Annotated in this window: 51 protein-coding genes and 5 pseudogenes (2 of these 56 only partly in view); 28 read left to right on the top strand and 28 right to left on the bottom strand. The window is 70.8% G+C overall.

What is annotated here, in order from left to right; translation table 11 throughout:
- Together OHA99_RS17885 and OHA99_RS17880 are read right to left on the bottom strand one after the other, a co-directional pair.
- Positions 1-241, bottom strand: the beginning of a protein-coding gene (locus tag OHA99_RS17885; RefSeq protein ID WP_381499974.1) for a dihydrofolate reductase family protein. The gene continues 407 nt to the left of window position 1, outside the view; the window shows 241 of its 648 coding nt (coding positions 1-241); its start codon is at positions 239-241; the stop codon falls past the left edge of the window.
- 115 nt (positions 242-356) lie between these two features.
- Positions 357-3,611 (bottom strand): BTAD domain-containing putative transcriptional regulator, encoded by a 3,255-nt coding sequence (locus tag OHA99_RS17880; protein WP_405696710.1) that lies wholly within the window; start codon positions 3,609-3,611, stop codon positions 357-359.
- A 211-nt stretch (positions 3,612-3,822) separates the two neighbouring features.
- Here OHA99_RS17880 and OHA99_RS17875 point away from each other — a divergent pair, with 211 nt between their 5' ends.
- The 4 genes from OHA99_RS17875 (at position 3,823) to OHA99_RS17860 (ending at position 7,517) form a co-directional block, all read left to right on the top strand.
- Complete coding sequence (locus OHA99_RS17875; RefSeq protein ID WP_153178787.1) at positions 3,823-4,572, top strand: SDR family oxidoreductase; 750 nt, start codon at positions 3,823-3,825, stop codon at positions 4,570-4,572.
- Positions 4,573-4,610: 38 nt separating this feature from the next.
- The gene (locus OHA99_RS17870; protein WP_405696708.1) at positions 4,611-5,213 is read left to right on the top strand and encodes an NAD(P)H oxidoreductase; all 603 of its coding nucleotides are present in this window, start codon (positions 4,611-4,613) and stop codon (positions 5,211-5,213) included.
- Between the two features lie 271 nt (positions 5,214-5,484).
- Positions 5,485-7,044, top strand: coding sequence for an MFS transporter (locus OHA99_RS17865; RefSeq protein WP_366472333.1), 1,560 nt, complete (start codon positions 5,485-5,487; stop codon positions 7,042-7,044).
- A gap of 302 nt (positions 7,045-7,346) precedes the next feature.
- Positions 7,347-7,517, top strand: a complete 171-nt coding sequence (locus tag OHA99_RS17860; RefSeq protein ID WP_194279991.1) for a hypothetical protein — start codon at positions 7,347-7,349, stop codon at positions 7,515-7,517.
- Between the two features lie 80 nt (positions 7,518-7,597).
- Here OHA99_RS17860 and OHA99_RS17855 read toward each other — a convergent pair whose 3' ends face one another.
- The 8 genes and pseudogenes from OHA99_RS17855 to OHA99_RS17820 form a co-directional block, all read right to left on the bottom strand.
- Complete coding sequence (locus OHA99_RS17855; RefSeq protein ID WP_405698970.1) at positions 7,598-8,449, bottom strand: NAD(P)H-binding protein; 852 nt, start codon at positions 8,447-8,449, stop codon at positions 7,598-7,600.
- A gap of 114 nt (positions 8,450-8,563) precedes the next feature.
- Positions 8,564-8,848 (bottom strand): annotated as a pseudogene (locus OHA99_RS17850) (IS630 family transposase); the annotation flags it as partial.
- A gap of 174 nt (positions 8,849-9,022) precedes the next feature.
- A complete protein-coding gene (locus OHA99_RS17845; protein ID WP_153181848.1) occupies positions 9,023-9,286 on the bottom strand; it encodes a hypothetical protein in 264 nt (87 codons plus the stop codon).
- Positions 9,287-9,811: 525 nt separating this feature from the next.
- Positions 9,812-10,153: pseudogene (locus OHA99_RS17840) on the bottom strand (RNA polymerase sigma factor); the annotation flags it as partial.
- Between the two features lie 80 nt (positions 10,154-10,233).
- The gene (locus OHA99_RS17835; RefSeq protein WP_153178783.1) at positions 10,234-11,166 is read right to left on the bottom strand and encodes an SRPBCC family protein; all 933 of its coding nucleotides are present in this window, start codon (positions 11,164-11,166) and stop codon (positions 10,234-10,236) included.
- A 3-nt stretch (positions 11,167-11,169) separates the two neighbouring features.
- Entirely contained in the window at positions 11,170-11,748 is a 579-nt protein-coding gene (locus OHA99_RS17830; RefSeq protein WP_030215022.1) for a hypothetical protein, read from the bottom strand.
- Positions 11,749-11,895: 147 nt separating this feature from the next.
- Positions 11,896-12,200: pseudogene (locus OHA99_RS17825) on the bottom strand (fatty acid desaturase family protein); the annotation flags it as partial.
- Positions 12,201-12,212: 12 nt separating this feature from the next.
- On the bottom strand, positions 12,213-12,710 hold the full coding sequence (locus OHA99_RS17820; protein ID WP_265592423.1) for a DUF5994 family protein: 498 nt from the start codon (positions 12,708-12,710) through the stop codon (positions 12,213-12,215).
- 362 nt (positions 12,711-13,072) lie between these two features.
- On the opposite strand from OHA99_RS17820, the gene OHA99_RS17815 reads away from it, so the two are divergent.
- Complete coding sequence (locus OHA99_RS17815; protein ID WP_030215019.1) at positions 13,073-13,606, top strand: DUF5994 family protein; 534 nt, start codon at positions 13,073-13,075, stop codon at positions 13,604-13,606.
- Here OHA99_RS17815 and OHA99_RS17810 read toward each other — a convergent pair.
- Positions 13,574-13,975 carry a DUF5994 family protein gene (locus OHA99_RS17810; protein ID WP_405696704.1) on the bottom strand — a complete coding sequence of 134 codons (402 nt, stop codon included), beginning with the start codon at positions 13,973-13,975 and terminating at the stop codon, positions 13,574-13,576. The two genes, OHA99_RS17815 and OHA99_RS17810, sit on opposite strands and share 33 nt — an antisense overlap.
- Before the next feature lie 370 nt (positions 13,976-14,345).
- Between OHA99_RS17810 and OHA99_RS17805 the strand changes: the two genes are divergently transcribed.
- The gene (locus tag OHA99_RS17805; RefSeq protein WP_366472330.1) at positions 14,346-14,936 is read left to right on the top strand and encodes a DUF5994 family protein; all 591 of its coding nucleotides are present in this window, start codon (positions 14,346-14,348) and stop codon (positions 14,934-14,936) included.
- Positions 14,937-15,213: 277 nt separating this feature from the next.
- Here OHA99_RS17805 and OHA99_RS17800 read toward each other — a convergent pair whose 3' ends face one another.
- From OHA99_RS17800 to OHA99_RS17770, 7 genes and pseudogenes are all read right to left on the bottom strand, one after another.
- Positions 15,214-16,254, bottom strand: a complete 1,041-nt coding sequence (locus tag OHA99_RS17800; protein ID WP_366472329.1) for an acyl-CoA desaturase — start codon at positions 16,252-16,254, stop codon at positions 15,214-15,216.
- Between the two features lie 101 nt (positions 16,255-16,355).
- Positions 16,356-16,865, bottom strand: a complete 510-nt coding sequence (locus tag OHA99_RS17795) for a DUF5994 family protein (protein ID WP_405696701.1) — start codon at positions 16,863-16,865, stop codon at positions 16,356-16,358.
- A 398-nt stretch (positions 16,866-17,263) separates the two neighbouring features.
- Complete coding sequence (locus OHA99_RS17790) at positions 17,264-18,988, bottom strand: SpoIIE family protein phosphatase (protein ID WP_405696698.1); 1,725 nt, start codon at positions 18,986-18,988, stop codon at positions 17,264-17,266.
- Positions 18,989-19,821: 833 nt separating this feature from the next.
- Positions 19,822-20,187, bottom strand: a pseudogene (locus tag OHA99_RS17785) (hypothetical protein).
- Positions 20,188-20,201: 14 nt separating this feature from the next.
- A complete protein-coding gene (locus OHA99_RS17780; RefSeq protein WP_405696696.1) occupies positions 20,202-20,510 on the bottom strand; it encodes a hypothetical protein in 309 nt (102 codons plus the stop codon).
- Positions 20,511-21,480: 970 nt separating this feature from the next.
- Complete coding sequence (locus OHA99_RS17775) at positions 21,481-21,765, bottom strand: metal-sensitive transcriptional regulator (RefSeq protein WP_405696694.1); 285 nt, start codon at positions 21,763-21,765, stop codon at positions 21,481-21,483.
- 28 nt (positions 21,766-21,793) lie between these two features.
- Positions 21,794-22,759, bottom strand: a complete 966-nt coding sequence (locus tag OHA99_RS17770; RefSeq protein ID WP_405696692.1) for a hypothetical protein — start codon at positions 22,757-22,759, stop codon at positions 21,794-21,796.
- A 179-nt stretch (positions 22,760-22,938) separates the two neighbouring features.
- Between OHA99_RS17770 and OHA99_RS17765 the strand changes: the two genes are divergently transcribed.
- The 4 genes from OHA99_RS17765 to OHA99_RS17750 all read left to right on the top strand — a co-directional run bounded on the left by OHA99_RS17765 (position 22,939) and on the right by OHA99_RS17750 (position 29,605).
- The gene (locus OHA99_RS17765; RefSeq protein WP_405696690.1) at positions 22,939-23,211 is read left to right on the top strand and encodes a heavy-metal-associated domain-containing protein; all 273 of its coding nucleotides are present in this window, start codon (positions 22,939-22,941) and stop codon (positions 23,209-23,211) included.
- 85 nt (positions 23,212-23,296) lie between these two features.
- Positions 23,297-25,555 carry a heavy metal translocating P-type ATPase gene (locus OHA99_RS17760; protein WP_405696688.1) on the top strand — a complete coding sequence of 753 codons (2,259 nt, stop codon included), beginning with the start codon at positions 23,297-23,299 and terminating at the stop codon, positions 25,553-25,555.
- A gap of 326 nt (positions 25,556-25,881) precedes the next feature.
- Positions 25,882-27,330 carry an MFS transporter gene (locus OHA99_RS17755; RefSeq protein WP_399681401.1) on the top strand — a complete coding sequence of 483 codons (1,449 nt, stop codon included), beginning with the start codon at positions 25,882-25,884 and terminating at the stop codon, positions 27,328-27,330.
- Between the two features lie 835 nt (positions 27,331-28,165).
- A complete protein-coding gene (locus tag OHA99_RS17750; protein WP_405696686.1) occupies positions 28,166-29,605 on the top strand; it encodes an MFS transporter in 1,440 nt (479 codons plus the stop codon).
- 456 nt (positions 29,606-30,061) lie between these two features.
- On the opposite strand, the gene OHA99_RS17745 is transcribed toward OHA99_RS17750, so the two are convergent.
- Entirely contained in the window at positions 30,062-30,637 is a 576-nt protein-coding gene (locus OHA99_RS17745) for a TetR/AcrR family transcriptional regulator (RefSeq protein WP_405696685.1), read from the bottom strand.
- A 64-nt stretch (positions 30,638-30,701) separates the two neighbouring features.
- On the opposite strand from OHA99_RS17745, the gene OHA99_RS17740 reads away from it, so the two are divergent.
- Entirely contained in the window at positions 30,702-31,064 is a 363-nt protein-coding gene (locus tag OHA99_RS17740; RefSeq protein ID WP_405696683.1) for a hypothetical protein, read from the top strand.
- Positions 31,065-31,114: 50 nt separating this feature from the next.
- On the opposite strand, the pseudogene OHA99_RS17735 reads toward OHA99_RS17740, so the two are convergent.
- The 4 genes and pseudogenes from OHA99_RS17735 to OHA99_RS17720 form a co-directional block, all read right to left on the bottom strand.
- A pseudogene (locus OHA99_RS17735) lies at positions 31,115-31,330 on the bottom strand (IS5/IS1182 family transposase); the annotation flags it as partial.
- Positions 31,331-31,356: 26 nt separating this feature from the next.
- Positions 31,357-32,259 (bottom strand): F510_1955 family glycosylhydrolase, encoded by a 903-nt coding sequence (locus OHA99_RS17730; protein ID WP_405696681.1) that lies wholly within the window; start codon positions 32,257-32,259, stop codon positions 31,357-31,359.
- A 98-nt stretch (positions 32,260-32,357) separates the two neighbouring features.
- Entirely contained in the window at positions 32,358-33,011 is a 654-nt protein-coding gene (locus OHA99_RS17725) for a DUF305 domain-containing protein (protein WP_405696679.1), read from the bottom strand.
- Positions 33,012-33,133: 122 nt separating this feature from the next.
- Positions 33,134-33,535, bottom strand: coding sequence for a DUF6153 family protein (locus tag OHA99_RS17720; RefSeq protein ID WP_405696676.1), 402 nt, complete (start codon positions 33,533-33,535; stop codon positions 33,134-33,136).
- A gap of 832 nt (positions 33,536-34,367) precedes the next feature.
- Between OHA99_RS17720 and OHA99_RS17715 the strand changes: the two genes are divergently transcribed.
- The 3 genes from OHA99_RS17715 (at position 34,368) to OHA99_RS17705 (ending at position 37,434) form a co-directional block, all read left to right on the top strand.
- Complete coding sequence (locus tag OHA99_RS17715; protein WP_405696674.1) at positions 34,368-35,519, top strand: PLP-dependent cysteine synthase family protein; 1,152 nt, start codon at positions 34,368-34,370, stop codon at positions 35,517-35,519.
- On the top strand, positions 35,516-36,769 hold the full coding sequence (locus tag OHA99_RS17710; protein ID WP_405696672.1) for an MFS transporter: 1,254 nt from the start codon (positions 35,516-35,518) through the stop codon (positions 36,767-36,769). The genes OHA99_RS17715 and OHA99_RS17710 overlap by 4 nt, the downstream gene beginning before the upstream one ends.
- A 314-nt stretch (positions 36,770-37,083) precedes the next feature.
- Positions 37,084-37,434: an NADH-quinone oxidoreductase subunit A gene (locus tag OHA99_RS17705; protein ID WP_061441634.1), complete on the top strand. Its 351-nt coding sequence runs from the start codon at positions 37,084-37,086 to the stop codon at positions 37,432-37,434.
- Here OHA99_RS17705 and OHA99_RS17700 read toward each other — a convergent pair.
- Positions 37,398-38,009 (bottom strand): hypothetical protein, encoded by a 612-nt coding sequence (locus OHA99_RS17700; RefSeq protein ID WP_405696670.1) that lies wholly within the window; start codon positions 38,007-38,009, stop codon positions 37,398-37,400. The two genes, OHA99_RS17705 and OHA99_RS17700, sit on opposite strands and share 37 nt — an antisense overlap.
- A gap of 6 nt (positions 38,010-38,015) precedes the next feature.
- Here OHA99_RS17700 and OHA99_RS17695 point away from each other — a divergent pair, with 6 nt between their 5' ends.
- From OHA99_RS17695 to OHA99_RS17665, 7 genes are read left to right on the top strand one after another with little or no spacing between them, the layout of a single operon-like run.
- A complete protein-coding gene (locus tag OHA99_RS17695) occupies positions 38,016-38,813 on the top strand; it encodes a hypothetical protein (RefSeq protein ID WP_405696667.1) in 798 nt (265 codons plus the stop codon).
- Entirely contained in the window at positions 38,806-39,735 is a 930-nt protein-coding gene (locus tag OHA99_RS17690) for an NADH-quinone oxidoreductase subunit H (protein ID WP_405696665.1), read from the top strand. The genes OHA99_RS17695 and OHA99_RS17690 overlap by 8 nt, the downstream gene beginning before the upstream one ends.
- A 14-nt stretch (positions 39,736-39,749) precedes the next feature.
- Positions 39,750-40,319, top strand: a complete 570-nt coding sequence (locus OHA99_RS17685) for an NADH-quinone oxidoreductase subunit J (protein WP_405696663.1) — start codon at positions 39,750-39,752, stop codon at positions 40,317-40,319.
- Positions 40,316-40,621 carry an NADH-quinone oxidoreductase subunit K gene (locus OHA99_RS17680; protein ID WP_061441631.1) on the top strand — a complete coding sequence of 102 codons (306 nt, stop codon included), beginning with the start codon at positions 40,316-40,318 and terminating at the stop codon, positions 40,619-40,621. Before OHA99_RS17685 ends, OHA99_RS17680 begins: the two co-directional genes overlap by 4 nt.
- On the top strand, positions 40,618-42,495 hold the full coding sequence (locus OHA99_RS17675) for an NADH-quinone oxidoreductase subunit L (protein ID WP_405696660.1): 1,878 nt from the start codon (positions 40,618-40,620) through the stop codon (positions 42,493-42,495). The genes OHA99_RS17680 and OHA99_RS17675 overlap by 4 nt, the downstream gene beginning before the upstream one ends.
- 5 nt (positions 42,496-42,500) lie before the next feature.
- Positions 42,501-44,006: a NuoM family protein gene (locus OHA99_RS17670; protein ID WP_405696658.1), complete on the top strand. Its 1,506-nt coding sequence runs from the start codon at positions 42,501-42,503 to the stop codon at positions 44,004-44,006.
- Complete coding sequence (locus OHA99_RS17665) at positions 44,003-45,424, top strand: NADH-quinone oxidoreductase subunit N (RefSeq protein WP_405696656.1); 1,422 nt, start codon at positions 44,003-44,005, stop codon at positions 45,422-45,424. The genes OHA99_RS17670 and OHA99_RS17665 overlap by 4 nt, the downstream gene beginning before the upstream one ends.
- 238 nt (positions 45,425-45,662) lie before the next feature.
- Here OHA99_RS17665 and OHA99_RS17660 read toward each other — a convergent pair whose 3' ends face one another.
- The 3 genes from OHA99_RS17660 to OHA99_RS17650 form a co-directional block, all read right to left on the bottom strand.
- Complete coding sequence (locus OHA99_RS17660; protein WP_405696654.1) at positions 45,663-46,979, bottom strand: helix-turn-helix domain-containing protein; 1,317 nt, start codon at positions 46,977-46,979, stop codon at positions 45,663-45,665.
- A gap of 245 nt (positions 46,980-47,224) precedes the next feature.
- Positions 47,225-47,461 (bottom strand): DUF397 domain-containing protein, encoded by a 237-nt coding sequence (locus tag OHA99_RS17655; protein ID WP_328561351.1) that lies wholly within the window; start codon positions 47,459-47,461, stop codon positions 47,225-47,227.
- Positions 47,458-48,339: a helix-turn-helix domain-containing protein gene (locus OHA99_RS17650; RefSeq protein ID WP_405696651.1), complete on the bottom strand. Its 882-nt coding sequence runs from the start codon at positions 48,337-48,339 to the stop codon at positions 47,458-47,460. Before OHA99_RS17650 ends, OHA99_RS17655 begins: the two co-directional genes overlap by 4 nt.
- A 434-nt stretch (positions 48,340-48,773) precedes the next feature.
- On the opposite strand from OHA99_RS17650, the gene OHA99_RS17645 reads away from it, so the two are divergent.
- The 7 genes from OHA99_RS17645 to OHA99_RS17615 all read left to right on the top strand — a co-directional run bounded on the left by OHA99_RS17645 (position 48,774) and on the right by OHA99_RS17615 (position 55,793).
- Positions 48,774-49,589: an ATP-binding protein gene (locus tag OHA99_RS17645; protein WP_405696648.1), complete on the top strand. Its 816-nt coding sequence runs from the start codon at positions 48,774-48,776 to the stop codon at positions 49,587-49,589.
- Positions 49,590-50,252: 663 nt separating this feature from the next.
- Positions 50,253-51,365: a glycosyltransferase family 4 protein gene (locus OHA99_RS17640; protein WP_405696645.1), complete on the top strand. Its 1,113-nt coding sequence runs from the start codon at positions 50,253-50,255 to the stop codon at positions 51,363-51,365.
- On the top strand, positions 51,362-52,051 hold the full coding sequence (locus tag OHA99_RS17635; RefSeq protein WP_405696642.1) for a hypothetical protein: 690 nt from the start codon (positions 51,362-51,364) through the stop codon (positions 52,049-52,051). Before OHA99_RS17640 ends, OHA99_RS17635 begins: the two co-directional genes overlap by 4 nt.
- A gap of 12 nt (positions 52,052-52,063) precedes the next feature.
- Positions 52,064-52,855, top strand: coding sequence for a class II aldolase/adducin family protein (locus tag OHA99_RS17630; protein WP_405696639.1), 792 nt, complete (start codon positions 52,064-52,066; stop codon positions 52,853-52,855).
- Positions 52,856-52,943: 88 nt separating this feature from the next.
- Entirely contained in the window at positions 52,944-54,263 is a 1,320-nt protein-coding gene (gene murA, locus OHA99_RS17625) for a UDP-N-acetylglucosamine 1-carboxyvinyltransferase (RefSeq protein WP_405696636.1), read from the top strand.
- 68 nt (positions 54,264-54,331) lie between these two features.
- On the top strand, positions 54,332-55,483 hold the full coding sequence (locus tag OHA99_RS17620) for a hypothetical protein (RefSeq protein ID WP_405696633.1): 1,152 nt from the start codon (positions 54,332-54,334) through the stop codon (positions 55,481-55,483).
- A complete protein-coding gene (locus tag OHA99_RS17615) occupies positions 55,365-55,793 on the top strand; it encodes a helix-turn-helix domain-containing protein (protein ID WP_405696630.1) in 429 nt (142 codons plus the stop codon). Before OHA99_RS17620 ends, OHA99_RS17615 begins: the two co-directional genes overlap by 119 nt.
- Here OHA99_RS17615 and OHA99_RS17610 read toward each other — a convergent pair.
- Positions 55,781-56,909, bottom strand: partial view of a relaxase/mobilization nuclease domain-containing protein gene (locus tag OHA99_RS17610; RefSeq protein WP_405696627.1) — the 3' portion only. It continues 542 nt past the right edge of the window; only the last 1,129 of its 1,671 coding nucleotides appear in the window; its start codon lies beyond the right edge, outside the window — the gene reads right to left on this strand; its stop codon occupies positions 55,781-55,783. The genes OHA99_RS17615 and OHA99_RS17610 overlap by 13 nt on opposite strands.

Here is a 56,909-nt window from a genome sequence, read left to right as displayed (position 1 = left end):
TGTTGCGGCCCATGATCTCGGCGCCGATGTTGTGGCTGAAGTCCCGCGTGAAGTAGTCGTCGAGACCCCGGGTTCCTCCTGGCTCGGTGCGGCCCGGCCAGCTCGCCGTGGCGCCGGCCCAGGCGAAGAGCCGCCCCGGATCGACGTCGTGGCCGAAGGGCCGCTCCAGGCTCTGGTCCTCGCCGGCGGCGACGCCGTCGCGCGAGACGGTGAAGTTCTGTACTCGCAGCAGCTGATCCATGCGTTCCCTCATCCGGTCCTGTTGGTCCTGGTCCCTGGAGATGCGTCCTGCATCAAGATGTCGAACGGGACCCGGCGGAATCGACAGCGCCGCGCGAGTTCTTCGAAGTGCCAGGTCAACCGCTGACTGAATCCGTTCCGCGGGCCGCCTGCCGGTGGCCGGCCGGGATCCCCGACGCCCGCGCCTGCGCGTGTGCCTGGGCGTGTGCCGCCTCCGGAGACAGCGCCGCCCCCTGCGTGAAGGCGTCCGTGAAGACCGCCGCCCCCAGCGCCGCGGTCGCCGCGGCGGTGGTGCGGCCGACGTCCAGTCGCTCCGCGGGCGGGAGCGGCGCGCCCGTGGCGGCGCGCGCGGCGGACGCGGCGCCGAGGAGCAGCGCCGCGGCTCCGGGGCGGTACGCGAGGGCGTGAGCGGCGGCGAGGCCCTCCAGGGCCAGGGCGACCGCCCGGGGGTCGTCGGTCGTGAGGGCCGTCTCGTAGCCCTCCTCATGGTGGGCCAGCGCACCGCGCGCGTCGCCGCGCAGCTCGGCGATGAAGCCCAGCTCGGCCAGGATCAGCGCGTTCGCCCCGTCGAGCCCGACCTGGCGGTGCCATTCCAGGACCGTACGCATCCGGGCCTCCGCCTCGTCGAGGAGCCCGTCGCGGCGCGCGCCGAGACCGAGCCCCAGCTCCGCGTTGATCTCGCCCGCGCGGAAGCCCAGGTCGGCGGCGAGGCGCCGGGACCGCTCGTGGTACTCCCGCGCCCTGCCGAGGTCGCCGGTGAGCAGCGCCGTCCGTCCGAGCCCGGACAGCAGGTCCGCGGCCTGGGTGGAGAGGCCGAACTTCTCGGCGCTGTCCAGCCCGGCCTGTCGCAGCCGGGCCGCGTGCGCGTAGTCGCCGTGGATCTCGGCGACCGACGCCAGCGGATACACCGACCACACCTGTCCGCAGACGTCCCCGACTGCCCCGAACAGCTCCGTGCTGCGCCCCGCGTCCTCCCGCGTACCGGCCAGATCGCCCCGCAGCAGCCGCTGGACGGACCGGTCCGCCAGCGCGGCCGCCTCTCCCCAGCGCTCCCCGAGCTCCCGGTAGCCGTCCAGCGACGCCTCGGTGAGCGCCTCGCCCCTCGGGAGATCCCCCGTCACGCACAGCGCGTGCGCCAGGAACCACCGCGCCCACGCCGTCACCGCCGGGTCGCCGACCTGTTCGCACGCCCTGAGAGCCGCCTCGATCCGGGCAGCACGGTCCGTCCCGTCGCCGGTCAGGATGGCGATGCCGGTCTGCCACGCACCGGCCTTCGCCCGCAGTGCCGCGTCACCGCCGGGCAGCGCGAGCGCCGCGGCCAGCGAGCGCCGGGCCTCGCCGAGCCGGCCGCGCAGGATCCAGTACCAGGACAGCGCGTGGACGAGCCGCAGCGCGTGGTCCGTCTCGTGCCGCTCGACCGCACCGTCCAGGGCCGCACGCAGATTCGCGCTCTCGGCGTCCAGCCGCGCCAGCCACGTCCCCTGCCCGTGGTCACGCAGCCGCGGCTCCGCGGTCTCGGCCAGCCCCGTGAAGTACGCGAGGTGCCGCCTTCGTACCGGCTCCGTCTCGCCCGCTTCCCGCATCCGCTCGACGCAGTACGCGGAGACGGACTCCAGCAGCCGGTACCGCGGGCCCTCGGCGGTGTCGGCGGCGACCACGAGTGACCGGTCCACCAGCCGCACCAGCAGGTTCAGTACGTTCCCGGCGTCGACCCCGTCGCCCGCGCACACTTCCTCGGCCGCCTCCGGCGTGCACCCCTCGGCGGTCACGGCGAGCCGCCGCAGCACGGCCCGTTCCGGCCCGCCCAGCAGCTCCCAGCTCCAGTCGATCACCGCGCGCAGCGTCTGCTGGCGGGCGGGCGCACCTCGCTGTCCGGCGCTGAGCAGCCGGAACCGGTCGTCCAGCCGCTCCAGCAGCCGGTCCACACCGAGCGCCCGCACACGGGTCGCGGCCAGCTCCAGGGCCAGCGGAATACCGTCCAGCCGACGGCAGATGGCTCCGACCGCGTCCGCGTTGGGCGGGCCGAGCACAAAGCCGGGAGAGGCGGCCGCGGCCCGTGCCGAGAACAGGTCGACCGCGTCCTGCGGGGCGAGCGGCGGCACGGCCCACAGGGTCTCCCCGGCGAGCGCCAACGGCTCCTGGCTGGTCGTCAGCAGCACCAGCCCGGGCGCCGACCGCAGCAGCAGCTCCGCCAGTGCCGCGGCCTCGTCGATCACATGCTCGCAGTTGTCGAGGACGAGCAGCATCCGCTTGTCCCGCAGCACCTCGGCCAGCCGGTCCGCCGCGTCGAGCGGCCGCTCCCCCTCGGGCCGTACGCCCCAGACCCCGTCGTCCCGCAGGCTCATGGCGGCCGCGACGACCTCGGCCAGGTCACCGCCGGACCCGGCGAGTTCGACCAGCCATTCCCCGTCCGGGAAGCCGCCCCGCAACCGCTCGGCGACGGCGACGGCGACGGCGAGCCGGCTCTTGCCGACGCCGCCGGGGCCGGTGAGGGTGACCAGCCGCCGGGTGCCGAGGAGTCCGCGTACGTCTGCGACCTCGCCCTCCCGGCCGACGAGACCGCTGAACGGGGCGAGGATGTTCGTCCTGGCACGGGCGGGAGCAGGGTCTGGGCGGGCGGCGCCCAGTTCCGGGTCCTGCCGGAGCATCGCCTGGTGCAGAGCGGCCAGTTCGGGGCTCGTGTCGAGGCCGAGTTCGTCCGCGAGCCGGGTGCGCAGCTCTTCGTAGCCGGCGAGTGCCTCGCCCTGCCGCCCGGACCGGTACAGCGCCCGCAGCTGCACCGACCGCAGCCGCTCCCGCAGGGGGTACCGTTCGACCAGCTCCGCCAGTTCCCCGGCCAGTGCGGTGTGCTCACCACTGTCGAGCCGGGCCTCGGCGTGGTCCTCCAGGACGGCGAGCCGGTCCTCCTCCAGCCGGTTCACCGCGGCCCGGGTGAACGTCTCCTCCGAGAAGTCCGCGAACGCCGGCCCCCGCCACAGGGCGAGCGCGTCGGCGAGGAGCCCGGCCCGCACGCGCTCGTCCTGCTCGGTCCTGGCCCGAGCCGCCAGCCCGGCGAACCGGTCCGCGTCGAGGGCCCCGTCCGCCACGGTGAGCTGGTAACCGGGTGCCCGGGACACCACCAGTCCGCGACCGCCCGGCTCGGCCTCCTCCAGGACGCGGCGCAGCTGGGAGACCTTGGCCTGAAGTGCCCTGGCCGGGCTGCCCGGCGGCTCGTCGCCCCACAGGTCGTCGATCAACCGGTGCACGGCCACGGGCCGCCCCTGGGCGACGAGCAGGGACGCGAGCAGGGCCCGCACCTTGAGCTCCGGAACACGGACGGGCTTCCCGGCATCGGTCCAGACGGCCGTCTCCCCCAGCACCCCGAATCGCATGGCGCCACGGTAACCCCTGCCGCGAACGGGCTCGTTGGAGGACCGCTCCCCGGAACGGCCGCGGCACCCCTGCGCCCCCGGGACCGACGGAGAGCGCCGGAACTCCGCCCCGAACAGGGCCGTAACACCGCCCGAACCCGATCCGAAGCACCGCGTCCGACGGTGTTCCCCGACAGCAGCGAGTCACCGAGTCCGTCGAAGGGGACGCACCATGAGCAAGCTCACCGGCACCACCGCCCTCGTCACCGGCGCCAGCCGCGGCATCGGCCGTGCCATCGCCCTGCGCCTGGCCTCCGAAGGGGCGCGGGTCGGCGTCCACTACGCCAGCAACGAGGCGGCCGCCAAGGAGACCGTGGCCACCATCGAGGCCGCCGGCGGCGCCGCGTTCACCGTCCGCACCGAACTGGGCGTCCCCGGCGACGCGGAGGCCCTGTGGCAGGCGTTCGACGCGCACGCGGACGGCCTCGACATCCTGGTCAACAACGCGGGCATCGCCGGCCCCGGCCTGATCCACGAGGTCTCCGAGGCCGACTACGACAAGGTCTTCGCGGTCAACGCCAAGGCGCCCTTCTTCATCGTCCAGAAGGGCCTGGAACGCCTGCGCGACGGTGGCCGGATCATCAACGTGTCCTCCGGCGTCACCAAGGTCGCCTTCCCCGGCATGACCTCCTACGCCGCCTCCAAGGGCGCCGTCGAGGTGCTGACCCTCACCCTGGCGCAGACCCTCGGCTCCCGGGGCATCACCGTCAACGCCGTCTCCCCGGGCACCATCGAGACCGACATCCACCCCTGGATGGCCGACCCGGCGGCCAAGGCCCACGCCGCCGGCTTCTCCGTCTTCAACCGGGTCGGCCTGCCCGCCGACGTCGCCGACGTCGTCTCCTTCCTCGCCTCCGACGACGCCCGCTGGGTGACCGGCCAGAACATCGACGTGAGCGGAGGCTCCGGCCTCGGCCTCTGACCACCCGACCCAGCCCCGGGAGAAGATCGGAGACACCCATGCCCCACACCCTGCTGGTCCTGGCCCACCCCCGGCCCGACTCGCTGACCGCCCAGGTGGCCGGCCACCTGCGCGCCCGCGTCGAGGAGACGGACGGCACGGTCGACGTGCTCGACCTGTACGCCGAGGACTTCGACCCCCGGCTGACACCCGCCGACGAACCGGACTGGGAGGACCGGGAGAAGAAGTACTCGCCCGAAGTCCACGCCCACATGGACCGTGTCGCCGCGGCGGACGACATCCTCGTCGTCTTCCCGGTGTGGTGGTTCGCGCCGCCGGCCGTCGTCAAGGGCTGGATCGACCGGGTGTGGAACTACGGGTTCGCGTACGGCCGCAGCAGACCCCGGCTCGCCGGGAAGCGGATGCTCTGGCTCGGCCTCGCGGGCGGCCCGGACGCGGACTACGCGAAGGCCGGACTCGACTCCGCGATGGACGTCCAGCTGCGGGTCGGCGTTTCCGAGTTCTGCGGCATCGCCGACGCGTCGGTGCACCTGCTGCACGGCACCGAACTGTCCGGCGTCCCACAGGCGTTGCGACCGGCGCGGGTACGCGAGGTACTCGCGGCAGCCGGTGCGGTACTGGAGTCGCACCTGCCGCGCTGACGCCCGCCGACAACCCCTCCGCCCGACATCGCACCGCAGCCATCCGGCCCCACCGGGTGGCTGCGGTGTTCGCCGTTCCCGCGCCTCCGCGCGGGGGCACGGGGGCGCGGGGGCACGGGGAGGGCGGCGCACGCCCGGACACCCCCGCCGGGGCGGCCCCGTGCGCCCTCCCAACCGAACACCCCCTCCGGGCCCTGCGCCCCCTCCCTCCCGAACACCACCGCAACACCGTCCGAGCCGGATCCGAAGCACCGCCTCGCACAGTCGTCCCATGACCTTCGACACCGCATCCCGGACCCCCGAGAGGGCAGGTGCCCGGCAGTGGCTCGGGCTCGCGATCCTGCTGCTCCCCGTGACCCTGATGACCGCCGACCTGGGCGTCCTGTGGCTGGCCACGCCCTATCTCGCCGCCGATCTGCGGCCCAGCAGCGCCCAACTTCTCTGGATCACCGACATCTACGGGTTCCTGACCGCGGGAACCCTGGTGATCATGGGCACGCTCGGCGACCGCATCGGCCGTCGCAAGCTGCTGATGGCAGGCTCGGCCGGCTTCGTCGCGGCCTCGCTGATCGCCGCGTACGCCCCGAACCCCGAGGTGCTGATCACGGCCCGCGCGCTGCTCGGCATCGCCGGCGCGGCCGTGCTTCCGTCCACGCTCTCCCTGATCACCCACATGTTCACCGACCCGCGCCGACGCGCGACGGCCATCGCGATGTGGGTGACCGCGCTCTCGGCCGGCCTGGCCGTCGGACCGGTCGTCGGTGGGGTGATGCTGGCCAACTGGTGGTGGGGATCGGTCTTCCTCATGGGCGTACCCGTCATGCTGCTCGCGCTGGTCACGGCCCGGGCCCTGCTGCCCGAGTACCGTGACCCGGCCCCCGGACGCCTGGACCCGGCGAGCGTCGCCCTGTTCCTGCTGGCCGTCCTGCCCGTGGTGTACGCCATCAAGAGCCTGGGCTCGGGTTCCCCCGCCTGGCAGCCCGCCCTCGCCTTCGCGGCCGGGACGGTCGGCACCGCCGCGTTCGTACGCCGGCAGCACCGGCTGACCACGCCGCTGCTGGACCTGCGGCTCTTCCACGACCGGGCCTTCACGGGGGCGCTGCTCACCCTGCTGATCGGGATGACTGCCCTCAACGGCGTCGAGTACCTCGTCCCGCAGTATCTTCAGGCCGTGGCGGGACAGTCGCCGCTGGAGGCCGGGCTGTGGCTGCTGCCCGGAGCCGCGGGGCTGATCGCCGGCTCCCAGCTCACCCCGGCCCTCGCCCGCCGGTTCCGTCCGGCGTACGTCCTGGCCGGCGGCCTGCTGCTCTCCCTCCCCGGCTACGCGGTGATCGCCCTGTACGAGGGCGTCCTGACCGCGTCACTGGGACTGACCGTCGTCATGTTCGGCATCGCCCCGATCAGCGTCCTCGGCACGGCCCTGGCGGTCGGCGCCGCGCCCGCGGAGAAGGCGGGTGCCGCAGCGGCGACCGGTCAGACCGCATACGACCTGGGCCTGGCCCTGGGCATCGCGTTCACCGGCACGCTCGCGGTCGCGGCCTACCGCGGAGAGATCCCCGACGAAGCACCCGCCGAGGCCAAGGACACCGTGGGCGCCGCGATCGCCGCGGCCGAACGCCTCCCGGACGGCGCCTCACTGCTGGCCACGGCGAAGGACGCCTTCACCACAGGGCTACAGACGGCAGCCACTGTCAGCGCGGCCCTCGTCCTGGTGACGGCGGCCCTGGTCACGACGCTCCTGCGCCACGTCCCGGCCATCGCGGCCGCCCCCGCCGACACGGAGCCGGACCCGGCCACGGAGACCCGGGATCCGGTCACGACAGCCAACTGAGCACCGGCCGCGAAAGTCTGTGGCACTGGCCCACACACAAAAACCCCCGGGTCACCGACCTGGGGGTTTCACATGGAGCGGGTGACCAGAATCGAACTCGCGCTCTCATCTTGGGAAGCGGCGGCACTTCTTCGCCGCAACCGCCCTCACCTGCGCCTTCCTGGACCGGAGCACGATCTCTGGGGCCTGTTTCGCGCCGCTGTTCACCGTTGCTGTCCGGTCGTACGGGCACGCTGTGGGCACGCGGCCGGACAGTGGTGCTTCGCGGTAGGTCGGTGAGCCCTTGACGGTGTAGAGCCGCTGTGAGCGGACTGAACGTGGCACTGTCGACCGCCGCGGCCGGATTGGGCTCCGTGTACACCTCCGGGCTGCTCATGGGTGGCCGGACCGACCGGCTCCCTCGCGGCCTGGAACCGCACAGGGTTTTCCTGCGGTCCTGCATGGCGGGAGACGGGGACCCGCTGATGCTGTGACCGCATAAGTTCGCCGGGTTGTCGGAGCATGCACATCCTCCGCTCCTGCCCATGCAACATCGTCGCGTAGGGCCGGAATGTCACTCCGGGGCAGGCCCGGCGGCTGGTGGGGCGGGCTGGGTGAGGATTTCGGTGACGGCCTGCTCGAGGGTGGCGGCTGGGTGACCGAGGACGTGCTGGAGATCGTCGGTCTGTCGCTCCAGTGCGCCGGCACGGACCTGGTCCTCGAGCCAGCCCTGGGCACCGGGCGCGCGGCCGTGCCGGTCTCGGTGGACGACGGGTTTGCCGGAGATACGGCTGAGCGCGTGGGCGAGCTGGGTGTATGTCCACAGGTTGCCGGTGAAGTCGTAGGCGCGGCCGAGATGGCAGTTCTCGGTGAGGACGCGGGCGGCGGCCTCGGCGAGTTCGCTGCGGAAAGCGGTGTTGATGCCACGTCCGCCGGTGCCGCTGGCCAGTTCACCCGAGGTGACGGCGGCGCGCAGGCCCGCGTTGAGGAATGCCTCGCTGTAGTAGGGGTGGCGCAACAACGTGTGGGGCAGCCCGCTTGCGAACAGGGTGCGCTCGGTGGCGTGATGAGCGGCGGTGACACCGTGGGCCTGAGTGTCGGCGCCCAAGAAACTGGTGTAGGTGATCGCCCCGACTCCGGCGGTGCGGGCCGCGTCGATGGCTGCCTTGTGCTGGTCGGCGCGGCGGGAGGGGTCCAGCTCCGGAGAGGAGATCAGCATCAGCCGTTCGGCTCCCTTGAACGCGGTGCGCAGCGCTGCCGGGTCATCGTAGTCACCGAGGCGGACGCCGACCCCGCGAGCGGCGAGATCCGCGACCCCTTTGGGATCGCGCACCGCGGCAACGATGTGATCAGCGGGGCACCGGGTCAGCAACTGGTCGATGACCAGCCGGCCGAAAGCCCCCGAAGCGGCCGAAACAACAATCATCCACAACTCCCTCACCATGATGTAGCCGTCGCCGACGCTGCGGTTCGTGACCGCGCTCGGTCCGGACGTCCGGCTCACCATCGATGTGCAGCGAACCGTGCGTCAAAGCCCTTTTGCTTCCTGGCCGATGTGGATGACACGGCCGTGTGAGCGGCACAGGCAGGCGGCGAGTTTGCGGATCGACCAGTGGGCGAAGGGCTGACCGAGCTTGTTGGTGCGGGTGGTGGCCGCCTGAACGACGAAGTCCTGCGACTACCGGGACGCGGTTCCGCCGGCCGAGACCAGCGGCATCATCGCCCGTCGGCAGCGCACCGAGTTGGTACTTCCCCGGCGCACGATCTGCTGCAGCCTCTGCCTTTCATGATCGGCCAGTCTGCGCACCCACACAGTCTCGGCCACCGGACCTCCGGCGCTCGGAACCGACGTCACCGCCCATCCAACCGCCCAACCACCAACCCGACGAACGTTCCCGGTGCAGCACTAGTCATACCGCTCCGGACCGCCGCCGGCGTATGGCCGTCCTCGGCGAGGGCATCGTTGTGCGGTGGGAACCCCGAGCAGCCTCGTCAGTCCTCAGTCCCGCCGCTCGGGTTTCCTGTCGGCGTGCCCGGTCCAGCGGCTGGACTCCAGCCACGAGCGGGCCGGCTCCGCCGCGCGCGTGGTGTCCACCGTGAATTCGAGGCGCGTCCCGCCCTCGTCACCGGCCGGATAACTGCGCTGTTCGGTGGCGGCGAAGCAATGACGGAGGACCTCCGCCACACGCCGGGCGGCGTCGGGCGAGGCGGCGGTGACGTGGACCTCGGCGTAACCGCGCGAGGGGACGTCGGGCGATTCCATGGCGACCTCGATGTGCGGCGGGACCGGAGCGGCGATCACTTTACTCCGATCACGTAGTCCTGCCCCATGTTCCGGCGGCCGCCCCCGGTGAGCGTCAGCGTGGCGCGTGACCGCCGCGTCGGGTGAGGGGAGGTCTCCTCGATGATGCGCGTGATGGTGACGGTTACGAGGACGTCCTGCGGAGCGGTCCACACGCCGGGGCCGGTTCCGTCGTCCGAGGGACCAGTGCCTGTACGGCGTTCCGGGCGCGGGTGCGGACGCCCGGACGGTGGCGAGCGCGTGGTGGCCCGCGGTGAGAACACAGCGGATCTCGATCTGCCAGGAGCCGCCGGTGCGTCCACGACGGGCGCGGACGCCGGGGCCCGGAGCCCGGGTCGGGGTGTCGGCGGAACGACGTGTGTGAACGGCGGCGTGGGCCAGCGGACGGCCGGTACGTGCTCGCTCCCGCACGTCATACAGCAGGTGACCGGATGGGAGCCGTTCGTCGCCCGGGAACCGCGCATCTCTCGGCCCCCTCCGTTCCCTCACGCCCACCACTCGCGCGATCTCCTCGTAGCGCAGTTCGTGCAGCTCTCGGAGGATCCAGCAGACGCGCTGGTCGTCGGGCAGGTTCCCGAGCACCCTGGACAGGGCGGCGGCCGCCGCGGAGGTCTCCGCGCTGCTGGCTGGTTCGCCGGTCGCGTCGTGGGCCGAGGGCTCGGCGACGGTGTCCAGCGGGACGGAAGGCGGCCGCCGGTGCAGGAGGTTGAGGCAGCGATTGGTGACGACGCGGTACATCCACGTGTGGAAGGCGGCGTCGCCCCGGAAGCCGGGGAGGTGTCGCCATGCACTGGTGAATGCTTCCTGGACGACCTCCTCGGCGAGCACGGGCCGCGTCGCCGCTTGAGGTGAACTCGCACCGTCCGACCGGGGCCGATGACGCGCACTCCCGTACGGTCCGGTATCGCCTACCGGCCTTGTTCCTCGTCCTCCTCGTCCTCCTCGTCTTCGTCCTCCTCGTACGGAGCGTCGGCGTCGTCCGCGTCGCCTTCGTCGTCCTGCTCCCCGTCCTCTTGCTCCTCGTCGTCCTCAAGACCTTCTTCGTGCGACCGGACCACCTCGCCGTCGCGGATCTCGCCGCGCCAGCCCTCCAGGTCCTCGTCGTCGGAGAGAGTGACGTACCGCAGGAAGTGCTTGAGGTCGAGGCGCAGGCGGCGGCCCTGTGCGCGCCAGATGTTGCCGGTCTTCTCGAAGAAGCCGGACGGGTAGTACTCGACCACGGCGACGACCCGTGTGAGGTCCGGAGTCAGCTCGTGGAAGCTGACGGCCCCGCGCGTGGTGCCTTTGCCGCCTTCGGAGTTCCAGACGATGCGCTCGTCGGGCACCTGCTCCTGAACGGTGGCCTTCCAGCTACGGTTGGAGAAGGCGATCTTGGCCTTCCAGTCACTCTCGGTCTCGTCCGACTGCGAGACGCTCTGGACGCCCTTGGTGAAGGAGCTGAACTCCTCCAGCTGGGTCCAGCGGTCGTACACGGTGCGCAGCGGCTTGCCGACGTCGACGACCTCGACGATGTTCGTGACCTTCACACTCCCCGCCTTGCCGCCGCCGCCGAACGCGCCCTTCACGGTGTCGGCCACCTTGTCCTTCACGTCGCCGGCCTTCTCGCCGAGGAACGCCTTGACCGGCGACTCCCCTTCGCCGAGTACGCGTTTGCCGACGTTGAGCAACGTGCTGTTGCCGTCGCCCACGTCCCCCAGGCCCTGCGCGAGATCGCTGATCTTGTCACCGGCCTTGTCCACCAGACGCTGGCCCTGCGCCGCAGCGAACGCGGACAACTGCTCCTTGAGCTGGTCCATGCCGGAAGCGCCGGCATGGGAGGCTTTCTCCGCCGTCTTGGCCATGACCTACCTCCTTCGGCCGCCTCGGTTGGATGCCTTGCCGGAGGCGAGTTTCTTCTCCGCGGGCTTCGAAGCGGCGCTCTTCCTCCCGGCGGGAGCCTTCTTCGCCGAAGGGGTCCGGGATGCGGACCCCTTCGCCGGGCTCTTCTTCGCCCGGGTCCGACGGGGCGGCACCTGGGGGTCGTCCCCTTCCTCTCCTCCGGTGCCCTCTTCCTGCCCTTCTTCGTCGTCCGGTTCCGCTTCCTCGGACGGTCCCTCGTCCTCGTCGCCGGGCCGGCCCACCAGAGAGTCGGTGCGCTGCCTCAACGAGTCGGCCAGCGCACCCAAGCGGCGGTCTGCGGTCGCAGACAGGGCGGACCGAGCCGAGTCCTTGAGTTCCCCGCGCACCTGGTCCAGCAGCTGCGTGGCCTGCGGACTTCCGAATGCCTTGCGCAGTGCTCGGTTGATCAGCTCCTTGGGACTCAGCAGTCCTTGTCCGGCGAGTACGGAGGCGACCCCGATGGCGACTCTGCCCTTCTTGGTGCGACCCAACGCATATCCGGCCGCGAGGGCGGCGGCGAGCGTGGCTTGCGTCTCGGTATCCATGAACGGCCCCAAGTACGGTCAGCGAATCATGCTGTTCAGGTCGCACGCGTCCTTGCCGTTCGGCCCGTGAGCGCCCCCGCCCTGCGCCCCGGCTGGACAGCCGCGACCCCTATCCCCACCCTCCTCCCACATCCGCGCGCCCGCATCTCACCGGAGGCCGGGGCCGGGGGCGGTCGCTGAGCACAGCACAGCCGCCGCCCAGTAGGCCCGAAGAGGTGTCCCCCGCAGCGGTGTCCCGGCCTGGTGGAGGCTGACGAGCACTGGCCGGTACGAGGCGACCAGCCCGTCTCGGCATAGTCGTCGCCCAGTTCCCGACAGTACTGCCGGACGATGGCGCGGGCCTCGCGCAGGTCGGGGCTGGGCATGCTGGTGAACAGATGGTGTTCGATCTGGTGGTCGAGGCCGCCGAACGCGAGGTCCGAGAACTGGCCGCCGTCGACGTTGCGCGAGGTGGTTTGACGTGGTCATGGGGGGCGAAACTCCTCATCAGCGGGCGGATGACACGGAGCGCCAGTGCGAGCAGGGACCGGCGCGTGCACGGCGGTGCCCCGGGGGGACGTGTGCCCGTCCTTACACCGGTTCGTGCCTGTGGCGGCACCTGTCACCGTTGGGTACGGGTCCCTCGCCCATGGGCCCCACCTGTCCGCGCGGTCCCGCCGCCGTCGTCGGGCGCGGGCTTCGGACTTCTCCGTCGTTGTCGGGCACGCGGTCGTCCAGCGCGGTGGCCATGAGGACAGCGGCGGCTTCCTCGGTCGCGTCCGGGGGGCCACGAGCAGAACCCGGCGGCCGATACCGGGGGAGAGCAGGGCGTCCCGCTCCGGGGCGTGCGGCGAGGCAGGGGCTCTGTGCAGGCGTACGACCTGGTTGGCGACGAACATGCGCCCCGGTGCCGCCGACCAGGCCGCGGCGTCCGCGATGACACCGGTGATGTCGCCCCACGCGCTCGGCAGCGCGGCGAGCATCTCGGGGAGCTGCGTCAGGAGGTCGTACCAGCCCCCGCCGACCTGCGAGCCCGCGAGTGCGGGCTGGGGTGCGCAGGGCGAACTCAGGCTCTCGGCTCGGCGAGCGAGGAACTTGAGGCGGCCCACCACAGTTGACCTGCGCAGGTCTTGTTGCGCGGCGATGGGCGTGAGTGCTTGGCGATACCTGTTTCGACGGTGTTCGTCCATGCTGAAGGACACGGTATGTATAGAACGTCGCGACAACGCGCACGCGGCCGTGACGGCGAGGACCTCGGTGATTCTGGGATTCCGGCCGCTGTCAGCCGAGGAGTACCGTGAAAGCAGGAGGACGGTTTGCCGTTCCTGGGAGGCAGGCGAGTGCGATGTCCGACCCCGACCCCCCGCGGGTGACCAGGCTCCTGCCCGACGCCGTGCACCAGGCCGTTCCACGACCGGGAAGCGCGGTGGTGCGGCTTGAGACGACCCGTGACCGGAAGGGTGCGCTCGATGGCGCGTGGTGGCCCCGTTCCCGCGACATCACCGGCGAACTTCCCAGTCTCGTCTCCGCGCTGTCCGAGTATCTTGGGCCGATCACACGTGTCGGACTGGACAGTGACGCCTGGGACGGACTGCCGACGCGGATGACGATCGACGGCCGCGTCGTCCACATCGATTCCTTCCCGGTCGGAGACGACACCGTCCTCATCACCCGGGGCGCCAATGATCTCTTCTCGCTGCTGGTGGTTCCGCCGCACACCGCGCTCGACGCGGCGCGTGCCGCCATGGCCGCGGCCGTGCGCGCCGGCAGTCAGACGCCGGCGGAACAGATCCTCATCGACACCGGTACGGAAGGCGTGGGCCCGGGGCAGGCCCCCCACGCTCTTCTACACCACGGCCGCCATGAGCCGGGCCGCTGACGACGCGCTCGTCGGGGGCGGCACCACGAGGAGATCCCAACGGCCCGCGGTGTAGGACTGCAGCAGGATCCTGTGCGGGTTGAGCAGCTCGGCGAAACGGTCGACCGCCACCTCGTAACCATTGACGACGACCCCACCGCGCGGGACAGGCTGCCAGTGGCGGGGATTGACGGCCACGTGGGTGAGTCGGCCCCACAGCGGATCGATCACGTCGGCGAGTTCGCCGAGTTCCCGTGCCAGGTCGCGGGTCCGTGGCCACCAGGCGCCGTCCGGGCGGCCGAAACGGCTGGCGGATCCGAGGACGAGGCGCGCGGCACGTGGCCGGAACGGTGCCGTGTGCGGACGGAGCGGCGTGGTGTTCAAGGTCATGATGAAAAGCCTGACTGCGGGCCTGCGTCGACCGACGGAGCGCCCGGTGGTGGGTGATCGAGGGCGGGACCGGCGGCGCCGGTGCGCGAAAGCCCTCGACGTCTCAGGCTACTCCTCGATGCGCCCGGACAAGAGGCATCGGCCTCATCGGCTGGACTCCAGCACGACCGGGCCGGGTGCGCCACACGTGACGTGTGCCTGGGGGCCTCCAGGACGTCATGACGACCCTCGGCGTACGACCCGCTCGGGCGCCGCGAAGAGTACGCTGAACCCACCGGGGACACTCCGCGCACGGACATACGCGCCTGTGCCGTTCTCGGTGATCGAATACGCCGGGTCGGCTCAGGCCCGCCCGGGTCAGGTTCGCGTGATGACTGCGACCGTCTCCCCTCCGCTGACGTCCCAAGACCGGCGCCCCGCGTCGCCTGTGCGTATGTCACTCGCTCCCGCCGGTTCCGCACCCGCCCTGCTGGATGGCGCCTGGTGGCCGCGTTCGCGTGATCTCACCGCCGAACTGCCTGCCCTGGCGTCCGTTCTCGATCCGCTGTGGGGGCGGATCACGCGGGTCACGGTGAATCCCGCCCAGTGGCCGGTCGTCCCGCGCAAGGTGCCTGTCGCCGGGCACGTGGTGAAGGTGGGCTGGTTCCGCTTCGAGCAGGACGAGCACGAACTCCTGTTGCTCTCCTACCACGCGGGTCGCTGGAACCTGCTGGTCGTTCCCCCGCGGACGGATCCGGCCGCGGCCACGTGGCTGATGGCGGCGGCCAGTGACCCGCGCCGGACCTCCTCCGCGAGCAGCCTGGTGGCGGAGGCCGCGCGTCTGGCGGTGACCGCAGAGTCCGACCGCACCGGGGAAGCGGTGTGGGAGTCCGAAGGGGGACACGGAGCCGGTGCTCTAGTCCTTCCCGCGTGGGACCGGGCGGTCACCGAGGCGTCGGCGGACCTGCCGGAGAGGGCGTGAGGACCGTGGACATTGTTGTGACGGTGATCGTGCTGCTGGCGGTGATCGCGGCAGGTGCGTTCCTCATCCACCGGCTGAACTCTCAGCACGGGGACAGGGGCGCCGCCTTCCACTACGGCCGTGGCGGTGTCGTCGCGACCGACCGGAAGACCGACGAAGGGCCAGCCGTACGCCGACGGGGCTCCGCCGCGAACGACGCCGGCGAACGCCGGGACCGTGGGGGCGGCCGACACGGACGGTTGCGCCCTCGGCGCCGTACCCACGGCGTATCGGCGCGTTAGGCGCGGGCGCGGGTCCGTCGGAGCGGGGCGCCGGCTTCGTGGAGGCTGGTGAGCGCCAGCCGGTAGGAGGCGACCAGGCCCGTCTCCGCGTAGTCCACACCCAGGTCCCGGCAGTACCGCCGGACGATGGCGCGGGCCTTGCGCAGGTTGGGGCTGGGCATGCTCGGGAAGAGGTGGTGCTCGATCTGGTGGTTCAGACCGCCGAGCGCCAAGTCGGTGAGCCGGCCGCCGTTGACGTTGCGTGAGGTGAGCACCTGGCGGCGGAGGAAGTCGGGGCGGTCGTCGGCCGTCAGGATCGGCATTCCCTTGTGGTTGGGTGCGAAGGCCGAACCGAGGTAGACGCCGAACAGGCACTGGTGGACGGCGAGGAAGGCGATCGCCATCCCGGGCGGCAGGACCCAGAACAGGGCGGCCAGGTAGACGGCGCAGTGCGCGAGGAGCAGAGTGCCGTCCAGTGCCCGGCGTTTGAGCCGACGGTTGGCCATGGCCCTGCCGCTTGCCACGTGCAGGTTGAAGCCTTCGAGCGTGAGCAGGGGAAAGAACAGGAACGCCTGCCAGCGGCCGAGGAGGCGGGGCAGTCCGGTGGCGGCGCGGGCCTGGTCCGGGGACCAGACGAGCAGGTCGGGGCCGATGTCGGGATCGAGGTCCTCGGTGTTGGGGTTGGCGTGGTGGCGGGTGTGCTTGTCCTGCCACCAGCCGTAACTCATGCCGATCGACGCGCCGGCGATCCGTCCGGACAGCTCGCTGGCCCGGCGGCGGCGGAACACCTGCCGGTGGGCCATGTCATGGGCGACCAGGGCGACTTGCCCGTACATGACGGCCAGGAACGCGGCGATCGCCAGTGTCCACCAGGAGGCGCCGACGAGGACGAACGCGGCCCATCCGGCGGCGTAGAGCCCGGTCACCGCAGTGATCCGTGACGTGTAGTAGCCGGGGCGGCGTTTCAGCAGTCCGGCATCCGCGATCTTCTTCGACAGCCGGGCGAAGTCGCTGCCGGGAGTGTCGGAACGTGTGGCGGTGGTGGTGGCCGTGGTCATGAGGAGGTCTCTCTGAGAAGCGGGCGGATGACTCGGATCGGCCCCCAGGGCGAGTCGGGCACGGGGAGCGGGGGCGTACACGGACGTGCCCGCGGCGGCCCCTACCACCGAGGGGCGCGGGTCCCCCGCCCGGCGGGTCTCACACGGCCGCGCGGATCTGCCGCCGTCGTCGGGGACGGGGGCCGCGCTTCTGCGCCGGCGCCGGGCCGTCGGTCGTCCAGGGCGGCGGCCGTGAGGAGAGCGGCCGCTTCCTCCGTCGCCTCCGGCGGGATCACCTGCAGGTCCCAACGGCCGAGCCCGGGAGAGAGCAGGACGACCCGGTCCGGGGCGTGCGGAGAGGCGGGGGCCTTGTGCAGGCGTACGACCTGGTTGGCGACGAACATGCGCCCCGGTGCCGCCGACCAGGCCGCGGCGTCCACGGTGACGCCGGTGATGTCGCCCCACGCGCTCGGCAGCGCGGCGAGCATCTTCGGGAGCTGTGTCAGAAGGTCGCGGGAGTGTGGCCACCACACTCCGTCGATCCGGCGCGGCAGCGTGCCGTGCGGTGCGAGACGCAGGCGGACGAGGGGGAGGGGCAGGGCGGGCGGTGCGGTGGGGAGTGCGGTGATCACGTGGGTTCTCTCTGACGAGGTGGGTTGCCCGCCTGTTCGGCGGGGCACGGCGGCCTGCGGTCCGCCTGCCCTGCCGGGGCAGCGCCGGAGGTGGCCGGGGGATCCGGGTGCTGGAGGTCGTGCTTGGCCGCTCTTGCCGGAAGGAAGGCGCCGACGACCAACACGAGTGCGCGGGAAGAAACCCGGCGGGCGTATGCGCGGTGGAGGGGAGGCCCTCCCGCGTGATGAACGCCGGTGGATAACCGAGGGTGGAGCCGGTCCGCCACCGGCGTGCCTGATGCCCTCGGTCTCGTCAGCGTACTCCCCGGTGCGTAAAGACGGCGTGACAGCCGGTCATCGGCGCCTTGGGAGCGGTGGGCGCCTCCGCGGCACCGGCCCGGACCGACGGCCACGACGTCTCATGGCGGCGGTACGCGCAGGGCGAGCAGGGCCACGTCGTCGGTGCTGCCGGGCGGCAGGTGGGCGAGTAAGTCTTCGCACAGCCTGTCCAGCGGTTCGTGGACGAGTGCGAGGGCGTGCCGGCGCAGCTCCTCCAGGCCCGTGTCGAGGTCGCTGCCCGGTGTCTCGACGAGCCCGTCCGTGTACAGCAGCAGGGTGGAGCCGGGTTCCAGGGGATGCATGGCGTTCGGGCGGCCCGCGCCGCCGACGGGCCCGGTGCCGAGGAGCAGTCCCTGGCCGGCTTCCAGGTAGCAGGCGGTGCCGTCCGGGGAGAGGAGTAGCGGAGGCGGGTGCCCCGCGCTGGTCCAGTGGAGCGTCCACGGCCCCGTGTCCGGGTCGCCCTCGACGCGGGCGAGGATCAGGGTGGCCAGCGGGACGGTGGTGATGACCGGCATGGCGGCGTCGAGGCGGTCGACGACGGCGCCGGGCGGTCCCGTGTGGTCCCAGGCCAGTGAACGCAGCATGCCGTGCAGTTGGGCCATGCCGGCCGCCGCGGTCAGGTCGTGGCCCACGACGTCACCGATGACCAGGGCGAGCGCGCCGTCCTTCAGCGTGAAGGCGTCGTACCAGTCCCCGCCGACCTGCGAGCCGGCCGGGGCGGGCTGGTAGCGGGCGGCCAGCCGGAGGTGGCCGGGCCGGGGCAGCGGGGCGAGCAGGTTGCGCTGCATGGCCTCGGCGACGGCGCGCTGACGGCCGTAGCGACGGGTGTTGTCGATGACCACGCCGACCCGGCGGCCGACGTCGCTTACTGCCGCCAGGTCGTCTTCGTCGAAGGGGTGCGCCGGGTCGGTGCGCACCACCGTCAGCGCCCCGGTGATCCGGTCCCGGGCTCCGAGCGGCACCGTGACGACGGAGCTCGCGCCCACCGCCGTCAGGAAGTCACTGTGCAGAGCCGCCAGCGGAGGACGTCCGGCGGTCGGCATGGCTGCCACCCGCTCCTGGAGTACGGATTCGCCACCGGTCAGCACCCGGTCCAGCGGAGAGTCCTCCCCCTCACCGGCTTCCTCCCGGGCGGGTTCGCGCCGGCTCTGGAATCCGGCGTCCTGTCCCTCCGGGCCGGTCACCGCCACCCGGTGGACCTCGCCCGAACCGGTCAGTAGGTCCACCGCCGCCCAGTCGGCGAGACGGGACACGAGCAGGCGGACCAGGCGGGCCAGCGCCTCGTCGGTCTCCAGGGTCTGCCCCAGGACTTCCGTGATCTCCGCGACCAGCGACAGCCGCTCGTTGAGGTCCTCCAGGGCGCGTGTGCGTGCCGTTCGCTCCCGGTGGATGCGGCGGTCCCCGGTGGCGTCCGTGAACAGCAGTGCCATGCCCTTGACGGAGCCGTCCTCCATCAAGGGGGACGCTGACCAAGTGACGGCCAGCAGGCGCCCGTCGGCCCGCAGGTATGTGCCCCCCTCCCCTTGCGCACCCTTCCCCTCGGCCAGCGCGTGGAGCAGTGGGCACCGGTCACGCGGCACCTTGTTGCCGTCCGCGTCCCGGTGCAGTAGATCGTGTGCGTCGGCGCCCCGCATCGCCGCGGTCGTGCGGCCCAGCAGCCGCTCGGTCGCCGGGTTCGCGGCGATCACCCGTCCGGCTGTGTCCAGCACCAGCACCGCCGTGCCCAGCCGCTCGACGACCCGACGCCAGAAACCCGGCTCGCCCACCGGCCACGCCCCCACGTCATCACCCACCGCATCGCGCACGGACCCTCCAGAGGTTCCCTTCCCGTCCATGGTGCTCCGACGCGGCCCTGCTCGCACGACACCGGGGCAGTCGGCGCACACGGTGCGGGCACGGCCCACGGGCCAGCCAGGTATGTCCGGACCAGGGGCAGTCGTCATCCCGCCGTCTGTCCAGACGCCGGGTCTCCCGGGCAGTTGGTCGGCTCGTCTGCGGCGAGCCGTACCCCGCGCCGTCCTCGCCCCGGTCCGTGAGGAGCGCAGCCCGGCCTGGGCACGGACGTCGGATGCACAGGACGACGGACGCGGCCAGAACCGTGACGAGGACGGCGAGGTCGCAGGCGACGGGATCTCCGGGATGCTGTTGGCCCTGCTGAGGTAGCGGAACCGGTCCAGCAGGCCGACGGGGAGGAAGTACAGGGCCACAGGCCGAGAATGGCGAACGCGTTCCTGGTGCAGACGATCAAGGCGTCGTCGCTGACCGTCAGGACGGCGAGCACACTGTTCACGACTACGACGGTGTTGCGGCGGCTGTGGGGCCGACCGCGATGATGACAGTCAAAGCCTCGGCGGTCGCGGGGGAGGAAGCCCGTGCCGAGTCGGGACAAGAGGTTTGTCCCGAGTCGGGACATGACGCCCGTCCCGAAAAGGGACAGCTAGAGACCCCGGAACAGTTCGGAGTCGCGCGCATGCTCAACAGGATCCGCCCGCTGACCGGCCTCCTCGCCGCGCCGGTCCAGCAGGCGCTGAGCCGCGACGCGGCGGCCGGAAACGAGCCACGATGGGAGGGGCCGACCGACGCCGCGGGAGGCCCGGCGGTTGCGCAGGCCGACTTGAACGGGAATCCCGGCGTGCGACTACTTCATGGCGTCCTCGATCGCCTCGAAGATGTCCGCGTCGGTCTCTTTCTGCCAGTCGGGCAAGTCCGGCCAGTCGGCGACGTAACCGGGCTTCGGGTCTTCGAAATGCTTGTACATCTGCGCGGTCCAGCAGGTGGTGACGAAGCGGCTCTTCTGCTCGCGGGTGAGGCGGGAGGCGTGGCTGTTGGTGAGGTCGAGGAACTGGCGCACCTGGTCATGGACGGCGCCGGCGGCCTGACGCTCCCACTCAGGGGTCTCTTACCAGGGGGTGACGTAGCCGGGCTTGGGCTCGCCGGGGAAGTGCTTGCGCACTCCGGTGATCCAAGCCTCGCGGAACAGTCGGGCGCCCTCGGACTGCGACATGCCTTCCCCTCTCGTCACGTCGTGCACAGTGCGTCGATCTCGGCGCCCAGCTCCGCCACACGAGCGTCGCGGGAGAGCGGGCCGAGGTCGGTTCGTAGCCGACCGAGCTGGAGGTAGCGCGCTCCGCGTTCCTCTGCGAGGCGGGAGCCGTCGAAACGCGGCCGGCCACCGTTGTGGGCCGCCCCGCTCAGGCCGGTCACCTTCTCCGCTTTGTCCAGGGCGCGTTCGCAGGCGGCGAGGTCGCCGAGGCCGGCGTACGCCTCGGCCTGGACGGCAGCGACCCAGGAGCGGGTGGACAGGGAACCGTCCCCGCGCCGTGCCACTTTCTCGGCGGCCGACAGCGTGCCGACCGCGTCGGCGCAGCGGCGTTCGTACAGATCGATGTAGGCGTGGCGGACGAGGGCACACGCCCACAGGTCGTAGGACTTCGCCTCCTGGCTGGCAGAGGCGGCGAGCGTGTAGGCGGCAACGGGAGGTCGCCGCCGGGCTCGACGATCTCGTGCGCGCCGAACGTGCGAAGCCCCACACCGACGACCGTGCGCACCACAAGGGGGAGGCGTCGGCGGGCTAATGGCGCGGTCGTGGTGCGGCAGTCGCCCACCGGTCTGGACAACAAGAAACCCCCGGGTCAATGACCTGGGGGTTTCGCATGGAGCGGGTGACGAGAATCGAACTCGCGCTCTCAGCTTGGGAAGCGACGGCGCTTCTTGGTCAGGAATGCTCCCACCTGCGGTTTCGTGGCTCGGGGTGCGACCTCTCGGGCATCTTTCACACCGCTGTTTACCGTTGTTGTCCGGTCGTATGGGCACGCTGTGGGCACGGCGCTGGGACGGCGGCGCTTCGCGGCCTTCGGCGGAGAAGTACCCCTGCAGGCGTCGTATCCCTGCCGTAGCGACTTGCGGTTGCACACTCCGGCGCCGGTCCTGTAGCGCCAAGATCACAAAAAGCCGCATATAACGTGCAGACTTCGATCTTTGCCGCGGGGAGCCTGGGGTCCTGGGCGAGGAGGCGGTAGATGGGGTGGATCTCGATGGGGCTCGGGAGCGTCGCGAGTGTTGTGATCCTGCGCATTCTGCTCCGGCAGGTTCGGGGGCTGTTGCTGGACATTGGCGACGTGGTGCGTGCGTGGACCGAGGTTTTGTCCAATATCGACGGCGGGAAAGGCCAGCGGGTTGGGTGCTGCGCCGGTCGCTACCGGTGTCCCGGCGCCGTGGAGGCTCCGAGGTGTTTGCACAGGCGCAGCTAGGCCGCTTCCGGGCATCCCCCTCGGCCCCGTGCTCGCCGGCGCCCACTTCAGGAGCGCACGAGGCGGGCGATGGCGTCGCTCGCTTCCTTCAGCTTGATGTCGCCGTTTCCGCTGCTGCCGTCCGCTACGGCGGTGCGTACGCAGGTGTCCATGTGTTCGTCGAGCATCTGCAGGGCGAAGGATTGCAGGGCGCGTGTGGTGGCGGAGACCTGGGTGAGGACGTCGATGCAGTAGGTGTCTTCTTCCACCAACCTCTGCAGCCCTCGCACTTGCCCTTCGATCCGTCGTAGCCGCTTGAGCACGTCCTCTTTCCGATTGCTGTAACTGGCCACGGGCCTCTCCCTGCTGCTTCATACGGGGTCAGTGCTGGTGATTGCTGCCGGTGTGCTCTTCGCCTGCCGTTGGCTTTGACGCACTGCCGGGTGCGGCTTCTCCGGTGCGGACGGTGAAGGCCGCGGTGCGGACGGTGCCGTTGTGCTGGAAGTCGAGGAAGAGGCGGTAGGTCCCGGCGCTGGGCGCGGTGGCGGTGAAGGAGACCTCGGGACCGGGCTTGGTGGCGCCGTCGCCGGGTTCGCCGTTGGGGTGGACGTGGAGGTAGGCGAGGTCGCCGGAGCGCAGGGCGACGAGGTGGCCGTAGGCGCCGAGGTAGGGCTCCAGGTCGGTGACCGGGCGGCCGTCGCGGCTGACGCCGAGGGTCAGCTCGCTCGCCTTGCCGGGGCGCAGGTCGCCGTTGAGGGTGACCGTGTAGCCGTCGACAGTGGTGGTGGCGGAGGGCTCGGGCAGGGCCGGTGCCCTGTACGCGCCAGAGGCGGCGAGGTCCGCGCCCAGGGTGAGGTTGGTGGCGTTCTCGGCGTCCGGGGTGAAGTCGGCGAAGACGCGGTAGGCGCCGGCGGCGGGCAGGTCGACGGGGGTGCTCCAGGTGCCGTCGGCGGCGCGGGTGGGGTGCAGGTGGCGGTAGGTGACCAGGTCGCGTGAGGCGAGGATGAGGTGGAGTTCCTTGCCGTGCTCGCGCCGGTAGGAGGTCACCTGCCGTCCGTCCCGGTCGCGGATGGCGAAGTGGAGTTCACTCTTCACGCCCGCGGTCACGCGGGATGTCTTGAGGTCCAGGGTGTATCCCGCCTCGGAAACCTGCAGGCCCGCCGGGGTCGGGTCCCCGTGGCCGCCGTGGCCGCCGTGGCCGGCGGGGGCCGGGCGATCGTGTTCTGAGTGGGCCGCCGAGTCCTGGTCCGCGGCGGCGGGGTCGATCGCCGCGCCGACGCCGTAGGCGGTACCGAAGGTGGCCGCGAGCGCGGCGGCGAAGACAGTGATCTTTACGCCGGTGTTCATGACGTGCCCTCTCGTTTCGGCGTTGCCGGTTTCTGCTGAACTGGCATCGACTATATACCCCCGGGGGGTATATGCAAGCGGTCCGGCCATGCTTGCTAAACATACCCCATGGGGGTATACCTAGTGAGGTCAGCGCTACCCCCGGGGGGGTACGCGATCGTCTCGCTTTTGGAGGAACCATGTCCTGCTGCACCCCTGACGGCAGCTGCTCCACCGGCACCGCCACCGCGACCGAGGGCATCGCCACCGTCTACAACGTCTCCGGGATGACCTGCGGGCACTGCAAGGCCACGCTCACCAAGGAGATCGGCGCCCTGGACGGTGTCCTGGCGGTCGACGTCGACCTTGAGGCCGGCCAGGTCACGGTCACCACGGCGGGCGAGCCCGACGACGCGTTGCTGGCCAAGGTCGTCGACGAGGCCGGCTACGAGCTCACCGGCCGCGCGGCCTGAAAGGCCCGCAACCGGCCGGGCCCGCCCCGGGCCCGGCCCCCTTCTCCACACCTTCCCTTTGCCCTCATCAGCCCGAGGAGTAGTGATGGCTACCACGGTCCCCGACACAGCCGAGGTGGAACTCACCATCGGCGGCATGACCTGCGCGTCGTGCGCCGCCCGGATCGAGAAGAAGCTGAACCGGATGGACGGGGTCACCGCGACCGTCAACTACGCGACGGAGAAGGCCAAGGTCAGCTTCACGGGCGGGGTGTCCGTGCCGGAGCTGATCGCCACGGTCGAGGCCACCGGGTACACCGCACGCGAGCCTGAGCCGGTACGGGCCGAGCCCGCGCCGGGGGCGGCGCGGGCCGAGGACGCGGACGAGTTGCGGCCGCTGCGGCAGCGGCTGGTCGCCTCGGTGCTGCTGGCCGTCCCGGTCATCGCGATGGCGATGGTGCCGGCCTTGCAGTTCGAGTACTGGCAGTGGCTGTCGCTGACTCTGGCGGCGCCCGTCGTGACCTACGCCGCCTGGCCGTTCCACAAGGCCGCCTTCACCAACGCCCGGCACGGCGCCGCCACCATGGACACCCTCATCTCGGTCGGCACCTCGGCGGCGTTCCTGTGGTCGCTGTGGGCGCTGTTCTTCGGCACCGCGGGCACGCCGGGCATGACGCACCCCTTCGAGCTGACCATCGCCCGCAGCGACGGTGCCGGGAACATCTATCTGGAGGCCGCCGCCGGGGTCACCGCGTTCATCCTGGCCGGCCGCTATTTCGAGGCCCGCTCCAAGCGCAAGGCCGGCGCTGCGCTGAAGGCCCTGCTGGAGCTGGGGGCGAAGGACGTCACCGTGCTCAGGGAGGGCCGTGAGGAGCTGATCCCGGTCGGTGAGCTGAAGGTCGGCGATCGTTTCCTGGTGCGCCCCGGCGAGAAGATCGCCACCGACGGCACGGTCGTGGAGGGCGCCTCGGCGGTGGACGCGTCGATGCTCACCGGCGAGTCGGTGCCGGTCGAGGTCGGCGTGGGCGACGGCGTCACCGGAGCCACCCTGAACGCCGGGGGCCGGCTGGTGGTCGAGGCGACGCGGGTCGGCGCCGACACCCAGCTCGCGCGGATGGCGAAGCTGGTCGAGGACGCGCAGAACGGCAAGGCCGCCGCCCAGCGGCTCGCCGACCGCATTTCCGCCGTCTTCGTCCCTGTCGTCATCGCCCTCGCGCTGGGCACCCTCGGCTTCTGGCTGGGCAACGGCGCCGGCATCACGGCCGCCTTCACCGCCGCCGTCGCGGTTCTGATCATCGCCTGCCCCTGCGCCCTGGGTCTGGCCACGCCGACCGCGCTGATGGTCGGCACCGGGCGTGGCGCCCAGCTCGGCATCCTCATCAAGGGCCCCGAGGTCCTGGAGTCCACCCGCAGGGTCGACACCATCGTCCTGGACAAGACCGGCACCGTCACCACCGGCCGCATGACGCTGCTCGCCGTGCACACCGCCGCCGGCACCGACGAGAGCGACGTGCTGCGACTGGCCGGCGCCCTGGAGCACTCCTCCGAGCACCCGATCGCACAGGCGGTGGCCACGGGCGCAGCCGACCGCGTCGGCACTCTGCCCGTCCCGGAGGACTTCGCCAACGTCCCCGGCCTCGGCGTGCAGGGCGTCGTCGACGGCCACGCCGTCCTCGTCGGCCGCGAGAAGCTCCTGCGGGAGTGGGCCATGAGCCTTCCGGCGGACCTGGCCCGCGCCAAGGCCGACGCGGAGACGGCCGGCCGCACCGCGATCGCGGTCGCCTGGGACGGCGAGGCACGGGCGGTCCTCGAGGTCGCCGACGCGGTGAAGGACACCAGCGCCGAGGCCATGGCCCGGCTGCGCGCCCTGGGCCTCACCCCGGTACTGCTGACCGGTGACAACCGGGCCGTGGCCGCCTCCGTCGCCCGCGAGGTCGGCATCGACCCGGAGCACGTCATCGCCGAGGTCATGCCCGAGGACAAGGTCGACGTCGTCAAGCGCCTGCAGGACGAGGGCCGTTCGGTCGCGATGGTCGGCGACGGGGTCAACGACGCCGCAGCCCTCGCCCAGGCCGACCTGGGACTGGCCATGGGCACGGGGACGGACGCCGCCATCGAGGCCGGTGACCTGACTCTCGTCCGGGGCGACCTGCGCGCCGCCGCCGACGCCATCCGGCTGGCCCGCAAGACCCTGGGCACCATCCGGTCCAACCTCTTCTGGGCCTTCGCCTACAACGTCGCCGCGCTCCCGCTCGCCGCCGCCGGGCTCCTCAACCCGATGCTCGCCGGAGCGGCCATGGCCTTCTCCTCCGTCTTCGTCGTCGGCAACAGCCTGCGACTGCGCGGATTCAAGGCCGCGAACTGACAACCGCTTCTCCTCCACAGCGCGGACGAGGGGCGGGCCACTTGGGGCCGCCCCTCGTTGTCCGTCTCGGTGCTCTCTCTGGGAGGGCTGCCGTTATGACTCACGAGAGAGGCCACGTGCGCAGCTGTCCCGGGCGGGTGAACGGCCTGCTCAGGGCGCAACGCCGTCTTTGTCGGGCCTGGTCGTCGCCGCATCACCCTCGGATTGGAATACCCCCCTCCGGTATGTTCTTATACCGGAGGGGGGTATCTGGGGTCGAGGTCGTTTCGGCCTCGTGAAGCTGACCCGGAGCCGAAGACTTGCGGGCACCGGATGAGGGAGACGACGTGACAACGACGACGAGGCAGCGGGCCGGGATGATCCCGTTGCTGGTCATCGCGACCGCCCAGCTGATGCTGGTGCTCGACGACTCGATCGTGAACATCGCGCTGCCGAGCATCCAGCGGGAGTTCGGCGTGACGGCGGAGCACCTGCCCTGGGTGGTCAACGCCTACATCCTCGCGTTCGGCGCGCTGCTCCTGCTCGGTGGCCGGATCGGCGACCTGTGGGGGCGCCGCCGCACGCTGCAGCTCGGGATCGCGGTCTTCGTGATCGCGTCCCTGGCGGGCGGGCTGGGGCAGAACGTCACCATGCTGATCGTCGCCCGTGCCGTGCAGGGCGTTGGAGCAGCGCTGACCGCCCCGAACGCGCTGGCCCTGATCGCGACCACCTTCCCCGACCGCAAGCTGCGCGACCTGGCGCTCTCCCTCTACGGAGCCATGTCCGCGCTCGGCATCGTCGTCGGACTGCTCCTCGGCGGTGTCCTGACCGACCTTCTCGACTGGCGGTGGGTGTTCTTCATCAACATCCCGTTCGGCCTGCTCGTCCTCCTCGGCAGCCGCAGCCTGGTCGCCGTCGGCCGTCACCCCGGCCGGGTCGGCACGGTGGGCGCGGGGCTGGGCACCGGCGGAATGGTCGCGCTCGTCTACGCGATCACGAGGTTCGGCGAGGACGGCTTCACCGACCCGGCCGCACTGATCCTCCTGGCAGCAGCAGCCGTACTGCTCGTCGCGTTCGTCCTCACCCAGGCCCGCAGTGCCAGCCCCCTGGTGCCGCTGAGCCTGTTCAGGGACCGCAACCGCTCCGGCGCCTACCTGACCATGCTGCTGCTGGCCATCGGCCCGATGGGCACGTTCTACGTCGTCACCCTCTACCTCCAGCAGGTGCAGCAGTTCAGCCCCCTTCGCACCGGAGTGGCATGGCTGCCGTTCGCCGCCGGACTGGTCCTCGGCGCTGGCGCCGCCCCGAAGCTCCTGCTGAAAATCGCCCCCCGCTTCGTCGCCGCCCTCGGCGCGCTAATGAGCGCGCTGGCCGCTTTCTGGTTCTCCGCGATCACCGTCGACACGGACTACTGGCTGCACCTGGCGCCGGCGATGTTCGTCCTCGCGCTCGGTTTCGGTCTCGGCGTCCTCGCCCTGACCCAGGCCGCGGTCTACCGCGTCGACGCGGACAAGGCCGGGATCGCCTCGGCTCTGCTCAACTCCGCCCAGCAGATCGGTGTCGCCCTCGGCCTCGCCGTACTCGCCGGAGTCGCCGCCACCGTCACCGCGCAGCCGGAGAAGGCCGCGCTGGGCACCGGCGAGGCACTGGTCGCCGGATACGGCACGGCCCTGACCGTCGCCGCGGGCATCCTTCTCGCCGCCGGCCTCCTCGCCCTCACCACCCTCAGCGCCCGCCCGGCCACGGAACAGGACACGCCTGAGTCGGCAGGCACGAGCCCCGCGCAAGGAAACTGACCGAACACTGCCCGCGCGCCGGAGTCACTCTGAAGTGATCAGAAAGGCTCGGTGCGCGGGCTTGGCCGGTGTGTCCGAACGCGTGCAGTGACGACTGCCGACTGCACACCACGACACGGGGTAAGGACGGGGGCTGGCCCTCCTGCACGGCGGTGACCCGGACCGCTGCAGCCTGCTGCTCGCCCGCCTACTCGCAGACGGCTCTTCCGTCATCCTGCCGGACATCCGCGATCACGGCTGCTCGACGTGTACCGACTCCGCCCGTCACACCTGGGCCCAGCACCCCGACGATGTCGGCGCCCGGCTGGATCATCTCGAGCTGCGCTGTGCGGCATGGGACTGGGCGGCACCATCACGGTGTACGGCGTCCACGCCGCTTGGCCCCATTCTGCCGGTACTGGCTCCCGTGATCGGGTCCTCGACTTCCTCACCACCCAGGCCACCCAGCTGACCCTGCACGCGGCAGCTCGTGGGTCCGGCGCTTCGTGATCTGCCGTGGCCAGGGTCTCCAGGAGCAGCTCCTGGAGGTAACCGAGCGACCCAACCCGCGCGGGCGGAGGGTCGTCGGCATGGGCCGCGAAGCGGCAGGGCTCTCGCGACGGCCCCGCTCATTCGGTTACCTCCGTCCGGCTACGCAGGGCTGGGCGGGCTGCGGCTCCCTCGGTTACCGCGCCTGCAGGCTGAGCCCTCCTCAATGAGCAGCGGGGCGGGGCCGTCGCCACGACTGCCTCCGCAGGGTTACGCAGACTTCTTACATACCCCTAGGGGGTATGTTATGTTTCCTGGCAGGTACCCCCAGGGGGTATGAAGCTCCGTATCTGGAGAGGGGAAGGCAATGCCAACTGTCAGTCCCAAGCGCTGGTGGGCGCTCGCCGTGCTCGCCACCGCCCAGTTCATGGTGATCATGGACACCTCGATCATCGGGGTCGCACTCCCCGAGATGCAGAAAGACCTCGGCTTCTCGCAGGGCGATCTGCAATGGGTGTTCAACGCCTACGTCATCGCCTTCGGCGGTCTGCTGCTCCTCGGCGGCCGCCTGTCCGACCTGCTCGGCGCACGCCGGGTGTTCACCGCCGGCTGGGCGGTGCTCATCGGCGGATCGGTCGTCGCCGCGGCCGCTCAGACAGCGTGGGTGGAAGTCGTCGGCCGAGCCGTCCAGGGCGTCGGTGGCGCGCTGATCGCCCCCGCCGCGATGACCCTGCTCATGACGCTGTTCGCCCACGACCCGAAGGAACTAGGCAAGGCCATGGCCCTCTACGGCGCCGCGGCACCGGCCGGCGGCACCGCGGGCGTGTTCCTCGGCGGCGTCTTCACCGAATGGCTCAGCTGGCCCTGGGTTTTCATCATCTACATCCCGATCGGCGCCGCCACGCTCGCCGCGATCAAGCTGCTCCCTGCCGTGGCCCCTCGCCGAGGAGCGATCGACGTCCTCGGCGCCGCTGCCGTCACCGCCGGCCTCGCCCTCGCTGTCTTCGCCGTGGTCCGCGCTCCCGAGATCGGCTGGGGAGCCACCCAGACCGTGCTCGAACTCCTCGGCGCCGCCGCTCTGCTGGCTCTCTTCTTCGTCCTGCAGAAGACGATGCGTCAGCCGCTGATGCCGCTGGGCATCTGGCGCGTACCGAGGCTCGGCTCCGCCAACCTGGCCATGACGCTGCTGGGCGCCGCGTGGATCCCCATGTGGTACTTCCTCAACCTCTACCTGCAGCAGGTCCTCGGCTACGGCGCGTTCGCGTCCGGTGCGGCGCTGCTGCCGATGACTGGGCTGCTGATGGTCTTCATGACCGCCATCACCGCACGGCTGCTGGCCCGCCTAGGCGCCAAGCCGCTCATCGGTGGCGGACTGCTCGTCCTCGCGGCCGGCCTGCTGTGGCTGTCGGCCGTCGAGCCCAGCGGCTCCTTCGTCATCGACGTGCTGCCTGCATCGCTGGTCGCCGCGCTCGGCATGGCGCTGGCGTACATCCCGGCGATGATGGCGGCCATGTCCGGCGCCCCGGCCGAGCAGGCGGGCCTGGCCTCCGGCATCGTCAACACCACCTACCAGATCGGTTCGGCACTCGGTCTGGCCGCTCTCACCGCCCTGGCCACCTCCCAGGGCGCCGGCAAGCTCGGTGACCTGCCCGCTCTGACCGACGGCTTCAGCGCGGCGTTCACCGCGGCCGCTGCCATCGCCGCCGTCGGCGGTCTCATCACGCTCCTGGTGATGCGTACCGAGAAGGACGTGGCCGCCACCACTGCGGAGCAGTCCAGCGCGCCGGGCGAGAAGGCGAAGGTGTGAGCCATGGACTGTGAACCCGCCAAGGAGCGATGTCGCGGCCGGCGGTCCGCCAGATCCCTGCCCCCGGATCTGGCGGACCGCCGGCGCCTGTCGCCTTACCCATGACCGGCAAGCAATCCCAGGAGGCACTTCACCCATGGCCACACCGTCGTGGACCGTCACGATGCGCCGGGCAGCCGGACACCCCGTCGCCAAGATGACGGCTGTCGCGCTGCTTCAGGCCCTCGCGTCCCATCTCTCGCACCAGAGTCTCGGCCGTCCGTCCTGCGCGGACGCATGTGCCCGCCCCCACGCCCGAAGCGGCCGCCCCTGAACGCTGCCCTGGCACAGGCCGGTCCGGCATGGCGACCACCATCGTCGACGACGTGCGCCGACCCGGCCCGACCGAACCTGGGCGGGGTGGACCGGAGTCGCACCGTCGGCTCCCTGGCCAGGGCCTGTCCGGCGGATCAGGCTTCAGCGTCCTTGCCCGTACTCGATGGGTGTACGGGTCGGCAGACCGCGCAGCAGGGTGTCCAGGTACAGGTCGAACCTCGGCGCCGAGTTACCGAGGCCCAGATCACCGCCGGTCGCACCCAGCCACTGCACCATCCCGAGCCCGAACACGTACCAGCTCTGCTCGGCCTGCTCCTCGTCGGCGCCCGCCGCCCGGAACGCCGCGACGACCTTTCCTTTCAACCGCTCGAAGGACGCCGCGTGATGACGGTGTGGACGGGCGACATGAGCGGCGTACCCGGGCACAGACAGGAACTCGTCGTGCATCGCCCATGCGAGCCGTGCCAGCCACTGGCGCCAGTCATCGGGGCCCGGTTCCTCCGTGGGCAGCACCCGTTCGACCATGACCTCGCTGACCAGGTCGAGCACTCCGTTCCGATCGCGGACCCAGCGATACAGGGACGAGTGCGAGACGCCGAGTCTGGTCGCCAGCTCCCGCATGGTCAGCGTTGCCACGTCCCCCTGGAGCGCGGCCTCGACGATCCGCTCGTGGCTCAGGCGCGGGGGCCGCCCAGGGCCTGTTCCGGTCTGCTTCATCGCGGCAAGAGTATGCGACGCTCCTTTAGCGACCATTGGTCACTAATGAGGGTAGGCTCTCCCCATGAACCTGAATGTGCGACAGATAGACGCGACCGGGCTGCCCATGGCCGAGGCTCAGGACCTCGTCCTTCGCGAATTGCGGGGGCTCACCGAGCAGGCCCAGCCCTTCGCGGCCGTCCTGCTGATGCCCGCCCCGCCGCAACGGCCCGGTGGCCCGCCCGCCACCGACCGGATCCGCGCCCTCAAAGAGATCCGTCCCGGGCTCACGGCCCACTGTCGCGGCCTCGCTTTCGTGGCACCGGCGGAGATCCCCGCCGAGCGGGCCAAGGCGATTCACAGCGGGGACTCACTCTGGGGCTGCCCGACGACCGCCACCCAGGACATGGCCGAGGCCCGGTCATGGGCGCAGAGCCGCCTCACCTGAAACGCCGACGCCCTATGAGCTGTCTCCCTCTCAGTCAGAACGGGGAGTACGCCGCCGAGATGGTCCGGTCGGGTGCGCGGCCGTCCGCCCTGCGGGCGAGAAACGCGGATGCGTTCGAGGACCTCGATCATCTGTGGTGCGTCGCCCCACTGGCCGGGCGTGTCTCAAAAGGCGATCGGCCGGCAGCCGCCTTCACCCGCGAGGTGGATCTTGCAGGTCAGACCGCCCTGGGAGCGTCCGAGTCCCTCATCGGGGCGGTGCTGGCGGGCGTGTTTCTTTTCCGGTGTCTGCGCTAGGTGTGATCGGCATCCGTTGCCGGGCGATGCAAGGACATCCAGGTCCGCCCGCCGTCGACGGACTCGTAGACGGCGTCCGCGCTGTCTGCTGCCAGAAGGTGCTGCGTGGTCACCGCGGTCAGTACCCTGCCCCCTCTGCCCGTGGGCAAGCGGCCCTGCTCCGCCCATGTCCGCCCGTCGAGGCTGGCGACGACCCGGCCGTCGGCCGTGAGCGCCAGCAGCTTGCCCGGATCCGGTTCCTCCACCGCGACCAGGCCGGGCGCCGAGGAGACGCGGTGGAAGGTCCGTGCACCGTCGTCACTGCGGGACAGACCCGTGCCGGTGGCCGCCCACACGGTGGCCGCGCTGCCCGGATGGGAGGCGAGGTCGAGCGCCGACACCTTCGCGCCCTTGTCCCAGGTGCGGCCCCTGTCGGTACTGGCCCACACCCTTTCGCTCTGGCTGTCGAACCCGTAGAGCGAATCACCGGCTTCCTCCAAGGCGTGGAAGTCGGCCTCACCTTCGGCTGATACGGCCTGCCAGGTTCGGCCGGCGTCCGTGCTCCGGATCAGACCCAGGTGAGCGGGTCGAGTGCCGATCTCCGCGGGGCCGGGATGGCCGCTGGCCAGAAACGTGGACGGGCCGGTCACGGTGAAGCCCATGGTGTCCTGGTAGCGGTCGGCGACCCGGGTCGCGGTCCCGTCCTCCAGGCGGAAGACGCCGTGGTGGCCGGCGGCGTAGACCGTGCCGTCGGCCGGGTCGACGCCCAGGCCGTGCAGGTGTCCGGTGCCCGGGTCGGGAGTCGGCCCACCCCTGCCGGATTCGGTGGTGGTGTCGGTGGTGGAACAGGAGGCGAGGAGCAGGCCAGCGGCCGCGAGCAGGATCAGGGCACGCGGACGGGGCAGCGGTATGCGAAGCATGGTGTGAGGTCCAGGCGGCGAGAAGGGGAGACGAGGGGAGGGTGGCCGGTGCGGGGGTGGACGCCCTCGGCGCCCACCCCCGCACCGGCGTACTGCGGTCAGCTCTTGCCGAGCAGCTCGTTCATCTGCTCGATCTCCGCGCTCTGCGAGTCGATGATCTCTCCGGCCATCTTCTTGGCCGGTCCGTAGGCGCCGTCGGCCTGCTCGGTCTTCGCCATGTCGACCGCGCCTTCATGGTGCTTGATCATCATTTCCATGAAGGCGGTGTCGAACGCCTTGCCCGAGGCGTTTTCGAGCTCGGTCATCTCCTCGGCCGTCATCATGCCGCCCATGTCGTGCATGGAGTGGTCCATGGCACCCTCGGCAGGCACGTCCTCGCCCCACGAGGTCAGCCACCCGGAGAGCGTCTTGATCTCCGGGTCCTGAGCCTTCTTGATGTCGGCGGCGAGCTTCTTCACCTCGGCCGACCGCGCACGGTCGGGCGCCAGGTCGGCCATCTCGACGGCCTGGCGGTGGTGGGGGATCATTCCCTTCGCGAAGGCGACGTCGGCGGCGTTGTGCTGCCCCTGTGACGCCGACGCCGACGCCGACGCCGATGCCGGGGCGGAGGAGGATGCGGTGGCGGCGTGGCCGCCGTGCCCGGCCGAGCCGTCGTCGTCGCCGTTGCCGCCACAGGCGGCCAGGACCAGTGCTGCCGCGCCTGCGGCGGCTACGGCGGCAGTACGGCGCATGAGGGAACGCTTGTGGATCATGGTGGTGCAACTCCTTGACGCGAGCCGTTTCGCGGCACGCGGTGGGAACGGACGTAGAGCGTGCGGAAACACGGCACCCGTCGCCGGCGAGGGCCGGGCGCACGGGAGCCGAGCGGGCCGCTCTATATGCGCAGGAGTTGCAGTTCCGACAGGTCGGGCGGTGCTCGGCCATCGTGCGGTGCCCCTGGGGACGCCGCAGCGGGCGCGGGGGCCGCAGACATGTTCAGCAGGGCGCCGGTCAGCGCGGGCGGCGTGTACGCAGAACCGATGCCGGCCGCCGCACACGTCCCATCGGCATGATCGAGATGACTCGAACCGCCATCCGTGTGTGTGCATCCCCCGCCCGCGTGCGGCACGCCATTTGCAGGGACCATCACCATCTCGTGGCCGGTACCCGTCTGCACCGCCGCTGCCGCACCGGGGGCGAGGCCGTGCATGCCCAGCACTCCGGCCAGTACCGCCATCACCAGCAGCACGAACAGCCGCCCGGCAGGGCGGCTGCTTGATCGGGTGCTCCTGGTCACGCACCCATCGTACGAGCCCTTCGCGAAAGCGCAGATGCGACGGCGCGACCGGCGGACGTCCCCACTCGTACGCCTCCGTGCCCCTCCCTCCCCCAGTTGGTGCTGACGTTCACCCGATCCGGTGGTCAGCGGTACCGGCATTCACGGGTAGTCAAGGCCGCTGCACGTCCCATTCGTGGACGTCCCAGCCGTGTCCGGCCCTTGCGCGCGCCGGCAGAGCCGCCGAGCGGTCGATCCACCTGCGGTGACCGTACGCGTGCGAGTCATTACAGTCCGTCCTGATGTCTGTCTGGTCAGTACTACCAAGCACTCGGCCCCCGGCGCGCACGGCGGCGCCGCTGGTCGTGCTGCTTGCCGTGCTGGTGCACCTGCTGGCCTGCGCGCACGGACCGGTGACGGCCGGGACGGCACGGGCAGACGCCGCGCACAGCGCGGGATCCTTCTGTGGACATACGCCGGGACCGGCCGACGAGGGGATGGCGTCGCTGCAGAGCGCGCCGCCGCATGACCACCAGTCGCACTGCTGTGATCTGGACGAACCCACGGTGCAGCCCTCCCGCGACCTCCCCCTTGCCGACGGCCCGGCCCTCCATGTTCTCCGCGTCGAGCAGGGCACCCAGCCGTCGCTCACACGGCCCGGCGCGCAGGCATCGGCTCTCGACCCGGGTTGCTCGTCCACCGGACATACGCGGTCCCGTCTCGGCGTGTGGCGGACCTGATCGACCAAGCACCGCGGCCCCGTATCCGGCCGCGGCTCAGCAGCCGATCACCTCCCCCCCCCCCTACACGCGGCCCGTCGCTGTTCAGGCACCGGCCGCCGGAGAACCACGCCATGAATCACCTGACCCGCACGTCTGTCCTGGCCGCGCCCGTGCAGCCTCTCCCCGAAACCGAGCGACTGACGCACACTCCCGCCGGACTGGTCGGCAATACACCCGTCCTTCGCATCGGAGCTCCGTTCACTCTCCCGGGACGCGGTTTCTGGGCCAAGATCGAGGGCCACAACCCGGGCGGCATCAAGGACCGCACCGCCCTGCACATGGTCCGTGCAGCCCGCGAGCGCGGGCAGCTCCTGCCCGGTGCCCGCATCGTCGAGTCCTCCTCCGGCACGCTCGGCCTCGGTCTGGCCCTCGCCGGCGCGACCTACGGCCATCCGGTCAGCGTCGTCACCGACCCCGGCATGGAGCCCTTGATGACAGGACTTCTCACGGCGTACGGGGCCACCGTGGACCTCGTCGACACCCCGCACGCCTGTGGAGGCTGGCAGCGCGCCCGCCTGCACCGGGTGCAAGAGCTGCTCACTGCCCATCCCGGCGCCTGGTGCCCCGACCAGTACAACAACCCGGAGAACGTGGCCGCCTACGCTCCGCTCGCCCACGAACTCGTCGCCCAGCTCGGCCGGATCGACACGCTCGTCGTGTCCGTCGGTACGGGCGGCCACTCCGCCGGGATCGCCTCCGTCCTGCGTGGGCTCTTCCCCCATCTGCGGGTCGTCGGGGTGGACACGTGCGGCTCGACCATCTTCGGCCAGCCCGCCGCGCCCCGTCTGATGCGGGGCCTGGGCAGCAGCATCCACCCACGCAACGTCGCCTACCACTTGTTCGACGAGGTCCACTGGGTCGCCGCGCCGGAAGCGGTGTGGTCGGCGCGCAGGCTGGCCCGTGATCACTACGCCACCGGGGGATGGAGTGTCGGCGCGGTCGCCCTCGTTGCCCGATGGGCGGCTCGCACCCTGCCCGCCGCGAACCGGATCGTCGCCATCTTCCCTGATGGTCCGCAGCGCTACATCGGCACGGTCTTCGACGACGCCTACTGCCAAGAGCACGGTCTGCTCGACGCCCCGCCCGCCGACGATCCGGAGGAGATCGCCCGGCCGGACGAGCGGGTGGTGAGCCGCTGGACGCGCTGCACCCACGTCATCGACCCCCTGGCCACCGCCGACGTACAGGGCGCGGGAGACGAGACCGTAGGAGTCGCACGATGAAGCACCTGTGGCAGCAGACCCGCTCGTTCCCGACACCGGTCCGGCTGTTGATGGCCAACCAGTTCGCCATCAACCTCGCCTTCTACATGCTCATGCCCTATCTGGCAGCCCACCTGGCCGGCGGGCTCGGGCTGGCGGCCTGGGCCGTCGGACTCGTCCTGGGCGTACGCAACTTCTCCCAGCAGGGCATGTTCCTCATCGGAGGCACCATCGCCGACCGCTACGGCTACAAGGCGCCGATCATGGCCGGCTGCCTGCTCCGCACCGTCGGCTTCGGCCTGCTCGGCTGGGTCGACAACCTCCCAGCCCTGATCGCCGCGTCAGCGGCCACCGGCTTCGCGGGCGCCCTGTTCAACCCCGCCGTACGCGCCTACCTGGCCGCCGAAGCCGGCGAACGACGCGTGGACGCCTTCGCCACCTTCAACGTCTACTACCAGGCCGGAATGCTCCTCGGCCCGCTGGTGGGCCTGGCCCTGCTGGCTGCCGACTTCCGGCTCGTCTGCACGGTCGCAGCCGCGATCTTCACCCTGCTGACCGTCCTGCAATGGCGTGCCCTGCCCGCCCGCCGTGGCGAGGCACCCGGCGCGACGCCGGGCAATGTATTGGCGCAGTGGCGCACGGTCGTGGCCAACCGGCCCTTCCTGCTCTTCGCCCTCGTGATGACCGGCTCGTACGTCCTCACCTTTCAGGTCTACCTGGCACTGCCCCTGGCCGCAGCCGACGTCCTCGGGGACAAGGGGACCTGGGTGACCAGCGGACTCTTCGTCGTCTCGGCTGCCGTCGCCGTGGTGGGGCAATTGCGGCTTACCGGCTGGGCGAAGCGACGCTGGACGCCCGCTCAGGCCCTCGTCCGCGGACTGACCGCCATGGGGGCGGCCTTCGTGCCGCTCGCCCTGGCACCACCTGAGGCCCCGGCCGCCGTACTGACCGCCCTGGTCCTGGCCGTGGTCCTCCTGGCTGTCGGCGGTGCCGTCGTCTACCCCTTCGAAATGGACACCGTCGTCACGCTCTCCGGCAACCGGCTCGTGGCGACCCATTACGGGCTGTACAACACCGTCTCGGGCCTCGGCATCACCCTCGGCAACCTCACCACCGGAGCCCTGTGGGACTTCGCCGAACACGAGGACGCCCTCTGGCTGACCTGGTGCTCCCTGGCCGCGACCGGACTGGCCTGCGCGGCATCCGTCGCCGCCCTGGCCCGCAGCGGGCGCCTGATCGCGCGGGCAGAGGCGCCACTCGCCCCCGCCTGACGCACGGACACCCCCTCGGGGCACCGATGGACCCGGCCGCCTCGCGCGGTGTGTGGACGTCCGGCACCGTTGCCGTAGCACTCGACGCGGGGTGGTGGAGCGTGCCGACTGCGACTTCGGGGCCCACGCCGCCGTACGACTCGTGCCCTCCGGGACTGCGTATGCCTCCGGGGGGTACCCAACGCTTCCGGCACAGCGGGAACGGAGCGACAGATGGGTTCGACGCGGAGTGCGGGCGGGACAGCGCCCGCCGACGGGCGCCTCGACGTACAAGTCGCGGGGCGTGGGAGGGACCTCCTGGGTGGTGGCATCCGGTGAGTGGCTTCACCGCCGCGCTGTCCTTGCTGGGGCTGGCCCTGCTGGCGGTGGCCGGAGCATACGGAGCGGCCTGGGCGCTTCGGCTCTCGTCCGGTCCGCTGCCCGCGCAGCCGTTCGGATCGGGACTGGAGCCGACGGAACACGCGGTCAGCCGTTTCCACATGCGCTGGTACACGGTGACGATGCTCTTCCTCGCCTTCGACATGGAAATGGTCTTCATGTACCCGTGGACACTGGTGATCTCCGCGATGGGACCCAGTGCGGTGATCGAGATGTTCGTCTTCCTCGCCGTCCTGCTCACGGGTGTGATCTACGCATGGCGGGAAGGAGCACTGCGGTGGGCCTGACCGCCGCCCTGACCCGCGCAGCGGCCGCCCGGCCACGCGTCCTGCTGGTGACCACGCCGGGCGGTACGCCGGTGCGGCTGGCCGCCGAGAAGGAACTGCGGTCCCGGGACTGGCCGTCGGCGTCGACCCCGGCCGGAGCCGACTTGATGCTGGTGGCAGGTCCTGACTGCTCGCGGCTGGGTCCGGCGCTGGACCGGTTGTGGCAGGACATGCCGCGGCCGCGCGTGCGCGTGCGAGCCGTGACGGCCGACGAGGTGGCATCGGTCCTCGAAGCCGGCCGCGCTCGGTTGGCCACACCAGAGGGCGACCGGGGCGGGGCCGACCGCACCGCGGGAGCGCACGGGCACGGAGAGCCCGGAAAGCACGACGCGGAATCGGTGCGAGCCGATCACGCGAAAGACGATCGCGGCTTCGAAGGCGGCGCACACGCGCGGCATCACGACGATGGCCCGGAGGCCAGTGGCCACGGCGGTGAGCACGCCGGTCATGGCGGCACCGGTCACGGGGACGGCGATGACGACCACGCCCGTCATGGTCACGACGGTCACGGACACACCGGTCACGGTCATGGGCATGGTGGCATGGAGATGCCGGGCGGACTGCCCATGGCCGAACAGGGGGAGGACCGCGACGGTCTGACGCTGGACCGCCTGCACGTGCCGTTGGGTCCGTTCCTGGCCGACTGGCCCGCCGGCCTGACCCTTCGCGTGGTGCTTCAGGGCGACGTCGTCCAACGTGCCGACCTCGACGATCCGCCCGCCGGCAGACCAGCCGACCCCTTCTGGAGCCGGCCGTGGCTGCGAGCCACCACGGGCGAGCCGGTGTGCGTGGGGGAGGCGGCCCGGCGGCGGGCCGCGGCGCACCTGGACAGCCTGGGCCGACTGCTGTCGGTGGCCGGCTGGCCCGCCGAGGCGGTGACGGCCTGGCGGCTGCGCGACGACCTGCTGGAGGAGGCGCCCGCCTCGGCGATCCTGCCCCGGGCTGAGCGCTTCGCCCGGCGGGTCGGGCGGTCACGCACCCTGTACTGGCTGACGCGAGGCGTCGGTCTGCTGAGCGCGGCCGACGCCCGAGCCGCCGGTGTCACCGGTCCCGCCGTACGGGCGGCCGGCGGGGACGTACCGGCCCGCTACCGCCAATGGCTCACCGAGGTCATGGACGCCGTACGGGAGCTGGACGCGACCGCCCCGCTCGATCCGGTGGCGCAGGAGAGCCCGCGCGGTCGGTGGGACGCCGAACGCCCGCCGTCGGCCGCCCTGGTGAAGCTGCTTCCCCGCCTGTTGGTGGGGGCCGAACTGGGTGCGGCCCGTCTCGTCGTCGCCAGCCTCGACCCGGACCCGGACGAACTGACCGCGTGTCGGCTGGAGGTGGCCCGTGGCTGAGGCGGGGACGTGGTGGGCGCTGATGGCCGCCCCGGCGATGCTGCTGGGCTTCGCGGTGCTGGCCGTGGCGGCCGACGCGGCACTGGAGGCCCGTGACGCGGGCCGTCGGATCACCGCCGGTACTGCGGTGCGGCCGCTTCTCGCCGTGCCGCGGGCGCTGCTGGCGCAGCCGCGGCGGTTGCCTGCACCGGATCGGTTGCTGTGGCGGGCGGGTGTGATCACCGTCCCGGTGGCCGCGGTGCTGTCCACGCTGGTCATCCCGTTCGGCAACCGTGTCGTCGCCGATCTGTCGGTCGGGGTGGTGTGGTTCAACGCCATGGAGGTGCTGACCTGGGTCGGGCTGTGGCTGGCCGGCTGGGGCCCGAACGCCGCCTTCTCCCTGGTCGGCGGCTACCGCTTCCTCGCACTGGGGCTGGCTTACGAACTGCCGCTGATGTTCGCGCTGATCTCGGCCGCCACGGGCGCCGAGTCGCTGCGGGTGACCGACATCGCCGCTGCCCAGCACGGCCTGTGGTACGCGGTGTGGATGCCGTTGGCCTTCGTCCTCTACCTGGCGGGTGTGCTGGCCTTCAGCTTCCTGGGTCCGTTCGCGTATCCGGCCGGCCGTGACATCGCCGACGGCGTACTGGGGGAGACGAGCGGAGTGGACCGGCTCCTGCTGCAGGCAGGGCGGTGGCTGTGGCTGGCGGCCGGGGCCGCGATGGCGGTGCCGCTGTTCCTGGGCGGCGGCGCCGGGCCGGGGCTGCCTGCCTGGGCCTGGACGCTGGTCAAGACCCTGCTGGTCCTGGCGGTGCTGGTGTGGACGCTGCGGCGGCTGCCCATGGTCCGCGCCGACCGGTACGTCGAACTGGCCTGGGTGGTGCTCCTGCCGCTGTCCGTCCTGCAGGCCCTGGTGCCGGCCCTGGTCAGTCTCACCCGTTAGGAAAGGAACGCGTCATGGGCACGACGAGCACGGTGCTGCTGTGGGTACTGGGCGTGCTCGCCCTGGCCGGCGGCGTCCTGGTCTTCACCCTGAACTCCATGGCCCGGGTCACCTTCGCCCTCCTGGGCTCCCTGGTGTGCGTGGGCGGGGTGGTGACCGTGCTGCGGCTGCCGTACCTCGGCGTGGTGATCGTGCTGATGATGGTCATGGAGATGGTGATCATGGCGGTGTTCATGATCGCGTACATGATGAATCCGGCCGGTCTGATGCCGATGTCGATGCTGCACAACAAGCGCGGCTCACTGGTCATCAGCGGCCTCGTGTTCACCGCCCTGGTCGCCGGGATCTTCCTGGTGCCGTGGCCCGACCGCACGGGAGCGCGGCCCGAGGACACCACGTTCCAGGTCGGGATGTCGTTGATGGGCGACCAGATGCTGACCATGGTCACGCTCGGATTCGCTCTCCTGGCCACCATGGTGGGAGCCACCGTCCTCGCCACCCGCCGCGGCCGGTACGACCGTTTCGGAGACGACCTCGATCAGCGGCCCGCGAACGACCCGGTCGGCGGGGGAGTGGGCCGATGACGTTCGAACTCCTGCTGGTCCTCGCGGCCGGGCTCTTCTGCACCGGTCTGTTCGGTGCCCTCTCTCAGCAGTCCATCGTCATGATCATGATGGGGATCGAGCTGATGATCGGCGGCGTCATCGTCGCCGCCGCCGACTTCTGGTACTTCCTCGCTCCCGCCGCCGGCAGCGGCCAGGTCGTGATCGTGGCGGCCGTGGTGGCGATGGCCGTGGAGATGGCCATGGGCTTCGCCGTCACCACCGCCATCTACCGCGCCCGTCAGGTCGACATGACCGACATGGCCGAGGATCTGAAGGGATGAGCGCGGTGCTCTGGCTGCTCATCGCTCTCCCCCTGGGCGGGGGAGCGGTGCTCGCCCTCACGGGACCCCGCCGGGGCGGCCTGGTTCCCGCCGCCGGTGTGGCGGTCGCCGTGGTCACGCTCGGTGCGGCGGTCGCCGCCGCGCTGACCCGGCCGGAGGCGAGCGCGCCGCTGTTCGCCGGGATGGAGGCGGGACTGGCGGTGGACGGCCTGTCCGCGGTGATGGTGGTGACCGTCGCCGCGGTCACCACCGTCGTGCTGGTCTTCGCCGGAGGGGAGTTCGCCGCCCACGAGAACAGGGGCCGGTTCTTCGGGCTCATGCTGCTTTTCGCCGGTGCCATGCTCGTCACCGTCACGGCGACCACCCTGCCGCTACTGCTGATGGCCTGGGAAGTGATGGGGGCCACCAGCTGGGCATTGATCGGCTACTGGTGGCGGCAGCCGGAGCGGGCGGAGGCCGCCGACGTCGCCTTCCTTACCACCCGCGCCGCCGACCTCGGCCTGTACCTGGCAGCCGGCGCCGCGATGGCCGGCGGCATCGGCTCGCTGCGCCTGGACGCTCTCCCGGACGCGGACGCGCCCTGGCTGCACGTGATCACCGCAGGCGTGGTGGTGGCCGCCCTCGGCAAGTCTGCGGCACTGCCGTTCTCCTTCTGGCTGTCGCGCGCCATGCAGGGCCCGAGCCCGGTCTCGGCGCTGCTGCACTCGGCGACCATGGTCGCCGCGGGCGCGTACCTGCTGCTGCGCCTCGTCCCGCTGCTGGACGCCACGGCCTGGGCCGGGCCGCTGGTCGCCTGGACCGGCGCGGCCACCGCCCTGGTCCTGGGGCTGGTCGCGGTGGCCCAGACCGACCTCAAGCAGCTCCTCGCGGCCTCCACCTCCGCCCAGATCGGCTTCATGGTGCTGGCCGCGGGCAGCGGCGGCGCCGCCGCGGGCACCACCCAGCTCGTCGCCCACGCCGCCACCAAGTCGGCCATGTTCCTCGCCGCGGGCGCCTGGCTGACCGCGCTGGGCACCAAGCAACTGCCCGCACTGCGCGGCGCGGCCCGCGTCCACCCCCTGGTCGGCGTGGCCTTCACAGTGGGCGCCCTCACCCTGGCCGGGCTGCCGCCCCTTTCCCTGTGGGCGGCCAAGGACGAGGTCCTCGCCGCCGCCCGCACCGAGTCGACCGCGCTGTACGCGGTGGGCCTCGCGGCGGCGGCCGTCGCCGCCGTGTACAGCATCAAAGCCGTCTGGTACGTCACCCGTCCCCTCCCCACCGACGCGGAACTCGGATACGACACCGAGGAGCGCGGCACCCGTCGCGTCGCCCGTTCGACACCCGCCCCACTCCTCGCCCTCACCTTCGCCGCGGCGTTCCTGGGAGTACTGGCCCTGCCGGGACCGGCGTCCTGGCTGAAGGGGCTGGTCGGCGCCCAGGGCGAACCGTCCCCCGAGCCGTGGGAACTCGGACTGTCCGCCGGTGTGGCGCTCGCCGCCGTCGGCCTGGCCTGGCGGTGGGCGCCCCGCCCGGCACCCGCAGGGCTGTCGCGCGCGGCCGTCCGATGGACTCACGGGTGGCTGTACCTGGAGCGGGCCGCGCGGCTCGTCGTGGTCCGCCCGGTGCTGGGTCTCGCGCGCATGCTGGCCGACTTCGACGATCGGGTCGTCGACGGCGCCGTACGGCAGACCGCCCGTGGCGGCCTCGCGGCGTCCAGGCTCGCGCGCCGTCTCGACGACGGCGGCATCGACGGCACCGTCCGTGCCGTCACCGCCGGCGCGCGGAGCCTGGGCCGGTGGGCGCGCCGTCCACAGACCGGACTGCTGCACCAGTACTACGCCCAGGCCGCCATGGGCTTCGCCGTACTGGTCCTGATCATCCTGTTGGTGAGGTAATCCCTGTGCTGACCGTCGTCACGTTCCTGCCGCTGCTGGTGTGCGCGGTACTGCTGCTCCTGCCGCGCACCCTCCCCGAGTGGGCGTACGTATGGGTGTGGATCACCACCGCTGCCGTGGACCTGGCCCTGGTCATCGGCGTGTGGACCGGCTACGACACCGACGGCGGAATGCAGTACGAGCAGCGGGCGCGCTGGATCCCCAGCGCCGGAGTCGGCTACCACGTGGGCGTCGACGGCATGTCCCTGCCCCTAGTCGCTCTGACCTGCCTCCTGTTCCTGGCCGTCGCGGTCCACTCCCTGCGCGAGACGCGGCGCGTACGTTCCTACGTCTGCCTCTTCCTGTTCCTGCAGACCGTCAGCATTGGTCTGTTCGTCGCCCTCGACCTCATCCTCTTCTTCGTCTTCTTCGACCTCTCCATCGTCGGCATGTTCTTCGTCATCGCGGGATGGGGACACGGCGAACGAGCCCGGGCCGCGGCGCTCAAGTTCTTCCTGTACACCTTCGTCGGCTCGCTCGCCCTCCTCCTCGGCTTCATCGGCCTCTACCTGGCGGCCGACCCGCACACCTTCGACATCGTCGACCTCACCCGCGTGAACCCGCTCGCCGGACGCGGCCTGTACGCGGGCCTCGTACTGCTGGCCATCGGCGTCGGTCTCGCGGTCAAAACGCCGACCGTGCCCTTCCACACCTGGCTGCCGCCCGCCCACACCGACGCCCCCGCCACCGGCTCGGCGATCCTCGCCGGAGTCCTGCTGAAGATGGGCACCTACGGGTTCGTCCGCATCGCCATGCCCCTGCTGCCCGGCAGCTGGCGCCACTACGCGCTCGTCATCGTGATCGTCGGCGCCGTGTCCGTCGTCTACGGGGCCTTGGTGGCGTTGGCGCAGACGGACTTCAAACGCATGATCGCCTACACGTCGGTCAACCACATGGGCTACATCGTCCTGGCCGTCGGTGCCGCCGGGACACTCGCGGGCAGCGACGCCCAGGCGCGCACCCTGGCGGTGACCGGAGCCGTCACCCAGATGGTCAGCCACGGACTGATCACCGCCGCTCTGTTCCTGCTCGCCGGGGTGCTCTACGACCGCGGACGCACCTACACGATGGACTCGTACTCCGGCCTGGCCGCGCACGCCCCGCGCTTCGCGGCGGTCACCGCCGTCGCCGCGTTCGCCAGCCTCGGCATTCCAGGCTTTTCCGGCTTCATCGCCGAATTCCAGATCTTCACCGGCAGCCTGGCCTCCCACGCCATCGCCACGGCCATCGCCGTGACCGGCATCCTCATCACCGCCGCCCTGTTCCTGACCGCACTGCGGCGCATGTTCCTCGGCACCCCCCGCCTGCCCGAGACCATTCCCACCGGCGGTGTCCGCGACCTCAGGTACACGGAGGCGCTGTCCACGGTGCCGCTGCTCGCGGTGGCTCTGGCGATCGGCATCGCGCCGCGCTGGCTGCTGGACGTCATCGAACCCGCCGGCCGCACCCTGACGGGCCTGGTCGCGCGGTGAACGAGAACCTGGCCGCCCTCATCCCCGAGATCGCCCTTCTCGGCGCCGCCGTCATCGGCCTCCTGGCCGGCTCCTGGCTGCCCCGCCGACGCCAGTGGCTCGTGGCCGTACTCGCGGCTGCCGCCTGCGCGACCGGCCTGGCGGCCACCGCCGTCACCATGACCACCGACCGCGAACAGGCCGTCTTCGCCGCCGCGTTCGCCGTCGACACCGCCACCGACACCGGCCGGCTCATCGTGCTCGCCGCTCTGCTGCTGATCATCGGCATGTCGGCGGAGACCGTACGGGGCCATAAACGCGAAGCCGAGTACTGGGTGCTGCTCCTGATGACCGGTGCCGGCACGCTCGCCCTCACCGGCGCGAACGACCTGCTGATGCTCTTCGCGGCCTACCTACTCGCCAGCGTCCCCGCCTACGCACTCGCCGGGTTCGCCAAGGACGCTCCCGGTACCGAAGCCGCCCTGAAGTACTACCTGATGGGTGCCCTGCTGGGCATCACCATGCTGGCCGGCACCGCGCTCCTCTACAGCGCCGGTCACGCCACCCACTACAGCGAACTCGCCAAGACCCTGCCCTCCGCACCGTACGGACTCGTCGCCGTCGGACTCGTCGGCGTCCTCGCCGGCCTGCTCTTCAAGATCGGTGCCGTACCGGCCCACTTCTGGGTGCCCGACGTCACCGACGGGGCCCCGGCACCCGTCGCCGCGTACGTCACCACCCTGCCCAAAGTCGGCGGTCTGATCGCCGGTTACCGACTGCTCCACCAGTCACTCGCCGACAGCGACGTCAACTGGCCGCTGCTCCTCGCGATTCTCGCCGCGGTCACCATGACCCTGGGCAATCTCGCGGCGTTCTTCCAGAGCTCCGTCAAACGCCTGCTCGCCTACTCCACGATCAGCCAGGTCGGCTACCTCCTCATGGCCCTGGCCGTCACCACCCGCAGCGACCTCGCCCAGCGGAGCCTGCTGCTCTACCTGGCCGCCTACGCCGTCACCAACCTCGGCGCCTTCGCCGTCGTATCGGCACTGCCGCAGGCCCGTGCTCTGGCCGACTACCGGGGCCTGGCCCGCCGGCGCCCCGGCCTCGCGGCCGTACTCGTCGTCTGTCTGCTGGGTCTGGTCGGCACGCCGCCCACCGGCGTCTTCCTCGGCAAGCTGGAGATCTTCAGCGCGACTATCGACGGCGGCTACACCTGGCTCGCCGCCCTGGCCGTCGCCAACACCGTCGCCTCGCTCTTCTACTACCTGCGCTGGCTCGGCCCGCTGTTCCTCACCACCGACACTGCACCCTCCGACACACACGCGGGCGCGGGACGCTGGCCCGCTGTCACCGCTTACTTGGCAGCAGTCCTCTCCCTCACGCTCGGCATCGCCGGGCAGGCCGTTCTCACCGTCGTCGAGGGACCGCTGCTGTCGTGAAGTTCCGAGCGTCCTTGAGCTGGCCGAGTCGGAGGGCCGGGGGCGGCGAGTGTGTCACTGGAGTAGGAAGCCTGTCCCGAGAAGGGACAAGGGGTCTGTCCCGAGTCGGGACACGACGCCTGTCCCGAAAAGGGACACACAGTCAGGGACCTCGAGGAACAGTTCGGAACCACACGCGCGTGCTCAACCTGGGATCACTGGAAACAGCTTCTGAGGTCCGCCGTCATTCAGAACACGGTCAATCACTCGTCCCGGGCCTGGCAGCGACAGCCCGTGTCAAGTCTCGGACGCCGGATGCGCGAGGGTGTCGCGAGCCCAAGGCGGTCACAATGTCTCTGATCGCGGGCCGGTCGCGAACTTCTCCGGGGCTGACCCGTAGTGCTGCAAGTAGCTCCTGGGCCGTCTGTTCGGGCTTGCCCCACTGCCACCACGCACGAGCCAGGTCGGTGTGCATCCGGCTCTTGCGCTCGGCCGTGGGAAAAAGTTCCGCTCGCAGTCCCCGCCCGACTTCGAGTGCCGCGCCGGCGTCACCCAGGGCCCAGTGCACTCCCACCGCGTAGAGGTCAACCGCTGGCGGCGAGATCCGGAACAACCGGTCTGCGGGCGGCGATGCGGGGAGCCGACGTGCCGCGTTTCGGGCCTCGGAGATCATGTCCAAGGCTTGGCCGCGGTCACCCGCTCGTGCTGCCGTGTACGACGTAGTGCACAGCAGCTGGGTGTAGGCCGCCGCCTGGGCCTCAGTGGTGAGCCCCGTGGCCTCGACGTCGGATGCGGCTCGCAGGACGAGACGTTGTGCGGTGGCCGTCTGATCCTGGTGGCGCAGGACAACCGCCAGCTCCCTGGCTGCGGCAGCTGCCGCCAGAGGCGAACCGGACAGTGAGGCATACGTCGTGGCCCGATCGGCCGTGATCCGAGCCCGGTCGTATCGCCCGATCTTCACGAGGGCTTGCGTGGCCAGGGTGTAGCAGGCGGAAAGGCGGGCATGGCCCAGGTCGGAGTGGGAGCGCGCGGCGTTGTGGGCGTCGCCCAGGAGGCCCGGGAGTTCGCGGAGCAGGACGGCATGCTGCCCTGCCTCGAACAGTCGGCGTGCGCGGGCGAGCCGGGCATCGGTCGGCACCGTGCTCCCGGAGGGTGCGGGGGTGTCGGCGAGGGCGTCGTCGACGGCCAGGAGCAGAGAGGCCGGTACGGCCGTCCCCGCGGCGGCGAGCAGCGTACGGCGGCGCATCGGGTCCTCCTCGGCGTCACGGGGAACGTCCGCCGTCACTCTAGTGCGGGTGGGCGCTGCTCCGGTGACGAAACCGCAGGCAGCCGCCAACAGAGCTGAGGGCAGACCGACCGCAGAGGCGGCGGCCCGGAGCAGGCGCATGTCAGCGATGCGCCTGCTGCCTTCCAGCCGGGACACGGTGGAGGCCGAGCAACCGATACGGGAGCCGAGATCGGTCTGACGCCACCCTCGGTGTCGTCGGCCGAGTCGGATGGGCCCGCCGGGATCATGCTGCTCGACCAGGCTCCGGGCTTCCGGGGAGGACCAGACGCCTAACTCGGTGATGAGCATCAGCTCTCCCGAACGGTCATTGAACGGGGTTTCAACCGTACGGATCGGGCAGGAACTTCGTCGATGCCGTGTGCAGGATCTGCATACGGCAGGACTGGAGTGTCCGGGCCGCCTTCTGGGCCGAGGGGTTTCACTACACTGCGATCTGCCCAGTCGCCCGGCCGTGCTGGAAGCCGCTGTATGCCCATGGTGGCTCGCCTCGCCGTCCGAGGAGAGCCACCATGGACTTCGCGGCAACTCGCGGGTCAGGCGCTCAGGCGTGTCCCGAGTGCGTCGGCGCGGACGCCGGCCGTGAAGGCGGCCCACGACGTTTTCGGGAACACGAGCCCGGGGCCCTTCTTGTCCTTCGAGTCGCGTATGGCGATGTCGGTCGCCAGGTCGGCTGCTTCGAGGCAGTTCCCCTCCGCGCCGCTGCTGTAGGAGGACTTGAACCAGGCGCACTCGGAGGCCAGGTCTGCAGCCTTCGTGTGGGTAGTGGTCACGGTGTCAACTTTCTTTCGAGTTCCCGTTGGACTTCATCGAGGAAGCGCGGCGTCTCGTGGGGCGCGAGCGCTGCGGCCCGCAGGGCGTCGAACCTGCGGGAGTACTTGCCGACATCGGGCCTCTTGTCAGTGACGCTGGCCTGCCCGCCGGGCTGGTCCGCCTGGACGATCCGTCCCAGCGGCTCGCCCATGTCCAGGACCGCGAAGTTCTGACTGGCCCGGTAACCGGTTGAGGCGGCGGGGAGGATCTGGACGGTGACGTGGTCCGAGGAGGCAAGGCGTTTGATCTCCTCGTACTGCTCGGCCATCACCTCCCGGCTGCCGATCGTGCTGCGGACAGCGTCCTCGCCCATGATGACCCACAGGTCTCGGGGCTCGGCCTTGGTGATGAGGGCCTTGCGCTCCATGCGCAAGGACACGTTGGCGTCGATGAACTCGGTGGTCGTCTCGTCCACGGCTTTCGCGGACAGGAGTAGTTCGCGGGCGTAGTTCTCCGTCTGGAGAAGGCCGAAGACCAGTGAGGGTTGCCAGGCCGCGATGGACACCGCGTCGGTCTCCATTCCGACGTACTCGCGCATGCCCTTGGTCAGGTGCGGTGTGTACGGCACCCACCAGCCCTCTTGCAGAGACTCCCGGTGGATGACCAGGAGGCTGTCGACGACCTCGTGGTCGTCTACCCCGTAGTGAGCGAGAAGGTCCTTAAGGTCCTTCGGGTTCGGGAGGCTGGTCCTGCCCCTCTCCACACGCCACAGCTTCTCGGCGGAGAAGCCGAGGGCGGAGGCAACGTCCTCTCGGCGCAGACCGAGGTCTTCGCGCATCTTGGCGAGCACCTTGCCCATGTGCACCCGCCGACTGGTCGGTCCCTTCGGTGCGGCCACTGGCCTTCCTCTCCTGTCATGCCGAGGGCACGCTCCGGTCGGGCTGGGTCCGACCGTCCCCGAGTCTGGTTCGAGCTTCCCCGAGCCTGGTTCAGGCGGCCCCAAGCGCCCCTTGCCGATGCCCAGGTCGGGAGTCTGCCACCCCCGGTTCTGCTTGCACAGACAAGAGTCCGTTCCATCGCATATGCCATCTGCCGTGAAAATTGCATGCGCCATTGCATGGCAACTCTGCTGTGCAACAGAGTAGTTGGGCCGCAGCGCAGCGTGACTGGCCCAGGTGGAATGCGCTGCCTTGCCGTGCTCTCGCTCGATCCCCGTGAGCTCCCGGAGGTACAGGTATGTCTTCGACCGCGACGCACACGCACGCTGACGCCACCAGGCCACTCGGGGCGCGGGCGGGGCATGAACTCTGCATTGTCCGAGACCCGGCCTCGGTGCCTGCTGGTATCACCGAAAGGGACGCCCTGTGGCCCGGCCGTCTCCGCCGGGTCGTGCGGGCGGCCCTGCACCGCTGGAAGCGGCCCGACCTGGTGACGCCCGAGGAGCTGCTGACGACCGAACTGGTCACCAACGCCCTCCGGCACGGGCAGGCGGCGGAGATCCGCTACCGCCTCTATCTCACCGCTGCTGACCTGGTGACCGAGGTGCGGGACGGTTCCGCGAACCTCGCAGTGCTTCGGCATGCCGCCCCACACGAGGAGGCCGGCCGTGGCCTCTTCCTCGTCCATGCCATGTCTGACGCCTGGGGAGTCAGCGCCGACGGTGCGACGACCTGGTGCACCCTCTCACTCCACCAAGGAGACGACATCGCTTTGGCAACCAACCCCCCACCTGTGCCGGTGTCGAGGCGGTACCCCACCATCAGTCTGCCGGGTGACGGCAGCGCCGCGATCCGAGCCCGGACGATCGCTCGCACCGGACTCACGGTCATGGGGTGGCAAGGCTCGGTCCACGCAGCCTCGGACGTGGTCGGGCGACTCGTGCAGAACGGCGTCGAGCACGGCGTTGGCGACCGCTTCGACCAGCGGATCACCGTTGATCTCCGGCTCGACGAGGCCGATCACCTGGTCATCGACGTACGTGATCCCAACCCGTCGTTTCCCGACTTCGACAGGGCACAGGCGGGCGGCGTAGGGCGCGGCCTGTGGGAGGTACGGCGGCTCGGTGCGGTGGTGACCTGCTTCCTCTCGCCGGAGCACAAAGGCAAGACCGTGCGCGCCAGGATGGCGCCCGGGCCGGTGCAACCGTGACCACTGCCCGTTCGGCGTCCTGGCTTGTTCCGGAGCTGGTCGATGCGGAGAGTCCCACTGGCCCCGTGGCTGTAGACATGGCGGATCTCGCTGCTCGCGTCCGCGCTCTACTCGACCTCGATACGGGGCGAGGCACTCGGGTCCCGCTCGGAGGCGACCTCTTCGATGTCGTGATCACAGGAGGCGGGGTCGAGGGGCACGCCGTGGCCGTGTTGATGGACGAGGTCCAGCGAGGCTGCGGGCCGGTCATCGACGATCCGGGCGGCGGCTGGCTCTACTGGCTGGTCCCGCCCGGTTCGGCGGAGGCGTGGAAGCCGCACGACCACGCGGTGTGCGTCGGCGCCTCGCACACGATCACCCTGCCTGCTCTCAGCAGTCGCACGTCTCCTGGACCGTACTGGCTCCGTCCGTGCGCAAGTGACCGGCTCGTTCCCACGAAGCCGCTCCGCCGGGCGGTGGATCGGTGCCGACCCGTGCCGGCCCCTCACTCGGCGCTCAGCCTCCACCTGGGCTCTCCCACCCAGTAGGCCCCGTGTGCAGAAGCTGCACGCCGACTGCATGTACTGACAGTTGATCTCCACGCCGGCCCGAGCCGTGGTGCCGTCAGGTCAGCAGCTAGGCCCATCCCATCCCGTTGCAGAGCTTCCCCTGAAGGAGGCAGTCGTGATTCCGCACGTCGTCCTTACCTGGGTGACCACCGCCCGCGGAGGAGCGGAGAACTCCGTCGTCGAGCTGGCGGACAACCTGTCCAGGCTGGTGCCCAGCGTGGAGGTGGTGTGGTGGCGCCGGGGCGGCCCGGCCGCCGGCCGATGCTCCCCCGCCCGCGTACACGAGGTCTCGGACTGGGGCGCCTACCAGCAGGCGTTCGTCCGTGCCTGCGCACCGGCCGACGACCGTCCCGTAGTGGTGATCTCCAACCACCGCACTGCAGCCGCGGACGTGGCTCTGGCGCCGCATGCCCGGGTCATCCCCGTTATCCGGCACGTGGTCAACGCCGACCAGGTGCTCCGGGTGATCGACCCGGGCACCGGCTCCATGGTCGGGCGAACCGTCGGCGAGCTGCCGTGGGATCTGTTGTCCTCCGTGCCCGTGTGGGTGGGCATCTCCCATGCGTCGTCTGCCGCGTTCCGCGTCCACGCCCCGCGAGCCCGGTATGTGAGCACCATCCACAACGGCGTCGCCATCCCCGCCACCGTTCCCAACGGCACCCGACCGGCCACGGGGCGACTCCTCATCGCCTCCGTCGCCCGTACCGTGCCGTGGAAGCGGACGGACCACCTCGTGCGCGCGGTCGCCGACCCCCGCCTGTCCACCGCGGTGCGGCTCGATGTGTTCGGCGAGGCAGGCTCGCACCAGGCCGAGCTGGAGACCCTGGCGCGCGAACTCGCGGCGCCAGTCCGCTTCGTGGGCTACGCCGACGACCTGCCTCAGCGGCTCACTGGATACGACCTACTGGCCACCGCCGCCGTCCAGGAGGGCTTCGGCCGCGCCGTCATCGACGCGGCCGGAGCCGGAGTCCCGGCGTTGGTGCCCCAGGCCGGAGCCAGTCCGGAACTGGTCCTGGACGGCTTGACCGGCATGGTCTACGACCCCGACGATCCGTGGGACCTCGTGGCCGCCCTCACCGACGCACTGCTCGACCGCGAGGCACTGGCCAGGATGGGCAGAGCGGCCCGAGCGCTGGCCGAAGCCTGGTACACCCCGGGACGTTGCGCCGCCCAGTATCTGACGCTGGTGATGGGTCAGGCGCCGCGCTGTCTGGCAGCAGCACCGTGACGGCCCCCGGCCCTCTTCTCGGCGAGGTCCTGCGCCTGGGCGACGACCCCCTCCTCAAGGACTGGGGTGTCGACGCTCTGGACAGCAGGCCCATCGTCGAGATCGGCGACATCGCCGGGGCCGTCTACGACCTCGTCGACAAGGCCCTGGACGGTCGTCCGCGCATTCATCCGAGCGCCTACATCTCACCGCTGGCCAACGTGCACGACGATGTGGTGATCGGCCCCGGAGCCCGGGTCCACGAGTACTCGACCGTACGCGGCCGAACAGTCGTCTCGGGGGACGTCCACATCGGGTACGGCTGTGAGATCTCGCGCAGCGTCCTGGCACGGGGAAGCGTCCTGTCGCACCGGGCGACCATCGGATGCGCCGTCATCGGATGCGACGCCTACTTCGCCTCCGGCCTCGTCATCGGCGTCTGCGTGCTGTCCAACCCCGACATGCTCCGGCCCTCGCGGCCCGTCCACTTCGCCCTGCCGGACGGCCGCCGGATGGACACCGGTGAGCCGAAGTGGGGAGCGATCGTCGCGAGCGGCGTCCGCGCAGGTGTTCGCGTCACTCTCGGCCCCGGAGCTGTCGTCGGTGCCGGGGCCGTCCTGCACGCGGGAGTCACCGTCCCCACCGCGTGGATTCCCCCGCACAGCGCCGTGCGCCTGCCAGGTGCCGGCTTCCAGCTCGACACGTGAAGGAGTCACGTCATGCTCTACGAATCGGAACGTCAACACCTCGCACGAATCGTGGACGACCTGCTCGCCTGGGAAGTGCTCAACCCGGCCGGCGGCGCGGTGTCCGTGCGTCTGCCGGACGGGAACGTACTCATGTCCTGCACCCGGCTCGCCTTCGACCGCTGGAAGGTGAGCGTGCGCGACTTCGTCGCCCTCGCGCCCGACGGAGCGATCGTCGAGCAGACCGGCGGCCTGGGCGCATCCGGGACTCCCACCCACCTGGATCTGTACCGGATGTTGCCCCGCGCCGGTGCGATCGTGCACGCCCACGCTCCCTACACCCTGGCCTTCGCGTCCCTGGGACTGCCCGTACCGAGCGTGACAAACCGCGCCGACACCTTCGGAGAGATCCCCTGCCTGCACGCCGATGACAGCACGGTGAAAGCCGAGTTCCTGGCTGACCCGGTGCCGCTGGACCTGCCGGAGGGCATGGTGCAGCGCCCGGAGGTGGCCGCCGTCAACCTGCTGGCCTACCGACCGCAACTGGAGGAGGTCATCGCCCCGCGCGCCGACGAACTGAAACGCCACGGACTCGCCTTCACCCTCTACCGCCACGGCGCGTTCACCGTTGGCCGGCACCTAGAGGAGACCGCCGACCTGATGCTGCGCCTGGAAGAGACCTCACGCACCGCCCTGCTCCAGGCGCAACTGACGGACGGAACCATCTACCCCAATCGCCTGTACCGGACCGAACGGCGGAGTCACGACGGTGCAACCATGACCACACCAGTATCGTCGTATCTCACGAGACGGGATTTGATCTAGACGAAGCACCGTTTTCCGTCTCCTATCACCGACTCAGCGAGACAGGAAACACCACGAGATGGATAGCGAGACCTTCAAGGGACGTCCAATGGCCACTGACCGCCACGCCTACCGCATCACGGGCGGAGTACCGCTGCGCGGCACAGTCGAGGCGTCCGGGGCGAAGAACGCCGTAACCAAGGAACTCGTCGCCACGCTCCTGACTGACGAACCCTGTGTGCTGCACGGCGTGCCCCGCATCCTGGAGGTGGACATCGTCCTCGGCATGCTCGCCGAGCTCGGCACCGAGGTGACCTGGCTCGGCGAGCACACCGTACGGGTGCACACGCCGAAGGCCATGAGTACGTCGCTGTCGTCCATGTACTCGGGCGTCAACCGGATCCCCATCTTGATGATGGGACCGCTGTTGCACCGTCGTGGCGAGGCAGTGGTTCCACTGCCCGGCGGCTGCACCATCGGGAAGCGCCCCATCGACTTCCACCTCCAAGGACTGCATCAGATGGGCGCCGACACCGTCGACCGCCCCGGCTCCGTCAAGGTCAGCGCGAACCGGCTCACGGGCGCACACGTCCAGTTGCCGTTCCCTTCGGTGGGGGCCACAGAGAACCTGCTCCTGGCAGCGGTCCTCGCCAAGGGGACGACGGTGATCTCCAACGCGGCCGTCGAACCTGAGATTGTCGATCTGGTGCTGATGCTTCAGAAGATGGGCGCCCTCATCACCATCGACACCGACCGCACGCTCACCGTCGTCGGCGTCGAAGCGCTCCGCGGCGTCGAGCACCGCACCGTGGCCGACCGCATCGAGATCGCCTCGTTCGCGGCAGCGGCTGTGGCGACGGACGGGCGCATCGAAGTACGCGGCGCCCGGCAGGACCACCTGATCACCTTCCTCAACGTCCTGCGCCACATCGGTGGCGACTTCACCGAGACCGAGCACGGCCTGGAGTTCTTCCGAGGCGGGGAGCTGAGGGCCACCGACATCGAGACCGGAGTCCACCCCGGGTTCATGACCGACTGGCAGCAGCCCCTCACCGTCCTGCTCACGCAGGCGAACGGCACCTCCGTCGTCCACGAGACCATCTACGAGGACCGCTTCGGCTACGCCGAACAGCTCGGCCGTGCCATGGGAGCCGAGATCGAGCTGACCACCCGCTGCCTGGGGGCTTCCGCCTGCCGCTGGCACAACCGGGACTTCCTGCACACCGCCAAGATCAGCGGACCGAGCAAGCTCAAGGCTGCCGACCTGACCATCCCCGACCTGCGCGCCGGCTTCGGCTACGTCCTCGCAGCCCTGGTCGCCGACGGCACCAGCACGATCAGCGGCACCCGCTACCTGGAACGCGGCTACGAGGAGCCCGTCGCCAAGTTGGCCGCTGTCGGCGCGCGCATCACCACTCAGCCCGTCTGACCATCCGCGTCGCCTGCCCGTACAAAGCCGGGCGGGCAGCGTGGACCCGGCCCGAGAGGAACCAGCCCGTGCGCACTCCCGTACCGAGCCTGCCGACGCAACGCATCTGGGAACCCGTTATCGACCAGCACGAAACCTGGCTGGCGGTAAACCCGGTCCAGGGGTGCCCGAAGGCGTGCGGCTACTGCTACCTACGTGACCGCGAGCAGACCCTCGTCAAACCGACCGAGCTGGCGACCCCGCGACAGACGGCCGAGCTACTCAAGGCCAGCCCCTTCTTCCACCCGCAGGCCGTGCTCGCCCTCTACACCTGCACCGACGCCTTGTCGACGCCGCGTACCCGAGCGCACCTCGTCGCCCTGCTCGGCGAACTGGTCGCCATGGGTTTACGCAACCCGGTGTGCTTGATCACGAAATGCGCCGTCACGGACGAGGTCGCTGACGCCATCTCCGACGCACGGGCGGCCGGTGTCCCCGTCATCGTGTACCTCAGCTACTCGGGCCTGGGGCCCGACATCGAGCGCGGCATCGACCACAAGGCACTGCACGCCACGTTCCCGCGCCTGCATGTGCGCGGCATTCCCGTGATCCACTACTGGCGCCCGCTGATGCCGGCGAACGCCGCCCCCGAAACCATCACCCGTGTCCTGGACTGGGCTGCCCGCTACTCGACCTGCACCGTCGCAGTGGGCCTGAAGGTCAAACGCGGTGCCCGTGAGCAGATGACCGAGCTGTGGCCCGCACTCGGCTCCGAGGATCTCCCCCTCGAATCGGCGGACGCCGTGTGGCCCCGCCAGACCTGGGACCTTCTGGAGACGCTCCCCACCCGCTACCCCGACCATCCCATCTACCAGACCAACTCCTGCGCACTGGCTCACGTACTGCGGCGCTCCGACATCCACGGCATCCACGCCGGCCCGACCTGCGCCGCCAACCACTGCCCAACCGGCCAGCGCGCCCTGTGCGCCTCCGCCGTCCCGCCGCCGGTCACCAGCGACGACGTCCGCAGCAGCCTCGTATGGCTCGGGGTGCCCGCGATCGGCTCCGTCGACTGGAACGCGGAGCATCGGACCGCCACTGTCCAGGGAGCCCTCAGCATCCGTGACCGCAACAACGTCTCCCAGCGGCTCGTCATCTCGGTCCGGGCCTCGCGCGACAACGCCGACCGCTACTGGTCCGGCCGCCTCGAAGGAAGCCAGCCACTCGTCATCGACTCATAGCAACTGCGGCGGATCGCTGAAGAAGCCGGACGCACCAGCCACATCTCCGGGACAGGAACCCGCCCCCGCGGACGGCACCACGTGCATCAAGACTGAGCTGGCCCGCCTGCTCCTCGCCCTGCGGACCGAACGTGGTTGGTCCGTGTACGACGTCGAACGGCGCAGTGGTGTCAGTCGTTCGACGCTGTCACGGATGGAACGAGCGGTGACCGATCCGACGGTGACCATGCTCGCTGCTGTGTGCCGAGCGTACGGCTACCCTGCCTCGCGCCTCCTCGCAGAAGCCGAGGCACTTGATCAGCGCCGCTGACCAGGGCGATGCGGCCGAGACGGGTCCACGCCGGGACCCATGATGTGGCGCGCCTTCACTGCCTGGGCTCGTGGGCCTGGAACGTGGCGCTCACCGAGGCGTCGGATGCGCCACGTCAACGCGCGGGCGGGGCTGTGAGCGTCGTCGAGCGTGCGCTGGGCGAGGGCCTGGTCCAGGAGAGTGGAAGCGTCGTGGCCTGTGGCTTCCGCCTCGGCGAGGACGGTGGCGAGGGAGTTCCAGGCCGGGTCGCCAAGGATGTGTTCGGCGTGCTCGGGGGCGGCCCGTCGCAGGTGATAGGCGTACCGGTGCTTGGCCTGCGGGCTCGGGGCTCGGGCGGCCAGGGCGACGAGAACTGGCTCCGAGACCTGGGCGTACACGGATTGCAGGCGGACCAAGGTGGCTTCGGCGGCTGCCTGCTGCTGGGCGTGCTGCCGGGTGCGGTGCCAGTGCATGGCATAGGCAACGGCGGTGAGCGCGGCGTCCAGCAGCATCGCCAGGCCGGCACCGTCCCCACCTTGCGTCGGCTCGTTCCAGATCGCTTGGACACTGCGGCGCAGGGCGCGAGCGCTTGCGTGGTCGGCGGCGATGCGGGACCGGGTCGCGCGTTCGAACGCGATGGCCGACTGTTCGAGTTCGCCTCGCGCCTCGGCCGGGGATGTCAGGGGGAGCAGGTCGAGGGCTGCGCCGAGAGCTGCCATCTGTCCTTGGGCCACCTCGTCGGAGCTGTGGGTGAGGTGGTGGGGGATGCGTTCGGTGGCGGCGGTGGCTTGATGCCACGGGTTGGCTGGCCTACCGACGACAGGCTCTGGGGTGGTCGCGGAGAGGCGTTGGCGGATCTTGGGTAATGAGAGGTCGCCGGCGAGAGTTGAGCCCGAGTACCAGACCGGTTGTTGTTGCTTGTTGGTGTCGCCGGGCAGGGCGACGCTGTAGCCGGTCACATCGCCGGACGGCGCCGTTTTAGGGCGGACCTTCACGCCCGTGACCTGCAGGAATGTGAAGAATTCCGTCTCGGAGGAGGCGGCGGCCATGGCCCGGCGTACGCGCGTGCGCAGAACGTCCCGTGCCGTGGTGTCCTGTCCCAGGCGCTTGGCTTTGAAGTGCTCCTTGCTTGTGGGG

The organism is Streptomyces coelicoflavus, from assembly GCF_045041415.1.
In the GTDB taxonomy this organism is placed as follows: domain Bacteria; phylum Actinomycetota; class Actinomycetes; order Streptomycetales; family Streptomycetaceae; genus Streptomyces; species Streptomyces coelicoflavus.
This window is presented reverse-complemented; position numbering and strand designations above follow the sequence as displayed.

Bases quoted from the DNA above. Each gene is read 5' to 3' on its own strand.
- OHA99_RS17880 (WP_405696710.1), bottom strand. From the start codon at position 3,611: ATGCGATTCGGGGTGCTGGGGGAGACGGCCGTCTGGACCGATGCCGGG.
- OHA99_RS17875 (WP_153178787.1), top strand. From the start codon at position 3,823: ATGAGCAAGCTCACCGGCACCACCGCCCTCGTCACCGGCGCCAGCCGC.
- OHA99_RS17870 (WP_405696708.1), top strand. From the start codon at position 4,611: ATGCCCCACACCCTGCTGGTCCTGGCCCACCCCCGGCCCGACTCGCTG.
- OHA99_RS17865 (WP_366472333.1), top strand. From the start codon at position 5,485: ATGACCTTCGACACCGCATCCCGGACCCCCGAGAGGGCAGGTGCCCGG.
- OHA99_RS17855 (WP_405698970.1), bottom strand. From the start codon at position 8,449: ATGATTGTTGTTTCGGCCGCTTCGGGGGCTTTCGGCCGGCTGGTCATC.
- OHA99_RS17845 (WP_153181848.1), bottom strand. From the start codon at position 9,286: ATGGAATCGCCCGACGTCCCCTCGCGCGGTTACGCCGAGGTCCACGTC.
- OHA99_RS17835 (WP_153178783.1), bottom strand. From the start codon at position 11,166: ATGGCCAAGACGGCGGAGAAAGCCTCCCATGCCGGCGCTTCCGGCATG.
- OHA99_RS17830 (WP_030215022.1), bottom strand. From the start codon at position 11,748: ATGGATACCGAGACGCAAGCCACGCTCGCCGCCGCCCTCGCGGCCGGA.
- OHA99_RS17820 (WP_265592423.1), bottom strand. From the start codon at position 12,710: ATGCTCGCCGCGCTGCCGAGCGCGTGGGGCGACATCACCGGTGTCATC.
- OHA99_RS17815 (WP_030215019.1), top strand. From the start codon at position 13,073: ATGTCCGACCCCGACCCCCCGCGGGTGACCAGGCTCCTGCCCGACGCC.
- OHA99_RS17810 (WP_405696704.1), bottom strand. From the start codon at position 13,975: ATGACCTTGAACACCACGCCGCTCCGTCCGCACACGGCACCGTTCCGG.
- OHA99_RS17805 (WP_366472330.1), top strand. From the start codon at position 14,346: ATGACTGCGACCGTCTCCCCTCCGCTGACGTCCCAAGACCGGCGCCCC.
- OHA99_RS17800 (WP_366472329.1), bottom strand. From the start codon at position 16,254: ATGACCACGGCCACCACCACCGCCACACGTTCCGACACTCCCGGCAGC.
- OHA99_RS17770 (WP_405696692.1), bottom strand. From the start codon at position 22,759: ATGAACACCGGCGTAAAGATCACTGTCTTCGCCGCCGCGCTCGCGGCC.
- OHA99_RS17765 (WP_405696690.1), top strand. From the start codon at position 22,939: ATGTCCTGCTGCACCCCTGACGGCAGCTGCTCCACCGGCACCGCCACC.
- OHA99_RS17760 (WP_405696688.1), top strand. From the start codon at position 23,297: ATGGCTACCACGGTCCCCGACACAGCCGAGGTGGAACTCACCATCGGC.
- OHA99_RS17750 (WP_405696686.1), top strand. From the start codon at position 28,166: ATGCCAACTGTCAGTCCCAAGCGCTGGTGGGCGCTCGCCGTGCTCGCC.
- OHA99_RS17745 (WP_405696685.1), bottom strand. From the start codon at position 30,637: ATGAAGCAGACCGGAACAGGCCCTGGGCGGCCCCCGCGCCTGAGCCAC.
- OHA99_RS17740 (WP_405696683.1), top strand. From the start codon at position 30,702: ATGAACCTGAATGTGCGACAGATAGACGCGACCGGGCTGCCCATGGCC.
- OHA99_RS17730 (WP_405696681.1), bottom strand. From the start codon at position 32,259: ATGCTTCGCATACCGCTGCCCCGTCCGCGTGCCCTGATCCTGCTCGCG.
- OHA99_RS17725 (WP_405696679.1), bottom strand. From the start codon at position 33,011: ATGATCCACAAGCGTTCCCTCATGCGCCGTACTGCCGCCGTAGCCGCC.
- OHA99_RS17715 (WP_405696674.1), top strand. From the start codon at position 34,368: ATGAATCACCTGACCCGCACGTCTGTCCTGGCCGCGCCCGTGCAGCCT.
- OHA99_RS17710 (WP_405696672.1), top strand. From the start codon at position 35,516: ATGAAGCACCTGTGGCAGCAGACCCGCTCGTTCCCGACACCGGTCCGG.
- OHA99_RS17700 (WP_405696670.1), bottom strand. From the start codon at position 38,009: ATGCCCATGACCGTGACCGGTGTGTCCGTGACCGTCGTGACCATGACG.
- OHA99_RS17695 (WP_405696667.1), top strand. From the start codon at position 38,016: ATGGAGATGCCGGGCGGACTGCCCATGGCCGAACAGGGGGAGGACCGC.
- OHA99_RS17685 (WP_405696663.1), top strand. From the start codon at position 39,750: ATGGGCACGACGAGCACGGTGCTGCTGTGGGTACTGGGCGTGCTCGCC.
- OHA99_RS17680 (WP_061441631.1), top strand. From the start codon at position 40,316: ATGACGTTCGAACTCCTGCTGGTCCTCGCGGCCGGGCTCTTCTGCACC.
- OHA99_RS17675 (WP_405696660.1), top strand. From the start codon at position 40,618: ATGAGCGCGGTGCTCTGGCTGCTCATCGCTCTCCCCCTGGGCGGGGGA.
- OHA99_RS17660 (WP_405696654.1), bottom strand. From the start codon at position 46,979: ATGCTCATCACCGAGTTAGGCGTCTGGTCCTCCCCGGAAGCCCGGAGC.
- OHA99_RS17630 (WP_405696639.1), top strand. From the start codon at position 52,064: ATGCTCTACGAATCGGAACGTCAACACCTCGCACGAATCGTGGACGAC.
- murA (WP_405696636.1), top strand. From the start codon at position 52,944: ATGGCCACTGACCGCCACGCCTACCGCATCACGGGCGGAGTACCGCTG.